General features: G+C 61.9%; 45 protein-coding genes, 1 other RNA gene and 1 pseudogene (1 of these 47 running past the window's edge). 20 read left to right on the forward strand and 27 right to left on the reverse strand.

Translation table 11 applies throughout. The features are described from left to right. Nucleotides 1-284: 284 nt before the first annotated feature. Nucleotides 285-1,472, forward strand: a pseudogene (locus tag DFR34_RS17895) (FIST signal transduction protein); the annotation flags it as partial. Nucleotides 1,473-1,490: 18 nt separating this feature from the next. Next, nucleotides 1,491-2,300 (forward strand): methyl-accepting chemotaxis protein, encoded by an 810-nt coding sequence (locus DFR34_RS17900; protein WP_373277975.1) that lies wholly within the window; start codon nt 1,491-1,493, stop codon nt 2,298-2,300. A gap of 127 nt (nt 2,301-2,427) precedes the next feature. Here the strand turns inward: DFR34_RS17900 and DFR34_RS12785 are convergent, their stop codons facing one another. Continuing rightward, the gene (locus DFR34_RS12785; protein WP_110391551.1) at nt 2,428-3,399 is read right to left on the reverse strand and encodes a DUF4424 family protein; all 972 of its coding nucleotides are present in this window, start codon (nt 3,397-3,399) and stop codon (nt 2,428-2,430) included. A 482-nt stretch (nt 3,400-3,881) separates the two neighbouring features. On the opposite strand from DFR34_RS12785, the gene DFR34_RS12790 reads away from it, so the two are divergent. Next, nucleotides 3,882-7,517, forward strand: coding sequence for an FG-GAP-like repeat-containing protein (locus DFR34_RS12790; protein WP_110391552.1), 3,636 nt, complete (start codon nt 3,882-3,884; stop codon nt 7,515-7,517). 114 nt (nt 7,518-7,631) lie between these two features. Here DFR34_RS12790 and DFR34_RS12795 read toward each other — a convergent pair whose 3' ends face one another. The 5 genes from DFR34_RS12795 to DFR34_RS12815 form a co-directional block, all read right to left on the reverse strand. Then, nucleotides 7,632-8,444 (reverse strand): crotonase/enoyl-CoA hydratase family protein, encoded by an 813-nt coding sequence (locus DFR34_RS12795; protein WP_110391553.1) that lies wholly within the window; start codon nt 8,442-8,444, stop codon nt 7,632-7,634. A gap of 28 nt (nt 8,445-8,472) precedes the next feature. Beyond that, nucleotides 8,473-9,072, reverse strand: coding sequence for a TetR/AcrR family transcriptional regulator (locus tag DFR34_RS12800; protein ID WP_110391554.1), 600 nt, complete (start codon nt 9,070-9,072; stop codon nt 8,473-8,475). A gap of 133 nt (nt 9,073-9,205) precedes the next feature. Beyond that, complete coding sequence (locus DFR34_RS12805) at nt 9,206-9,589, reverse strand: DUF1987 domain-containing protein (protein WP_110391555.1); 384 nt, start codon at nt 9,587-9,589, stop codon at nt 9,206-9,208. Nucleotides 9,590-9,612: 23 nt separating this feature from the next. After that, the gene (locus tag DFR34_RS12810; RefSeq protein ID WP_245906890.1) at nt 9,613-10,197 is read right to left on the reverse strand and encodes a SiaB family protein kinase; all 585 of its coding nucleotides are present in this window, start codon (nt 10,195-10,197) and stop codon (nt 9,613-9,615) included. Nucleotides 10,198-10,246: 49 nt separating this feature from the next. After that, nucleotides 10,247-11,530 carry a SpoIIE family protein phosphatase gene (locus DFR34_RS12815; protein ID WP_110391556.1) on the reverse strand — a complete coding sequence of 428 codons (1,284 nt, stop codon included), beginning with the start codon at nt 11,528-11,530 and terminating at the stop codon, nt 10,247-10,249. Between the two features lie 391 nt (nt 11,531-11,921). On the opposite strand from DFR34_RS12815, the gene DFR34_RS12820 reads away from it, so the two are divergent. Next, a complete protein-coding gene (locus tag DFR34_RS12820; protein ID WP_146215143.1) occupies nt 11,922-12,293 on the forward strand; it encodes a hypothetical protein in 372 nt (123 codons plus the stop codon). Nucleotides 12,294-12,405: 112 nt separating this feature from the next. Here the strand turns inward: DFR34_RS12820 and DFR34_RS12825 are convergent, their stop codons facing one another. Next, nucleotides 12,406-13,395, reverse strand: a complete 990-nt coding sequence (locus tag DFR34_RS12825; protein WP_211309406.1) for a hypothetical protein — start codon at nt 13,393-13,395, stop codon at nt 12,406-12,408. 297 nt (nt 13,396-13,692) lie between these two features. On the opposite strand from DFR34_RS12825, the gene DFR34_RS12830 reads away from it, so the two are divergent. Beyond that, entirely contained in the window at nt 13,693-15,000 is a 1,308-nt protein-coding gene (locus DFR34_RS12830) for an NYN domain-containing protein (RefSeq protein ID WP_158281823.1), read from the forward strand. Nucleotides 15,001-15,129: 129 nt separating this feature from the next. Here the strand turns inward: DFR34_RS12830 and purF are convergent, their stop codons facing one another. The 6 genes from purF to DFR34_RS12860 form a co-directional block, all read right to left on the reverse strand. Further along, nucleotides 15,130-16,659: an amidophosphoribosyltransferase gene (gene purF, locus DFR34_RS12835; RefSeq protein ID WP_110391559.1), complete on the reverse strand. Its 1,530-nt coding sequence runs from the start codon at nt 16,657-16,659 to the stop codon at nt 15,130-15,132. Between the two features lie 262 nt (nt 16,660-16,921). Next, nucleotides 16,922-17,524 carry a CvpA family protein gene (locus DFR34_RS12840; RefSeq protein ID WP_110391560.1) on the reverse strand — a complete coding sequence of 201 codons (603 nt, stop codon included), beginning with the start codon at nt 17,522-17,524 and terminating at the stop codon, nt 16,922-16,924. Then, on the reverse strand, nt 17,524-18,561 hold the full coding sequence (locus tag DFR34_RS12845) for an SPOR domain-containing protein (RefSeq protein ID WP_110391561.1): 1,038 nt from the start codon (nt 18,559-18,561) through the stop codon (nt 17,524-17,526). The genes DFR34_RS12840 and DFR34_RS12845 overlap by 1 nt, the downstream gene beginning before the upstream one ends. A gap of 174 nt (nt 18,562-18,735) precedes the next feature. Beyond that, a complete protein-coding gene (gene folC, locus DFR34_RS12850; RefSeq protein ID WP_110391562.1) occupies nt 18,736-20,013 on the reverse strand; it encodes a bifunctional tetrahydrofolate synthase/dihydrofolate synthase in 1,278 nt (425 codons plus the stop codon). A 19-nt stretch (nt 20,014-20,032) separates the two neighbouring features. Next, nucleotides 20,033-20,449: a protein YgfX gene (locus DFR34_RS12855; RefSeq protein ID WP_146215144.1), complete on the reverse strand. Its 417-nt coding sequence runs from the start codon at nt 20,447-20,449 to the stop codon at nt 20,033-20,035. An 8-nt stretch (nt 20,450-20,457) separates the two neighbouring features. After that, entirely contained in the window at nt 20,458-20,805 is a 348-nt protein-coding gene (locus tag DFR34_RS12860) for a hypothetical protein (RefSeq protein WP_110391564.1), read from the reverse strand. Between the two features lie 723 nt (nt 20,806-21,528). On the opposite strand from DFR34_RS12860, the gene putA reads away from it, so the two are divergent. The 6 genes from putA (at nt 21,529) to DFR34_RS12895 (ending at nt 31,272) form a co-directional block, all read left to right on the forward strand. Then, nucleotides 21,529-25,161 carry a trifunctional transcriptional regulator/proline dehydrogenase/L-glutamate gamma-semialdehyde dehydrogenase gene (gene putA / locus DFR34_RS12865; RefSeq protein ID WP_211309407.1) on the forward strand — a complete coding sequence of 1,211 codons (3,633 nt, stop codon included), beginning with the start codon at nt 21,529-21,531 and terminating at the stop codon, nt 25,159-25,161. Nucleotides 25,162-25,512: 351 nt separating this feature from the next. Continuing rightward, the gene (locus DFR34_RS12875; protein ID WP_110391567.1) at nt 25,513-26,706 is read left to right on the forward strand and encodes a branched-chain amino acid ABC transporter substrate-binding protein; all 1,194 of its coding nucleotides are present in this window, start codon (nt 25,513-25,515) and stop codon (nt 26,704-26,706) included. A gap of 344 nt (nt 26,707-27,050) precedes the next feature. Further along, nucleotides 27,051-27,326 (forward strand): hypothetical protein, encoded by a 276-nt coding sequence (locus DFR34_RS12880; protein ID WP_110391568.1) that lies wholly within the window; start codon nt 27,051-27,053, stop codon nt 27,324-27,326. A 69-nt stretch (nt 27,327-27,395) separates the two neighbouring features. Then, the gene (locus DFR34_RS12885) at nt 27,396-28,844 is read left to right on the forward strand and encodes a sigma-54-dependent transcriptional regulator (RefSeq protein ID WP_110391569.1); all 1,449 of its coding nucleotides are present in this window, start codon (nt 27,396-27,398) and stop codon (nt 28,842-28,844) included. After that, nucleotides 28,844-30,628 (forward strand): sensor histidine kinase, encoded by a 1,785-nt coding sequence (locus DFR34_RS12890; RefSeq protein WP_110391570.1) that lies wholly within the window; start codon nt 28,844-28,846, stop codon nt 30,626-30,628. The genes DFR34_RS12885 and DFR34_RS12890 overlap by 1 nt, the downstream gene beginning before the upstream one ends. Then, nucleotides 30,625-31,272 carry a response regulator transcription factor gene (locus DFR34_RS12895; RefSeq protein ID WP_110391571.1) on the forward strand — a complete coding sequence of 216 codons (648 nt, stop codon included), beginning with the start codon at nt 30,625-30,627 and terminating at the stop codon, nt 31,270-31,272. The genes DFR34_RS12890 and DFR34_RS12895 overlap by 4 nt, the downstream gene beginning before the upstream one ends. Nucleotides 31,273-31,494: 222 nt before the next feature. Here the strand turns inward: DFR34_RS12895 and DFR34_RS12900 are convergent, their stop codons facing one another. From DFR34_RS12900 to DFR34_RS12935, 8 genes are all read right to left on the reverse strand, one after another. Next, on the reverse strand, nt 31,495-33,543 hold the full coding sequence (locus DFR34_RS12900) for a c-type cytochrome (protein WP_110391572.1): 2,049 nt from the start codon (nt 33,541-33,543) through the stop codon (nt 31,495-31,497). 220 nt (nt 33,544-33,763) lie between these two features. After that, complete coding sequence (locus DFR34_RS12905) at nt 33,764-34,645, reverse strand: prephenate dehydrogenase (protein WP_110391573.1); 882 nt, start codon at nt 34,643-34,645, stop codon at nt 33,764-33,766. 239 nt (nt 34,646-34,884) lie between these two features. Further along, a complete protein-coding gene (locus DFR34_RS12910; RefSeq protein WP_110391574.1) occupies nt 34,885-35,328 on the reverse strand; it encodes a hypothetical protein in 444 nt (147 codons plus the stop codon). Continuing rightward, nucleotides 35,325-36,272 (reverse strand): Nudix family hydrolase, encoded by a 948-nt coding sequence (locus DFR34_RS12915; protein ID WP_110391575.1) that lies wholly within the window; start codon nt 36,270-36,272, stop codon nt 35,325-35,327. The genes DFR34_RS12910 and DFR34_RS12915 overlap by 4 nt, the downstream gene beginning before the upstream one ends. Before the next feature lie 14 nt (nt 36,273-36,286). Then, nucleotides 36,287-37,168, reverse strand: coding sequence for an ATP-binding protein (locus DFR34_RS12920; RefSeq protein WP_110391576.1), 882 nt, complete (start codon nt 37,166-37,168; stop codon nt 36,287-36,289). Between the two features lie 197 nt (nt 37,169-37,365). Then, the gene (locus tag DFR34_RS12925) at nt 37,366-38,040 is read right to left on the reverse strand and encodes a histidinol-phosphatase (RefSeq protein WP_110391577.1); all 675 of its coding nucleotides are present in this window, start codon (nt 38,038-38,040) and stop codon (nt 37,366-37,368) included. A 236-nt stretch (nt 38,041-38,276) separates the two neighbouring features. Further along, complete coding sequence (gene hda, locus DFR34_RS12930) at nt 38,277-38,954, reverse strand: DnaA regulatory inactivator Hda (protein ID WP_110391578.1); 678 nt, start codon at nt 38,952-38,954, stop codon at nt 38,277-38,279. Between the two features lie 411 nt (nt 38,955-39,365). After that, nucleotides 39,366-41,135: a DUF262 domain-containing protein gene (locus DFR34_RS12935; RefSeq protein WP_110391579.1), complete on the reverse strand. Its 1,770-nt coding sequence runs from the start codon at nt 41,133-41,135 to the stop codon at nt 39,366-39,368. Nucleotides 41,136-41,620: 485 nt separating this feature from the next. Between DFR34_RS12935 and DFR34_RS12940 the strand changes: the two genes are divergently transcribed. The 3 genes from DFR34_RS12940 to DFR34_RS12950 all read left to right on the forward strand — a co-directional run bounded on the left by DFR34_RS12940 (nt 41,621) and on the right by DFR34_RS12950 (nt 45,494). Beyond that, nucleotides 41,621-43,678: a ferritin-like domain-containing protein gene (locus DFR34_RS12940; RefSeq protein ID WP_110391580.1), complete on the forward strand. Its 2,058-nt coding sequence runs from the start codon at nt 41,621-41,623 to the stop codon at nt 43,676-43,678. A gap of 90 nt (nt 43,679-43,768) precedes the next feature. Further along, on the forward strand, nt 43,769-44,707 hold the full coding sequence (gene bufB, locus DFR34_RS12945) for an MNIO family bufferin maturase (RefSeq protein WP_110391581.1): 939 nt from the start codon (nt 43,769-43,771) through the stop codon (nt 44,705-44,707). Continuing rightward, the gene (locus DFR34_RS12950) at nt 44,682-45,494 is read left to right on the forward strand and encodes an HvfC/BufC N-terminal domain-containing protein (protein ID WP_110391582.1); all 813 of its coding nucleotides are present in this window, start codon (nt 44,682-44,684) and stop codon (nt 45,492-45,494) included. Before bufB ends, DFR34_RS12950 begins: the two co-directional genes overlap by 26 nt. A gap of 250 nt (nt 45,495-45,744) precedes the next feature. On the opposite strand, the gene ssrA is transcribed toward DFR34_RS12950, so the two are convergent. The 4 genes from ssrA to DFR34_RS12970 all read right to left on the reverse strand — a co-directional run bounded on the left by ssrA (nt 45,745) and on the right by DFR34_RS12970 (nt 49,354). Further along, nucleotides 45,745-46,107, reverse strand: a transfer-messenger RNA (tmRNA) gene (ssrA, locus tag DFR34_RS12955). Between the two features lie 33 nt (nt 46,108-46,140). After that, nucleotides 46,141-46,803 (reverse strand): HAD family hydrolase, encoded by a 663-nt coding sequence (locus tag DFR34_RS12960; protein WP_110391583.1) that lies wholly within the window; start codon nt 46,801-46,803, stop codon nt 46,141-46,143. Beyond that, nucleotides 46,800-48,329, reverse strand: coding sequence for a threonine ammonia-lyase, biosynthetic (ilvA, locus tag DFR34_RS12965; protein ID WP_245906891.1), 1,530 nt, complete (start codon nt 48,327-48,329; stop codon nt 46,800-46,802). The genes DFR34_RS12960 and ilvA overlap by 4 nt, the downstream gene beginning before the upstream one ends. 197 nt (nt 48,330-48,526) lie before the next feature. Beyond that, a complete protein-coding gene (locus DFR34_RS12970; protein WP_110391585.1) occupies nt 48,527-49,354 on the reverse strand; it encodes an SDR family NAD(P)-dependent oxidoreductase in 828 nt (275 codons plus the stop codon). Between the two features lie 244 nt (nt 49,355-49,598). Here DFR34_RS12970 and DFR34_RS12975 point away from each other — a divergent pair, with 244 nt between their 5' ends. Continuing rightward, nucleotides 49,599-50,549, forward strand: coding sequence for a TerC family protein (locus DFR34_RS12975; RefSeq protein WP_110391586.1), 951 nt, complete (start codon nt 49,599-49,601; stop codon nt 50,547-50,549). 211 nt (nt 50,550-50,760) lie between these two features. Here DFR34_RS12975 and DFR34_RS12980 read toward each other — a convergent pair whose 3' ends face one another. Continuing rightward, a complete protein-coding gene (locus DFR34_RS12980) occupies nt 50,761-51,516 on the reverse strand; it encodes a competence/damage-inducible protein A (RefSeq protein WP_110391587.1) in 756 nt (251 codons plus the stop codon). Between the two features lie 138 nt (nt 51,517-51,654). Between DFR34_RS12980 and nrdR the strand changes: the two genes are divergently transcribed. Both nrdR and ribD read left to right on the forward strand, forming a co-directional pair. Beyond that, the gene (gene nrdR, locus DFR34_RS12985; protein ID WP_110391588.1) at nt 51,655-52,125 is read left to right on the forward strand and encodes a transcriptional regulator NrdR; all 471 of its coding nucleotides are present in this window, start codon (nt 51,655-51,657) and stop codon (nt 52,123-52,125) included. Further along, nucleotides 52,122-53,228, forward strand: coding sequence for a bifunctional diaminohydroxyphosphoribosylaminopyrimidine deaminase/5-amino-6-(5-phosphoribosylamino)uracil reductase RibD (ribD, locus tag DFR34_RS12990; RefSeq protein ID WP_110391589.1), 1,107 nt, complete (start codon nt 52,122-52,124; stop codon nt 53,226-53,228). The genes nrdR and ribD overlap by 4 nt, the downstream gene beginning before the upstream one ends. Nucleotides 53,229-53,398: 170 nt before the next feature. Here ribD and fabI read toward each other — a convergent pair whose 3' ends face one another. Then, on the reverse strand, nt 53,399-54,190 hold the full coding sequence (gene fabI, locus DFR34_RS12995) for an enoyl-ACP reductase FabI (RefSeq protein ID WP_110391590.1): 792 nt from the start codon (nt 54,188-54,190) through the stop codon (nt 53,399-53,401). Nucleotides 54,191-54,262: 72 nt separating this feature from the next. On the opposite strand from fabI, the gene DFR34_RS13000 reads away from it, so the two are divergent. The 3 genes in view from DFR34_RS13000 to DFR34_RS13010 are tightly spaced (at most 21 nt apart) and all read left to right on the forward strand, a layout consistent with a single transcriptional unit that may run on beyond the window. Next, nucleotides 54,263-56,068 carry an extracellular solute-binding protein gene (locus tag DFR34_RS13000; protein ID WP_110391591.1) on the forward strand — a complete coding sequence of 602 codons (1,806 nt, stop codon included), beginning with the start codon at nt 54,263-54,265 and terminating at the stop codon, nt 56,066-56,068. A 2-nt stretch (nt 56,069-56,070) separates the two neighbouring features. Continuing rightward, nucleotides 56,071-57,123 (forward strand): microcin C ABC transporter permease YejB, encoded by a 1,053-nt coding sequence (locus DFR34_RS13005; RefSeq protein ID WP_211309409.1) that lies wholly within the window; start codon nt 56,071-56,073, stop codon nt 57,121-57,123. 21 nt (nt 57,124-57,144) lie between these two features. Further along, on the forward strand, nt 57,145-57,671 hold the 5' end (the start) of the coding sequence (locus DFR34_RS13010; protein WP_146215146.1) for a GGDEF domain-containing protein. 562 nt of this gene lie beyond the right edge of the window; 527 of the gene's 1,089 nt are visible here — the first part of the coding sequence; its start codon is at nt 57,145-57,147; its stop codon lies off the right edge, out of view.

Genomic DNA, 57,671 nt, shown 5'->3' on the forward strand with positions numbered 1-57,671 from the left:
CGCTTCCGGCGTTTGGCCAGAGCTTACGAGAAGCTGCCGCAGACGCTGGCTGGATTACATTACGTGGCGTTTGCCATGTTGATGCTGCCGCACCTTCCTGATGTTGTTGGGATGGTTCAGAACATGCTCTAGCGTCAATATGTATGCCATCTGCTTCTGCTGGCATGCTGCGTATGCTTTCCGGCCCGGCGGCCCTCTTGTCCGGGCCAGGCCGGCCCGTCCGGCCAATGCACGGCGCCACCATGAAGCGCCGGCATACACACCACCCACCAAGTGAGGCCGAGATGTTGTTCTTCCGCAAAAAAGCCGTTGACGACGGTGCGCCCGCGTCTGGCGCGCGCGCCGACGCCCTTCCCCCCGTGCAAGTGATCCGTGCCCAGGCCGGGCAATTGGCACAGGCGCTGCCTGCCCAGCCCGAGCCGCGCGTGCGGCTGGCATTGGGCTATGTCAGCCCCAACGCCAATATGGACGCCGTGGCGCGCAGCGTGCGCGAGCGCTTTCCGCGCGCGGCCGTGGTGCTGACCAGCACGGCGGGCGAGCTGTGCGCCACGCGGGCGGGCGATGCGCTGTACCAGGACACCCCGCAAGGCTGGCAGGGCGTGGTGTTGCAGCTGTTCAGCGAGGCCATCATCGAGCAGGCGCATGTGGCCAATGTGCCGCTGGGCTGTGAGGACATCCGCCAGGGCGCGCCCAAGCTGCGCCACGATGCGCGGGTGGCGCAGCTGGCGCGCACGCTGGGCCAATTGTCGGTGCCGTTCTCGATGCGCGCGGAAGAAGGCTTTGTGCTGACCCTGGTGGATGGGCTGTCCAATAGCGAGAGTTTTTTGATGGAAGCGGTGTACGAATCCAACCGCTTTCCGTATCTGTTTGTTGGCGGCTCGGCCGGCGGCTTGCTGGATTTCAGCCACACCCGGCTGAATGACGGCCAGCAAACCCGCGAAAACCACGCGCTGCTGTGCTTTATCAAGCTCACCCCGGCGTATCGTTATGGGGTGTTCAAAACCCAGAACTTTGAAGAAACCGGTAAATCTTTCCTGATTGCCGGCGCCAATACCGAGCTGCGCACGGTGGATTCAGTGCTGGAGCAAAAAACCGGCGAAGTGCGCGACATGATCGGCGAGCTGTGCCAGCATTTTCATTGCCGCGAGGACGAGCTGGACGGCAAGCTGCAAAACCATACTTTCGGCATCAAGATCAATGGCGAAATCTTTGTGCGCTCGGTGCTGCAAATCAACCGGCAAACGCGCAAGCTGCACTTTGCCTGTGACATCGCCTTTGGTGAAACCCTGCACCTGCTCAAGGCGGTGGATTTTGTCAGCAAGACCGCCAATGACTACCGTACCTTCAGCCAGAACAAACCGGCGCCAGTGGGCGGGATTTTGTCCGACTGCATTTTGCGCCGGCTGAACAACGCTGCCCAGCTCGCTCGCGCCCAGGTGTATGGCGATGTGCCGGTGGCTGGGTTTTCCACTTTTGGCGAGCTCTTGGGGGTGAATATCAACCAGACCCTGACGGCGGTGTTTTTCTACCCGGCCAGCCAGGGTTTCCGCGATGAGTTTGTCGATCAGTTCACCCTGCATTACGCCAATTACAAAAATTACTTTTTCCGCCGCGAGCTGTCGCGCAGCACGGTGATCAGCGGCATGAAAAGCCAGATCATCCAGGATTTGCAGGGCTACAAAACCCTGGCCACCGAGCTGGGCGAAACCCTGCCGGCCTTCCGTGGCAATGCGCAGACGCAGATTGAGCAACTGGAAAGCATCGAAACCCGGCTGCGTGATTTCAGCACCCATGTCAGCGACGGCGCCCGCTCGACCGAATCGGTGCGTCAGCAAATTGGCGAGCTGGCCGAGCACGCCGGGCAAATTGGCAATGTGCTGGGTATGATCAAGAAAATCGCCGAACAGACCAATCTGCTGGCCTTGAACGCCGCCATTGAGGCCGCGCGCGCCGGCGAAGCCGGCCGAGGTTTTGCCGTGGTGGCCGATGAAGTGCGCAAGCTGGCCAACAACACCCAGTCCAATCTGGAAACCACCGGCGGCTCGATCGACAATGTGTTGCGCTCAATCGAGCAGGTCAGCAGCCAGATTCACCAGGTGGGCGAGCTGGTGGGTGGCTTTGCCGAGCGCATGGGCGACACGCTGGATACTCTGCAACAGCTGGCCGCCGCCGCACGGCAAGGCAAGGGCGACGTCGAGGCGATGCTCGCGCATACCGAATCGCTGTATCAGCATATGCAGAAAGTCGATCAAGAAATGGCGGGCATTCTGCTGCTGGAACGCAGTGACATGGCGCATTAAGCGCCGCTCACCCCTCCCGCGCTGGCCTTGCCCGGCGCTTTTTTATGCAGGTTTCTCTGGCGGTTTGACACGCAAAAATCTTTTTGACATATTCGCAGCCGGCTGGGGTATCCGTGCCAATAAGCGGTTAACGGGATTTCATATATCTGTCCCGCCGCACAAACAGCACATCCAGATTGGCTTTGGGCACAAAGTTCTGCTCGTGCAGGGTCAGCGTCAGTGGATCAGTCGCCGTGAATTTTCCGTCCAGGCACAGGCTGATCAGATCGGACGGCAGCTCCTTTTTCAGGATCAAGGTAAAGTCTTTGATCGGCCCACGCCAGTGATTGCCGGTGGTCAGGATATAGCTGAGTCCTGACCACAAGATCGTTGGCGTGTGATCAGGGTCTGCCCGCCGATCAATATGCCGTTCCAGGCGGTGAATGGCCGTGCGCGCCTCGGCATCCAGGCAGGCTAGCTTTTGCCATGTCTCGATGGTACTTCTGGCAGTGTACGGAACGCTGGTGTAGAGACTGGGCTTGTAAGCATGGCTGATGGCAACAGACTGCCCCGCCGGAAAAGTTTGCTGCCAGGTGAAATATTCATGAATGGTTAACTTTGGGTCATACGGCGGCTCGCCGCGCCAGGCCAGTGGCAGCGGTTTGCCACGTTTGGGCCGCCAGCCCAGAACCGGCTCATCCTGCCCCAGATAATATCTCAGGTCATCCAGCGTCCAGCCCAGGTCATAGATTTGTTGGGTGACATCTGTCTTTCCGTTGAGCAATACCACCATGCGTTGTGTGGTGGATTGGCGCTGGCCATTCACCCAGAGTCGAAACTGGGTGATCCGATCATAAAACATATCACCAAAACGCTCTTGTGGCATCGGGAAGGCCACGGGCAGGGTGAGTGTCTGCGCGCTGTGGTTAGTGAACACATAATCGACCTTCACCTGTTTCTCGCTAATCAGCAGCACTTCTTTGTCCATGCTGATGTCGGCTTGCTGTTTGAAGACGATGGTGCCGTTGTCCTCGCCAAAGGTGGAGTCATTGGCGAAAGATGCACTGCAAAGGCATAGCGTGGCGAGCACAGCCATGCCAGAAAGAATATGGCGGATCATGATAAAAGCCAGCTCAAGGGTGGTAGCGAAGTTGGACGCCAGCTTAGCGTATTTTTATATGGCACGCATCAATCAGCACGTATAAAAACCCCGTCACCCCTACACGGACGCCCACCCATAAAATAGCCTCAACCAATAAACGATAGATGTCATCGCATATTGAGCCGCAAAAAACCTTGCGATACAATCAAGGACAAAAGTCTTTTTGTCTGACGTGAAAAGTATTTTTTACATGTAAATCATGCTGTTACATAAAAATCATTTTTGGTTTTAATATGAAAAACCCATAACACCTTGATTGAATTGTGACTCACCTGAAACATTTTATCTCATCCGACATGCAACTCAACACGCGGACTGACGTCAATTTCAATTCATTACAAAAGCCACGCCCAAGGCACTAGCTTGGCATCGCACCGAAACATTCTCTTGCTTATCACACAAACCCCACTTCAACACATTGTCACACAAGGATATTTTTCATGCCCCTGACCCAGCAAAACATATTGATTGCCGACGGCACCCTGACCGACCTGAACGTGCTGCTGGCGGATCTGCCCACCCGGATGCAGGTTGTCCGTGTCACCAGCGCGGTACAGGCATTGACGGCATTCTGGCAGGCCCTGGCCACGCCTGGCTTGCGCCAGTTGCATGTGCTGGCACACGGTGAACCGGGTGCAGTGGCATTTGCTGGCCAGCGACTCACCGCAGCTGATTTTGTCCGCCGTTTTGATGGCGCCGCCCAGCGCGATCTGGATCTGGCGTTCTGGTCTTGCCGTACGGGTGAAGGCGAGGCAGGCAAGGCGTTTGTGCATGCATTGGCCCAGGCAACCGGGGCACGAGTAGCGGCCAGCGAGCGCCTGATTGGCAATGGCTATTGGGCACTGACCCCGGCCATTGTGCCGCCGTTTGCCATTAAGGCGCGCGAAGCGTATGAACACACACTGCCGACCCAGCCGTCCTTTATCTCGCCAGCGTTCTACCAAGACGCCGAGCGTGGTGAGGCAGCACAATCCGTGAACCTGGGCGATTTGAACGAAGATGGCTTGGTAGATATTCAAGCGGCCAGCCGGGATATGTATGGCGCGGAAAATCTGACAAGCACCCTGCTGAACGATGGTGGTGGCACCGGCACCTTCACCGCAGTATTTAATCTGCCTGGCGCAGCCAATGGGGTTTCTCAACACACCCGGCTGGCGGATATGAACAGCGATGGACATCTGGACTTTGTGGCCATGACAACCATGCCATCTAAAGACTTGGTGATTTCCTGGGGAGCTGGCACGGGTCAATACACGGCTTATGCCAAACCGTTGAATGGTGTAGCCAATTTACTGGCCTGGGATGATTTTACCGTGGCCGACGTCAATGGCGATGGCAAAATGGATCTGGTGCTGGCAGGCGAGTCCAACGGTCAGACCACAATCAGTGTGCTGACCGGCACCGGCAATGGCGCCTTTGCCAGCACACCCACCTCGCTGGCCATCGAAACCGCCGGCGTGAATGTGGTCCAACACATCGAGGCCGCCGATCTGAATCAGGATGGCTACGCAGATCTGGTGACAACGCGGAGTGACGGCCGGACTTCCGTGTCGTTTGGCAGCGCCAACGGGCTGACGCTGAGCCAGATTTATCCCTCATCCTCGTTCAACAATACCGATGGCGATGCATTGGCCCTGGCGGATGTCAATCATGACGGCAAGCTGGACATGATCAGCGCCATCGACAGCATCCAGACCGTGACAGTGCGCCTGAATCAAGGCAATGGGACGTTTGGCGCCGCGACATTCAACGCCCTGAACGGCCTGGGGATGGTCACCAGTTTGGCCGTGGGCGATGTGAACCAGGATGGGAACCAAGACATTGTTGTTGCCACGGATATGGGCAGCCCACAGGTGTTGCTCAATACCGGCACCGGCACGTTTTCCACTCCAGTCAACCTGCCCGGCGCCGTGACGGGGTCGGTGGATGTCGCACTGGGTGACGTCAATCAGGATGGCAAACTGGACGTGGTGACCGCCTTGATGTCAGGTGAGGTCGGCGTGTGGCTGAACAGCACTACTGCCTCGGACACCACGGCACCCACCTTTGCCAGCGCCAGCGTCAATGGCGCCACCGTGGTGCTGACACTGAACGACGCCAATGCGCTGGATGCCAGTGCCACCGCACCATTAAGCGCTTACTCGGTGAAGGTCAACGGCGTGGCCGCTGCACTGACCGGTAGCCCGGTAGTCAATGCCAGCGCCAAAACCATTACCCTGACCCTGGCCACCGCCGTCCTGCCGGCACAAACCGTCAGCGTCAGCTACACCGACCCCAGCAGCAGCAATGATGTCAACGCGGTACAAGATATCACAGGCAATGATGCCTCCAGCATCAGCAACTTTGCCGTCAGCAATCAGACAACCAGCGGCGTTTATACGCTGGGTGTTACGCAGGCTAACTACACTGCTAGCGGCAGCTACAATCTGGACATCATTGGCAATGCCCTGAATAACAGCATTGCCGGTAATAGTGGCGCCAACTTGATCGACGGTGGCAATGGCAATGATGTGCTGAACGGGGGTAATGGTAATGACACCCTGCTGGGCGGGGCAGGCAAAGACACCTTGACCGGAGGCTTGGGGGTGGACTCGCTGGCTGGTGGTGCCGACAACGATATTTACTATGTGGACAACAGCGACGATGTAATCAGTGAAGATGTCACTGGCGGGGTGGATATTGTGTATGCCTCAGCATCCTATGTATTGTCTGCCAATGTAGAAGGCTTGAACCTGCAAGGTAGCGCCAACCTCTCCGGCACCGGCAATGCCCTGGCCAATACCATGAATGGCAACACGGGTGACAATATGCTGACCGGGCTGGACGGTAACGATGTACTGGATGGCAAACAGGGGGCGGATACCTTGGTTGGCGGCCAGGGCAGCGATACCTACTATCTCGACAACGCGGGGGATCAAATCATTGAGCTGGCCGGCGAAGGCGTGGATGTAGTATTTACCTCAGTCAGTTACACCATGGCCGACAATGTGGAAAACATGCGTGCCACGGCCATTGGGCTGACCCTGGTCGGCAATGCGCTAAACAATCTGATCTATGGCTCGACCGGACAAGATGCGCTGATTGACGGCGGTGCCGGCAATGATATCATTTACTCTCAGGGCAATGATATGGGGGCGACGGAGATCGTCCACGGCGGCGCAGGCAATGACACGATTTATGTTAATGGCTTCACGGCATCCGGCAATTATGGCTCCTATGTGTATGGCGATGACGGCAATGACACGCTGGATGCCTCGGTGGGCGATGTGCAGTCGGGGCTGTATGGCGGTACTGGCAACGACACCTACATCATCAACAATCTGAACAACGCCGTCATCGAAGACAGCAACGCCGGCATCGATACGGTCAAATCCAGCGTCACCTTCTCTTTGCAATACGGTGAATTTCTGGTGCCTAACTATGGCTCACTGTCCACCGTCAGTGATGATGTCGAAAACCTGACACTGACCGGAACCGGCAATATCAACGGTCTGGGCAACGCATTGGCCAACTATATCCTGGGCAATACCGGCAGCAATCTGTTGCAGGGGCGCGATGGAAACGACCAACTGATTGGGCAAGGCGGGGATGACACACTGGAAGGTGGAGCCGGCAATGATGTTCTGGCCCCGGTGACGCATACCAGCAGCACAGGCGCACCACGCGTGCTGACCGGCCAGATCACCCTGACCGGTGGCGCGGGATCGGATGTGTTCTGGATGACCCAGGGCTATGTGGGCGACCACAGCAGCGGGGCCAATACCCTGAACATCACCGACTTTGTGCACGGGGCGGACAAAATCAAGCTCACCCTGGGCGCCAGCGTCACCTTGCCCACCAGCGTCACCACCCTGACGCCGGGCACCGGGGCCACGCTGAGCAGCCTGCTCAACCAGGCCAGCAGCAGCGCCACTGCTGCAACCACACCCAAGGTGACGGTGTTTAGTTTCTCTGGCGACACCTATCTGGTGCTGGATCAGAGCAATGCCACCACGTTTGCCAGCGGTGATTTGGCCATCAAGCTGACCGGGGTGCAGACAGTCAGCTTCAGCGATCTGGCCTTTGTGAAGATGTAAGCCGCACGGGGTAGCCGCTGCCCATGCAAAAACCCCCGTCAGGCATCTGCCTGGCGGGGGTTTTTTGTGAAGATGAGTTGGTCGCCGCCGGGGCGCCCTGACCTTGATGGTTGATCAGTCGGCAAACTGCGCGGTGCGCTTGCTCATGCTGGCCATCACCGCCTGCTGAATATCGTTGGATAACAGCATGGCGGCGTTCCAGTTGGCCACGTACTCCAGGCTGTCGGCCACGCTGTGGTCGCGGCTGTAGTTCAGCACCTGTTTTGTCCCGCGCACCGCCAGCGGCGATTTGCCGGCGATGCTGGCCGCCACCTGGCGGGCGTGGGCCAGCAGCGCGTCCTGGCTGTCGAACACCTGATTGACCAATTTGAGCTGCGCGGCTTCGGCGGCGTCGATGCGTCGGCCGGTCAGGCACAGCTCGCGCGCCACGCCTTCGCCGACAATGCGCGGCAGCCGTTGCAGCGTGCCCACGTCGGCAGTCATGCCCATGTCGATTTCGCGCACGGCAAAGTAAGCGTCGGTGCTGGCAAAGCGGATGTCGGCGGCGGTGACCAGATCAATGCCGCCGCCGATGCAGGCGCCGTGGATGGCGGCGATCACCGGCTTGCGGCAGCGCTCCAGGCTGGAGATATCGTCTTGCAGTTGCAGGATCAGCCGGCGCAGCGCCTCGCGCTTGCGGCCCTCGCATTCTTGGTGGATGGCTTGCTGGATGTTCAGCAGCATGGCCAGATCAATGCCGGCGCAAAAGTTTTTGCCCGCGCCGGTCAGCACCACCACGCGCACCTCGGGGGTGTCGTCGGCCCATTGCAGCGCCTCGCGCAGCGCGCGCCACATGTCCTGGTCAAAGGCGTTGGATTTGTCCGGGCGGTTCAGCGTCAGGGTGGCGATGCCGTCGGCAAGGTGGCGGCTCAGGCAGGCGTCGGTCATGGGTGGGCGTTCCTGTGGTCAAGGTGAATCAGCAAGGCGGCAGACCCAGCAGCGCACACAGCTGGCGCTTCAGGTCGTCCAGGATGGCGGCATCCAGCCGGGCCAGTTGCAGGCCGCCTTGCAGGGCGGCAAACATCACCGCCGCCATGGCGCGGGCGTCGCCGGCAAAGTGAAACTCCCCGCTGGCCAGGCCGTGTTGCAGAATGCGAGTGGCCCAATCGCGCATTTCGGCGACAAAGGCCAGGGCTTCGGCTTGCATGTCTGACGGCAGCACATGAAACTCGGCGCTGAGCACGCCGCTGGGGCAGATTTGCTGGTTGTGCTGGTAGTAACGGGTGGACAGCTGAAAATACGCTTCCAGCTGGGCGCGGGCCGATTGGCCGGCCTGGCCATCGACAAAGCGCTGAAAACGCCGGCGATAGCGCTGGATCACCGCCACGCCCAGGTCGTTTTTTTTCGGGTAATGGTAGTGAATGGCGGCGTTCTTCATGCCCAGCTCGCTGGAAATATGCTGGTAGCTGAAGGCGTTGAAGCCACGGGTGAGCAGCAGATCCTCGGCCATGTCGAGAATGCGCTTTTTAGTGTCTTGCCGGTCGTCGTCCGGCGGCGGCAGTGCAGAAGCAGTCATGCCGCGAATTTACTTATTGATAGGTAAGTTGTCAAATTCCATGCCGGGGCGGTGCGGGTGCAGCCACAACTCGCCTGCGCCCCTGCACACCACACAGCCTGGTTTCCCCGGCGTAGCCAGGGGGGGGCGCTGTTTACACCAGCGCTTGCGGACGAAACTCCAGGGCGGCAAAGTCGTCGGCGATTTCCTGACCAAACTCCAGAATGGTGTCGTCGTCTTCGTCGTAAAACCAGTTGAGCACCACAATATTGCCCGACAGCACGGCGTTATTGAGGATTTCAAACAGCGAAAACAGCATCTTGGTGCTGGAGCTATTGAAGTAAGCCAGGGTGACATTCACCTGAATGGTGGTGTCGCTGCGGCCGGCCAGATAGCTTTCCACGGCGGCAATCACCGGCACATAAAAAGCGGCGGCATTTTCCGGAAAGGATTCACCCTTCAGCGTCAGGGAGTGGGTGTCAAAGCGAAAGTCCACTTCCGGCTCGCTGGCGGTGGCGGGGATATACAGGTTTTCCATGATTGGGCTCTTGGAGGCGTGAATCAGAATTTGGCTTTCAGGTAGAACATCGCCGTCTTGCCGTCGGGCTGTTCGTCAAAATGGAACTCAATCGGCTCGGAGGCATCGCGGGCCACGGTCAGAAAGCCCAGGCCAGCGCCCTTGCTGCCGGCTTCGTTCTCGCTGCGCAGCTGGGTTTTGTAGGCCGCCTTGATTTCTTCCTGCGACATGCTTTGCAGGGCATTCAGCCGGTCGCGCATGCGCGGGGCCCGGCTGGCCGCCACCGGATTGCCGCAGACGATGAAGAACTTGCCTTCACTCTCGCCAATCCACACCGCGCCATGGCGCAGCTCGTCGTCCTGCTGGTCAACATCACTGAAGGTGTCGGCAGAATAATGAATCACGTTCTGCGCCATCTCGATAAAGGTGGAAAACACCTTGCGCTGGGTGGCAGCCTTGTTGCCGGAGTGCGCCAGCCGTTGTTTCAGCGCTTCGGCCATGGCAGCGACGATGTTCTGGGAAAACAGGCCAGAGTAATAAAAGATCACATTGCACTTTCGCTCCAGTTCGCGAAAGCTGTTGATCTCACTTTGCAACATGTCATTGACTCGCAGGGTATGCTCGGTCATCTCAGTGTGCCTTTGTGATATTACGATTCAGTGAACCCGGTATCCGGGTTTAATCCAGACGGAAACCAAAAATACTGACGTCATCACGGCGCAGATGCTCGCCCTGGTATTTGTAAAAGGTGTCCATGATGTGGGCTTTTTGCTGCTCCATCGATTTGCTGGCGCATTCCATGATGGCTTTTTTCAGCCGCTTCTTGCCAAAGGCAATCTGCTTGGGGCCGCCAATCTGATCGATGATGCCATCGGTAGTGATGTACACCCGGCTACCAGGCTTCAGGCTGAGGGTCTGGTTTTCCCAGGCGTAATCCATGGGGGTGTCAATATAGCCCACGCCTTTTTTATCACCCTTGATCACCTCCAGGTCTTCCGCCCCCGGCGGCAGGATGAACAGCGGCGTTTTGGCGCCCGCAAAGGTCAGCGTGCGGCTACGGTGATCCACCCAGCAGAATGCCGTATCCATGCCGTCGTCCGAGTGCATTTCGCCGCCGTCGTCCATGCCCTGGCGGCCACCATCAAACTGCCCCAGCGACTGCTTGACCGTGCGGTTGACCTCGGCCAGTGCGGCAGCCGGGTTGTGCAGGTCGGTTTCTTTCAGCACCTGATTCAGCGCCGAGGCGATGATCAGCGTCATGAAGGCGCCGGGCACGCCGTGGCCGGTGCAGTCGATCACCGCGCAGAAAAACCCGTCGTCGTGTTTGACAAAATAGTAGTAATCGCCGCCCACCACATCGCGTGGCTCCCAGTGCATGAAATAGTCATTCAGCGCGGCGGCCATGTCCTCGCGGCTGCTGCGCAAAAACGATTTCTGGATCACGCTGGCGTAGTTGATGGATTCCATCACCAGGCGGTTTTTTTCTGCTTGCAGATCGGCTATCGCTTTGACCAGATCCACCCCGGCGCCAATCCCGATGTATTGCTGGTCACGGGTGATGATAAAACCATCAGCCAGGGCTTTTTCGCCGTTGGCCACCGCCATGAAACTCAGATCCTGCAAGCTGACATCATGCTCGACCACCAGCGGTGAGTGGTTCATGAAGGCGATGCAGCTCTTGCGAGCGTACAGCTCGCGGTGAAACGGCTTGGCCAGTTGGCTCATGAACTGGTTGCGGTTGATGATGCCCATCGGCCGGCCGTTTTCCACCACCGGCAGCGCACCAACGTGCTGATGTTCGGAGAACAAGTGCAGCACCTGTTCATTGGTGTCCTCAGGCGAGGCCACTGGGCAGTTTTGCGCCAGATGGCCAGCCAGCGAACGACCGTTGATGCCAGGACGAACCTGGCTGGCAGAGCGGCGGGTGGCGGTAAGACGGGAAGGAACAGCGGTATTCGGCATGGCGGCAGCTCCATATCAAGCCGCGCGTCGAGGGCGCCTGGTGGGCGCCGGCCGGCGGCGCGGATACGGGATAAGGTGGGGAAGACACGGCCATGCTACGAACTGGATGTGACGAAAATATGTTGCAGGTGCAAAAAATCCGCCTGGGCGCCATCGTGCCAGACATGCCAGGCAAGAAAAATATGCGAAAAGCGACAACAATGTGTTAAAAGAATGGCAGGGACTGTTATTTTATTACGTAAAACTACGTAGTTATCTACACTGTCAAATAGTCAACGTTGCTCACAAAACTCAGCGCAGCAATCCTGGCCGGGCGTACAGCCGGCAGGCCGTGCAACAACAGCAGGCGGGTTTTGTCAGCGGTTCCAACACGTGCCGAGCCCTGTCTGTCATGATTCCCACTCCTTGCTGGACCCTCCGCCTTACCGCCTTGTGCTGCCTGATCATCCTGAGCGGCTGCCGCCCCGAAAACCTGCATCTGGCTGGAGACTGGCAGTGTGGTGATTTCAGCCTGGCCCTGGCGCGCGATGGCAGCTATCTGTTGCGCCCGCAGCAGGCTGGCGAGCCGGATGAGGTACGCGGCGTATATCGGGTAGATCAGGAACAAGGCACCTTGCGCATCCGCTACGACAGCCAGCACAGCAGTCAGCAACGCTACGTCTATGTGGCCAGTCAGTACCCGACAGAAGGGTTTTATCTGAACACCCGTCCCGACCTGCACGGCGAACCCAAATTGTGCCTGCGCCGGGGCGGCTGGGCATAAAGCCCAGCGCCCGCTGTTGACGGCCATGCAGGAATGCGACATTTCTGTCGCCATCCGACCGCTCGTGCCGGAACTTTATTGCCTTTGCCTATGTCCATCACCGACAATCACGTCAGCGCACCATCACTGGCGTGAGGGTGAACACTTCTGGCTGGCGTGTGTCCACCGTCACCCGTACCCAGTGATTGACCGGGCTGCCAAACGTTTCCAGCCGGGTCAGATTGGGCAGCACCCGGGTCGGGCTGTACAGCGGCTTGTCCACCTTGAAGAAATGGGTGTCACCGTGCACTAGCAATACCTGGCCAGCGTACTGCTCGGTCAGCCCGGTCAGTGCCTGCATCAGGGCACGATAGCCCTTGTACTGCGGCAGGGTGCTTTCATCCACGTCTTCGGTTTCTGGCAGGTCAAAACCGGGGTCGGCCTGAAAAAACACCACCACACCGGCCGCATGCTGCTGGCCGGCCTGGGCAAAGCCGCTGCGCAGCCAATCGATATTGGCAGCGTCCCGCTCGGCATACTCGGCATTGCCCGCCTGGCACTGCGCCAGGGTGCGTGCGCTCTTGTGCGTGCACTCTTTGTCGCTCAGCACCAGATTATTGTTGCTGCCCGGCACGTTCAGGCCGATGAACACCACGCCGCCGTAACTGAAGCGGACGTTCTCGGCAAATTTGCCGCCCAATGGCCCCTGACGGATGAGTGCCAGCCGGGTTTGGCCAAAACTGTCCGGCTGGTTGGCCAGCACCTGACGCAGCCGCGCCAGGCGCTCCAGTGGGTCATAACCGCCGTTGTTCAGGCGATGGCAATCGGTCCATTCGTTGTCGCCCACCGCGTAGATCAATGGTTTTTTCAGGCGGTTGAACATGGCTGCGGCGCGGGTAAAGGTGGCATCATCACATGACGAACTGCCATCCTTGATGTCGCCGTCGTACAAAGAGAACCGGATATCCGACTGATTGAGGCTACGAATCACCGCTTCAGTCTGCGTGGCATCCTGATTCTTGGCGTAAGGCATGTCACCCCAGGCGCCAAAACTGAATACTGGTGGCGCCGCCTGAGCCAGTGTGGCCGTCAACAAGCTGGCCAGCAAAAGGGAAATGCGCATGAGAGTCTCCTGTGCGTGCAAGAAAGTGTCCACCATCATACGGCAGGCCAGCGACACGCCGATGACAAACTGCCTGCCGTTGCCCTGTTCATCCTGAGAGAATGCTTTTTGCATTTTTAGGTTTGTCGAGAGATTGGCAAATCATGAGCAAACCAATAGGTATATTTACGGTAGCTCACACATTCAACCGCTTACGGCATCCGTGCCACTTAATCCAATTGATTAAATTGGATTGCCATTCCCCCGGCTTGTTGCTACCATCCCCAGCTTGCCGGACTTTTTTGCAAGGATCATCGTGTGCCTAAAAAAACTGCGCTATTTGTCGATTTTGACAATGTATTTTTATGTCTGAAAGCCATCGACCCGAGTTTGGCGGATTGTTTTGCCAAACGGCCAGCCGAGTGGCTGAAACAGTTGGAAAGCACCGACCGCCGTTTTCTGATTCGTCGCTGTTACATGAATCCGTCGTCGTTCGAGGAATATCGCTCTTATTTTATTTATTCTGCGTTCGATGTCATCGACTGCCCACCCATCACCAAACAGGGCAAGACACTGGCCGACATGCACATGACCATCGACATTGTCGATCGCTTGATGCATCCAACCCATTTCGAAGAATTCATGCTGTTTTCAGCCGACTCGGACTTCACACCGGTGCTGCAGAAACTGCGGGAATACGACCGTCAGACCTGCGTGGTGCTGGCCGGCATGACGTCGGGCGCCTATCGGGCATCAGCAGATGAAATCCTGCAGCTGACCGAGCTGCTGGACAAAATGCAAGGCTATGCCGGAAATCAGGCATATATGCAAAACGAGCATTCGCAATATTATGCTCCGACGCCACGCGCCGAATATCCCGCCCGGCCGGTGCGCCAGGCAGTGGTGCCAGCGCCAGCGGCCCCGGAATGGTTAAGTGAAGAAAAAAACCAGGCCGTGATCCAGGTATTGATTGAGGCGCTGCAAAATGCCTCACATGCCATTCCTTCCGCCAAGGTGATTGAAATCCTGCGTGAAAATTTTGGCAGTGAGGCCAATAACTGGTTTGGGTTTGGTCGCCCGGCCAGTTTCTTTACTGCGGTGAATATTTATGAACACGGAGTGATTTTCTCGCAGGCGGCCCCTGGGTATCTTTACCTAGCCGACAAGCACACGCCCCCGCGTGAGCTGGCCACCCTGGGCGAGTGGTTGCGCGACCCGGGCAGCGACCCGGTGCTGATCCAATTGGCCAACCGGATTTGCGCACTGACCGAAACGCCGCCGTTAAGTCCGCAGGAATACCGTGTCTGCTTCCAGCACATTGCCGAGCTCTTGCAGCACCAAGGCAGTGGCCTGAACGAGATGTCCAAAAATCTGCGCGACCATGCCAAGGATCAGGGTATTGCCCTGTCACGCCAGGACGCGACCGGCATGCTGTTCCTGCTGGAGCGCAACGGAGTGAACCTGCAATATGCCGGCAAGCAGGGCGACGAACTGGCAGCCATCTATGCCGATGCCGTGGCACGCCGTTGTGCCACCAGCCAATGGCAGCTCAGCCAGGATGAATTGCTGCTTCTGCGCGACTGGCTGGGTGCGCCTGCCGAATCAGGCCAACCCTTGCCGGCATGAAAAACGCCACGCCATGCCTTACGAGGCATGGCGTGGCGTGGGTGCCACAGCACTTTCATCCAATCGCGCCACCAACACCACTCAGGCAGAGCCGTGATGATGGCGAGCGGAGGGTTTGGTGAGCGGCGCTTACTGCACCAGGTTCTGTTCCGCCACGTTCAAGTTCAAATCCACCATGCCTTGCGATTCTTCGCGGCTGGCCATCGATTCCTTGCGGCGCGCTTCGATATTGGCCAAAAACGCTTCGTCGATGTCGCCAGTGATGTAATGGCCGTCAAAGCACGAGGTTTCGAATACGTTCAATGCCAGCGCGTCGGGGTGGCTGGCCTCGCGGACGGCTTGCTTGAGCGCTTCCAGGTCTTGATAAATCACCGCATCCGCGCCGATTTCAGCGGCAATCTGCACGTCGTCGCGGTTGGTGGCCAGCAGCTCGGCGCGGGTCGGCATATCGATGCCGTACACATTGGGGAAGCGCACCGCCGGCGCGGCCGAGGCAAAGTACACTTTCTTGGCGCCGGCGTCGCGCGCCATCTGCACGATTTCGTGGCTGGTGGTGCCGCGCACGATGGAATCGTCCACCAGCAGCACATTCTTGCCGGCAAATTCGCTGGCGATCGGATTGAGCTTTTGGCGCACCGACTTTTTGCGCACCGCCTGGCCCGGCATGATGAAGGTGCGGCCAACATAGCGGTTTTTGATGAAGCCCATGCGGAACGGCAGGTTCAGGCACTTGGCCAGCTCCAGCGCCGACGGCAGGCTGGTGTCGGGGATGGGGATCACCACGTCCAGTTCAATGCCCTGCGCGCGGATTTTCTCGGCCAGCTTCTCGCCCATATTCAGTCGGGCGGCGTGCACCGAGGCGCCGTCGATGATCGAATCCGGGCGGGCAAAATACACATATTCAAACAAGCACGGCGCCAGCTTGCTCTGTTCGGCGCATTGGCGGCTGTGCAACTCGCCGGCGAAGGTGATGTACACCGCTTCGCCCGGCGCCACATCGCGCACCAGGGTAAAGCCGGAACAGTCCAGCGCCACCGATTCCGAGGCCAGCATATATTCGCCAGCGTCGTTGCGGCCCAGCACCAGCGGGCGGATGCCGCACGGATCACGGAAGGCCACCAGGCCATGGCCGGCAATCAGTGCCACCACGGCGTAAGCGCCCTTGGCGCGGCGATGCACGCCGGCCACGCCCTTGAAAATCGCCTCGACCGACAGCTGGGTGCCTTCGATATAGTGTTCCAGCTCGTGGGCAAACACATTCAGCAGCACTTCCGAATCGGACTGGGTGTTGATGTGGCGCAGGTCTTTTTCGAACACCGAGCGCTTGAGCGCCTCGGTGTTGGTCAGATTGCCGTTGTGCGCCAGCACGATGCCAAACGGCGAATTGACATAAAACGGCTGCGCCTCGGCCAGGCTGGAGGCCGAACCGGCCGTCGGGTAGCGCACATGGCCAATGCCGGCCTTGCCCAGCAGCGAGCGCATGTTGCGGGTGCGGAACACGTCGCGCACCATGCCGCTGCCCTTGTGCATGTGAAAGCTGTTGCCGTTGGCAGTGACAATGCCGGCGGCGTCCTGGCCGCGATGCTGCAACACTTGCAGGCCATCGTACAGCAGCTGATTGACCGGCGTTTGTCCCACTACCCCAATAATTCCGCACATAACAGAGAATTCCCAACATGCTGGCGGACGCTGTCCGCCGGATGAGACGGCCGCGTGGCCGCCACGAAAAAACCCAGCAAAAGATCACACCGGCCAAGACCGGCGCCATATCGCGGGCCACGCCCGCGACGAAAAATTTAGAGCCGCTCACAAAACTCAGCGAAGCACCCCTGGCTAGGCGTGTGACCGCAGACAGTACAACAAGTACGGCAAGGTCACACAACAACGCCAGGGGGTTTTGTGAGTGGCTCTTACCCCGCCATCAGCGACGCCCTGGATTGGCCATGGTGGGCGGGCTGGCCGGCATGGCCGGCTGCACCATATCGCTGACCTGGGGTGACACCCAGCCACTCAGCGGCGCCGCATCGTCAGCCTGGGCGAAATGCACGCGGGCGGCGATGTCTGCCGGCAGCCAGGCGCGCGCGGTCAGCGCCAAGCGCTCCAGCGGCCGCGCCACCGCCGAGTGTTGCCACAGCGTGTGTTGAGGCAGATCGGTCAAGCCCACCAGCAGGGTGAGCACTGTCAGCAGCAGCGCCCCGCGCACCAGGCCAAAACCCATGCCCAGCACCCGATCCACCCCGGACAACCCGGCCACGCTCAGCATGCCGCCAATCACCTGGCGCAACAGAAAAAACCCCAGCCAGCCGGCCAGCATGGTCAGCACAAACCCGGCCAGCCAGCGCGGGCCTTCGGCAGACTCTCCCAGCGGCAACAACTGGCCTACCGTGCCGGCCGCCATCCGCGCCAGCAAAAAACTGCCCAGCCAACCGGCCAGAATCAACACCTCGGCCACCAGCCCGCGCCGCAAGCCATACAGCGCCGACAGCAGCAAAATGGCCAGCAGCACCCAATCGAGCGTATTCATTATTGCGGCACCATGATGCCGGACACCCCAGCCGCGTTCAGCTTGTTCATCACCGCCTTGGCGTCATCCTGCGAGGCAAACGGCCCCACCCGCACACGGTGGATTTCGCCCTTGCTGGTTTCCGCGCGGCTGACCGAGGCGGAAACACCCAAGCCTGAGAGCTTTTGCTTGAGCGCATCGGCTTTGGCCGGGTCAGACAGCGCGGCCAGTTGGATCACATAGCGTTGCTTGCCCCCGCTGTCCTTGGGCTTGTCCTCGGTTTTTTTCTCGGCGGGTTTGTCTGCCGATTTCTCGGTTTTTGGCTCGGGCTTGCTGGCTTCCTTGTCTTTTTTCGACTCGGGTTTGCTTTCCTTGCCGCTGAGAATGGCCGCCGGGTCGGCATGCTTTTTCTCTTTTTCTTCGGTTTTTTTGTCTTCCGGTTTTTTCTCGGCAGGCTTGTCTTGTGGTTTTTCCGGTTTAACCTCTGCCCGTGGCTCTACTTTGGGCTCATGACGTGGCTCGGGCTTGGTTTCCGGCTTGGGCTCAACTCGGGGTTCGACCTTGGCTTCAGGTTTCGGTTCGGCCTTGGCCGCTGCGACCGGCGGTTTAACCGTAGCCACACTGGGCTCCACCACGGGCGCCGGCATGGCGGCGGCCAGCTTGGGCACCGGCGCGGGAGCCGGCGGCGCAACCGCAGCCGGGGTGGTTTCTGCCGACGGCGTTGCCGGTGCCGGGGCAGACGTCTGGGCGGCGCCAACCGGGGCGGTGGCCTTGGCGTCTGCTGGCGGCGTGCTGGCCGCGGGCGTCGATGTGCTGCCGCCCTCGGCCGGAGCCGCGGTGGCCGCAGCCTCGCCGGCAGGCTTGGCGGGCTGCTGGCCCGGCAGATTGCTGACAATGTCCACGGTTTCCGGGCGCATTTCGTGTTGCGGTTTGCTGTCCAGCACGCGCAGCATCACGCCGCCGGCAATCAGACTCATGACGATGGCGCCAACCAGACGCCGCCGCGCGCGTTTGCGCAGCTGATCCAGTTCGTCCTGCTGGCTGCTCATTGCTGACATCGATCATCCTGTGCGAGAAAACGGCGCGCCGGGCTAGGCTGCGCCGCAAAAGTCCATCATTCAGCGCCGCCCACCAAACCCTCCAGGCGTTGTTGCCACCTGTCCTGCCTGCGGCCGCGCGCCTGGCGCAGGCACGCTACGCTGAGTTTGGTGAGTGGTTCTATATGCCGTGGCTCACTGACGGGCGGCAAGACGGGCCTGCATCACCCCGGCCACGGTGTAAAACGAGCCAAAGACTGTAATTCTATCATTTTCGCCGGCCAGCGACGTGGCCAGGCGCCAGGCTTGATCAAGGCTGTCGCACTGACGCACATCGCGCGCGCCGTGCGCGGCCAGTTTTTCCGCCAGCGCCGCCGGGCTGAGCGCGCGCGGGCTGTCCAGCGGCGGCAGCAGCCAGGTATCGATATGCTCGCGCATCACCTCGATCACGCTGTCGGCGTCTTTGTCGCCCAGCATGCCAAACACCGCGTAGCGTTGTTCGGCAAAGCCCAGGCTCAGGGTGTTGGCGGCCAGCGCGCGCGCTGCCTGCGGGTTGTGCGCCACGTCCAGCACCGTCACCGGCCGGCCGGGCAGCACCTGAAAACGCCCTGGCCATTCTACTTCCAGCAGGCCGCGCCGGATGTCGCCCATACCCACCGGCAGCACCTCGCGCAGCGTTTCCAGCGCCGCCAGCGCCGCGCTGGCATTGGCCAGCTGATAGCCGCCGCGCAAGGCCGGAATCGGCAAGGCGCTGCGTCGCGTTTCGCCCAGCCAGAAATTCCACTGCGGGCTGTCTTCTTGTTTGGCAAAGCCAAAATCTTGGCCCAGACACAGCAAGCGCGCGCCAATCTGCTCGGCGTGTTCGATCACCGAGCGCGGCGGGCGCGGGTCGGCGCAGATAGCCGGCGTCGCCGCCCGAAAAATCCCGGCTTTTTCGCGGCCAATCGCCTCGCGCGTGCCGCCCAGCCAATCCTGGTGGTCCAGGTCCACGCTGGTCAGCACCGCGCAGCTGGGGTCAAAGGCGTTGGTGGCGTCCAGCCGGCCGCCCAGGCCGACTTCCAGCACAATCACGTCCACCTGGGCCGAAATAAACGTATGCATCGCCGCCAGGGTGGAAAACTCAAAATAAGTCAGCCGGGTGTCGCCGCGCCCGGCCTCAACAGCGGCAAAGCCGGCGGCCAGTTGGGCGTCGCTGGCGGGCTTGAGGTCAATCGCCACCCGTTCGTTGTAGGCCAGCAAATGCGGCGAGGTAAACGTCCCCACCCGATAACCCGCGGTGTGCAGGATGGTGGACAGCATGGCGCACACCGAGCCCTTGCCATTGGTGCCGGCCACGGTGATCACCGGGCAGGGCGGAATCAGCCCCATGGCGTCGCGCACGGCGCCTACGCGGTCCAGCCCCAGGTCGATGCTGTTGATGTTGAGGGCTTCCAGCCGGGTCAGCCAATCGGCCAGCGTCAAGTCTTGACTCATGATGTCAGGCAGTGTCCTGTCAGGCGACGGTCGTCGGCTGCGCCCAGCGCAGATACACCCGCAGCCGACGCAAGGCGTCGGCGGGAGCGCTGTCCACGGTGAGCAGCAAGGCCAGGCGGCCGCGCTGGGTGTTCAGTTTCAGCACAATCAGCCAGGGCAGCGCCAGGCTGTCGGCGCGCACGCCCACCTGCTCGGCGTGGCTGGGCCAATGGGCAATCAGCTCGCCGCGCGCGCCCACTTCCAGCTGCGGCAGCGGCGCGCCCAGCCAGCCTTGCTGACGCAGGCCGCGCCACAAGGCCAGCCCACTCAGCGCCACCGCCAGCAAGGCTGGCGCCAGCGGCAACTGGCTGATGGCCAGCCAGGCGGCGGCGTAGGCGGCCAATAAGGCGGCAAGCAAACGCGGCGAGCGGCGCAGCGGCGCCACAAATGGCCTCATGCCAGCGTTCATTCCAGCGGGGCGTTGTTCAGGTCGGCGTCCACCGAGTCAATCAGGGTGGAGTGGATTTCCACGTCGAACCATTCCCAGAAGGTTTTCAGCGAACGGTCCTGCGGCCACAGGCTGGGGTCGTCGTACCAGCTGGACAGCTCCATGGCGAACAGCTGCTCGAAAATCTCATCAATATAGGCCACGCCTTCTTCCGGCTCGTTGAATTCCGGAATCAAAATCACCGTGCTATCGGCGCGCAAGCTGTCCAGCGACAGCTCCATATCGTTGTCCGGCACAGCGTTGAGCCAGTCGGCAAAGGCTTGTTTGGGTTTGATCACCGCGACGGCGCGATCGACAAAATACATGGCAGACGCTCCACAAAGTTTAAGTTCAGGAGGCGCTTCTCGCGCGCGAAAGCGGCGTATTGTAGCAGGGCCGGCGCATGACGAGTGACCGAGCAAGGGCATGCGCAGCTACGCGATGGCCGATTGTCGATCAGAGGCAGCCCGCAAAGCTCTCCTGGCTTTGGCGCCCGGCCCGGCGCACACCCAAAAATTTTGTCTATAACTGTCCGCTGCGTGCCCTGGACGCCGGCAAGCTCCACCCTGACCCTGGCGGCGGTTTCTGCCGTGACATCACCGCCCCAATCATCCTGGCTTGACAAAACGCCCTCGGGCTTGCTTCGCGCGCGACGCCGCCAAGCAAGCGTTTGCCTGGCTCGCTAGCAAAAACAACACTTTGTTTTATATTGAAATTCTGCCAGCGCACTGCGCCATCCGCACCCATCCCCCCCTGTTTTTTGTGGTTTTTCTGCCCTTGAGGCCGTCAGCGGCGGGGTTTTTCGCGGTTTTGTACGGAATTGCGACATGGGCAACCATGGCTGTGTCATCCGGGGGGAAAGTGGATTTTCCGGGCGCAACTTTCACGACACAATGCGCCGGTCACTGTCTGGGCGACCCCGCCCGCACTGTGGCGAGCCCAGCCAGAAGCGGGCCTTTGCCGCCGCGCCGGAACAGCCATCCTGGCCGGCCCGGCAGGCAGGCGATGCTGCTGGCCGCTCGCGCCGATCACCTACGGAGTTCATCACCATGCCGTCGTTTACCGAACTGTCCCGCGCGCAATCGCCGCTGCGTGACGCCATCACTTCCGCTTACCGCCGCGACGAACGCGAATGCGTTCACACGCTGATTCCGCAAGCCTCGCTCTCGCCCGCCCAGGTGCTGGACGTCAAGGGCCTGGCGCGCCGGCTGGTGACCGAAGTGCGCGCCAAGCGGACGCGGGCCAGCGGGGTGGATGCGCTGATGCATGAATTTTCGCTGTCCAGCCAGGAAGGCGTGGCGCTGATGTGCCTGGCCGAAGCCCTGCTGCGCATCCCCGACAAGCACACCGCCGACCGCCTGATTCGCGACAAGATCAGCAAGGGCGACTGGAAAGCCCACCTGGGGCAAAGCCAGTCGCTGTTTGTCAACGCCGCCACCTGGGGCCTGGTGGTCACCGGCAAGCTGGTGTCCACCCACAGCGAAACCAGCCTGTCCTCGGCGCTCACCCGCCTGATCGCCAAGCAAGGCGAGCCGGTGATCCGCAAGGGCGTGGACCTGGCCATGCGCATGCTGGGCAAGCAGTTTGTCACCGGCGAAACCATCGACGAAGCGCTGGCCAACGGCCGCGAGCGCGAGGCGCGCGGCTATCGCTTCAGCTACGACATGCTGGGCGAAGCCGCCATGACCGAAGCCGACGCCCAGCGCTATCTGGCCGACTACGAAATGGCCATCCACGCCATCGGCAAGGCCTCGGCCGGCCGTGGCGTGTACGAAGGGCCGGGGATTTCGGTCAAGCTGTCGGCCATCCACCCGCGCTACAGCCGCGCCCAGCGCGACCGGGTGATGAACGAGCTGCTGCCGCGCCTGAAAAAACTGCTGGTGCTGGCCAAGCAATACAATATCGGCCTGAACATCGACGCCGAAGAAGCCGACCGCATGGAGTTGTCGCTGGACCTGCTGGAAGCGCTGGCGTTTGACCCCGAGCTGGCCGGCTGGAACGGCATTGGCCTGGTGGTGCAGGCTTACCAAAAGCGCTGCCCCTACATCATCGACCACCTGATTGACCTGGCCCGCCGCAGCCACCATCGCTTTATGGTGCGCCTGGTGAAGGGCGCCTACTGGGATGCCGAAATCAAGCGCGCCCAGGTGGACGGCCTGCCGGGCTACCCGGTGTACACCCGCAAGGTGTATACCGATGTGTCTTACCTGGCCTGCGCCAAAAAACTGCTGGCCGCGCAAGACGCCATCTATCCGCAGTTCGCCACCCACAACGCCTATTCGCTGGCGGCGGTGTACGAGCTGGGCGAAGGCAAGGATTATGAATTCCAGTGCCTGCACGGCATGGGCGAAACCCTGTACGACCAAGTGGTGGGCGACGACAAACTGGGTCGCGCCTGCCGCATTTATGCGCCGGTCGGCTCGCACGAAACCCTGCTGGCCTACCTGGTTCGCCGCCTGCTGGAAAACGGCGCCAACACCTCGTTTGTGAACCGCATTGTTGACGAAACCGTCAGCATCGATGACCTGATTGCCGACCCGGTGGAAGAATCCATCCGCCTGGATGGCCAGCCGCACGACAAGATTCCGCTGCCGCTGGCGCTGTATGGCGCGGCGCGCGCCAACTCGCGCGGCATTGACCTCTCCAGCGAACACGCGCTGGGCGTGTTGTCGCAAGGCCTGCTGGACAGCGACCGCCCGGACTGGCAAGCGCTGCCGCTGCTGGCTGCCGGCGACATCGCCAGCGCCGAGCCGCAAGTGGCGCTCAACCCGGCCAACCACAGCGACAAAGTGGGCGTGGTCTACGAAGCCAGCCTGGCCGATGTGCAATCCGCGCTGCAAGCCGCCGAAGCCGCCGCGCCGCGCTGGGCCGCCACCCCGGTGGCCGAACGCGCCGCCTGCTTGCAGCGCGTGGCCGACGCCATGGAAGACAATCTGGCCACGCTGATGGGCCTGGCGATTCGTGAAGCGGGCAAATCCATCCCCAACGCCATCGCCGAAGTGCGCGAGGCGATTGACTTCTGCCGCTACTACGCCGAACGCATCAGCCTGGAATTCAACAACGACAGCCATCAGGCGCTGGGCCCGGTGGTGTGCATCAGCCCGTGGAACTTCCCGCTGGCCATCTTTACCGGCGAAGTGGCCGCCGCGCTGGCCGCCGGCAACCCGGTGCTGGCCAAACCGGCCGAGCAAACCGCGCTGATCGCCACCCTGGCTGTGCGCCTGTTCCACGCCGCTGGCGTGCCGCGCGACGTGCTGCAACTGTTGCCGGGCCGTGGCGAAGTGGTGGGCGCGGCGCTGACCGGCGACCCGCGCGTGAAGGGGGTGATTTTCACCGGCTCGACCGAAGTGGCCAAGCTGATTCACCGCACCCTGGCCGCCCGCAGCGAAGAAGTGCCGCTGATTGCCGAAACCGGCGGCCAGAACGCCATGATCGTCGATAGCTCGGCGCTGCCGGAACAAGTGGTCGCCGATGTGATCAACTCGGCCTTCGACAGCGCCGGCCAGCGCTGCTCGGCGTTGCGCATTCTGTGCCTGCAAGAAGACATCGCCGACAAAGTGGTGACCATGCTCAAGGGCGCCATGGACCAACTGACCGTGGGCAACCCGGCCCAGCTGGCCACCGATATTGGCCCAGTGATCGACGCCGAAGCTCGCGCTGGCCTGCTAGCGCATATCGAGCGCATGAAGGGCGAGGCCAAGGGCTGCTATCAAGTGCGCCTGGGCGAGGCCTGCGCCAATGGCACGTTTGTGCCGCCGACGCTGTTTGAAATCCGCAGCATTGACCAGCTCAAGCGCGAAGTGTTTGGCCCGGTGCTGCATGTCATCCGCTTTGCCGCCCCCGAGCTGCCGCAGCTGATCCGCGACATCAACGCCACCGGCTACGGCCTGACCCTGGGCGTGCACAGCCGCATCGACGACACCATTGATCTGGTGTGCGACACCGCGCATGTGGGCAATATCTACGTCAACCGCAATATCGTTGGCGCCGTGGTCGGCGTGCAGCCGTTTGGCGGCGAAGGTTTGTCCGGCACCGGCCCGAAAGCCGGCGGCCCGCTGTATCTGCACCGCCTGGCCCGCGCCAGCGTCGCCCCGCAGCTGACTGCCGACGCCCAGACCCCGGCGCTGGAGCGCCTGGCCCAACTGCGCGATGCACTGCCCAAGCTGAACTGCCTGAATCGTCACGAATGCGAGCAACTGATGCACTGGGCCGAGCAAGCCGCCAAGCTCAGCCCGCTGGCGCGCGCCGTCACCCTGCCAGGCCCGACCGGCGAAACCAACACCTTGCGCTTTGCCCCGCGCGGCACCGTGGCCTGCGTGGCCGACCATGCGCCGTCGCTGGTGGCCCAGCTGATTGCCGCACTGGCCACCGACAACCGCGTGCTGCTGGGCGGCGCAGCTGCCGATGTGGTGATGCACGCCTTGCCGCAAACCCTGGCCATCGCCTGGCTGGCGTCGCCGGTGACGCAGCCGACGCTGAACGCCGTGCTGTTTGAAGGCGCCGCCGACAGCGAAGCCGCGCTGCGCGCCGCGCTGGCCGAGCGCGATGGCCCGCTGGTGGCGCTGCATGTCTGCGTGCAGCCGACCGAAGCCGACCTGTATCGGCTGGTGGCCGAACGCACGGTCAGCGTCAACACCACGGCGGCCGGCGGCAACGCCAGCCTGATGACCATCGGTGATTGAGCCACTGGGCGCCGGCCGCCGCCACGCGGCCGGCGCCGATGATTTTATGCCCCCTCCTGGTGCATCTGCATCTGGAGGGGGTGGCGCATCAAGACATATATAAGGCTATGCGCCAAAATGGGGCGATGCAGATGATTGGTCTGCCCGCCCGCTTCAGGGAGAACCCCGCTTGCCCTCAGTCTGCGCAGCCAAACAGGCAGACGCTGCGGTAAACGGGGAGATATTGCGCGTGAAACCCGATTCGGCCGGTTTCACGTACAATCCGGGGCGCGCGCCACAAGCGCGCCCAGTTACAGGTGTTGCCGGCCCCGCCGGCGGCCGGTTTCATTCCACAATCAGAGGAAGAAGACTATGTCTCACAAACTTTTGACCATCTCGTGCGCAGTTGCCGCCGCCCTGTCCATCGCCGCTTGCGGCAAAAAGGAAGAAGCCAAGCCGGCTGATGCCGCCGCTCCGGCTGCGGCCCCGGCTGCTGCCGGCGAAGTGGTGGTCAAGCTGGGCTTTGCCGCCCCGCTGACCGGCCCGCAAGCGCACTATGGCGAAGAGTACAAAAACGGCGTGACCCTGGCCATCGAAGACGCCAACGCCGAAAAGCCGACCATCGACGGCAAGCCGGTGAAGTTCGAGCTGATGGCCGAAGACGATCTGGCCGACCCGAAAACCGCCACCCAGATCGCACAAAAGTTTGTGGACGCCAAGGTGAACGGCATCATCGGTCACTTCAACTCCGGCTGCGCCATCCCGGCCTCCAAGATCTACTCTGACGCCGGCATCCCGCAAGTGGCCATGGCCACCGCCCCGGCCTACACCCAGCAAGGCTTCAAGACCACCTTCCGTTCGATGACCTCCGACACCCAACAGGGCACCGTGATGGGCAAGTTCGTGGTGGAAACTCTGAAGGCCAAGAAAATCGCCATCATCGACGACCGCACCGCCTACGGCCAAGGCCTGGCGGATGAATTCGAAAAGGCCGTCAAGGCCAATGGCGGCGAAGTGGTCAAGCGTGAATTCACCACCGACAAGGCCACCGACTTTGCTGCCATCCTGACCGCCCTGAAGGCCAGCAGCCCGGATGTGGTGTTCTACGGCGGCGCCGACGCCCAGTCCGCCCCGATGGCCAAGCAGATGAAGCGCCTGGGCCTGAAGGCCCCGCTGGTGTCGGGCGAAATGACCAAGACCCCGACCTTCCTGAAGCTGGCCGGCAAAGAAGCCGAAGGCAGCATCGCCTCTCTGGCTGGCCTGCCGCTGGACCAGATGCCCAAGGGCAAGGACTACGAAACCCGCTACAAGGCCCGCTTCAATGCTGACGTAGCCACCTACTCGCCGTACGGCTACGACGCCACCCGCGCCGTGATCGAAGCCATGAAGAAGGCCAACTCGGTCGAGCCGAGCAAGTACCTGCCGACCCTGGCCAAGAACGAATACGCTGGCGTGACCTCGTCCAGCTGGGCCTACGACGACAAGGGTGACCTGAAAGACGGCGGCATCACCGTCTACAAGGTGGAAAACGGCGAATGGAAGGTGATGCAGACCATCGGCAAGTAATCGCCATGGGCTGATGGCCTGTTGCTGCACCCGACACCCCGCTGCGCCATGCGTGAGCGGGGTGCTTTTTTAAGCCGCCCACAAAACGCCGTGCAGCACGCCGTGGGCAAAATGATAGCCAGGTCGGGCAACACCACCTGCCGGGTTTGGCAAGCAGCTTTGTTGATGCATCCCGCCAGGCCCACCGAAGTGCGGCCGTCATCTGGGGCGATATATTCAATCAGGATGGGTTATGGTAGTTTTACGGCGCCTGGCATGAATCGGGCATCAGTGCAGCCTTGATAAAATTCATCCTGGAAAATCCCCCCATGTCTTCGTGCTGCATGCGGCTTGCTTTATATGAAATGTCACAATCCGTCCTGGACACCATGGCCGATGCCACCATGGCCGTGCTGGCCTGGCTGGGCCTGAACACCGAATACTGGCCGCCCGTCTTGGGTGTGGCGCTGTTTGTGTGGGTGCTGTCGGCGCTCTGGTCGCTGTACAGAAATCTGGGTGGCGTTGATGCCTCTGGCACAAGCAGCGATTGGGACATGAGCGACACCTCGGACAGCGCGAGCAGCAGCGACTGCGGCGATAGTGGCGGCGGAGGGTGTGATTGCGGTGGGGGCGACGACTGAAACAGCCACCCCGGCCGAAGGCCGCGCCGATATAATAGCCGCCTTGTTGTTGCATCCCCCGGAGACGCCATGTCCACCACCCTGCCCGTTGTCTTGATCGTGGACGATGAAATCCGCTCGCTGGAAACCCTGCGGCGCACGCTGGAAGAAGCCTTCGAGGTGTTCACCGCCGCCAGCACCGACGAAGCGCTGGCCATTCTGCAAAACGAATTCATCCATGTGGTGATCAGCGACCAGCGCATGCCGGACATGACCGGCGTGGCGTTTCTCAAGCTGGTGCGCGAGCGCTGGCCCGAGGTGGCGCGCATTATTTTGTCTGGCTACGCCGACAACGCCGACATCATTGCCGCCATCAACGAGGCCGGCATCTATCAATACCTGCTGAAGCCCTGGCGGCCGGATGCGCTGTTGCTCACCGTGCAGGGCGCGGCGCGGCTGGCCACCCTGCAACGCGAAAACGAGCTGCTCAATGTCGAGCTGAAAGCCGGCGAGCCGTGGATGCGCAGCCGGGTGGCGGCCAAGCGCCAGCAGGCGTCGGACGCCTTTGCCATGCACAGCATCGTGCGCGCCGCCAACAGCCCGCTGAACCGCATCTGCGCCTTGCTGACCAAGGTGGCGGTGCACGACATCGCCGTGCTGATCGAGGGCGAATCCGGCGTGGGCAAAGAGCTGCTGGCGCGCGCGCTGCACTACGCCAGCCACCGCGCCCAGCGCCCGTTTGTGGGCGAAAATTGCGCGGCGCTGCCCGAACAACTGCTGGAAAGCGTGCTGTTTGGCCATAAGCGCGGCGCATTTACCGGCGCCTATCAGGATCATGTCGGGCTGTTTCAGCAGGCTGACGGCGGCACGATTTTTCTGGATGAAATCGGCGAAACCTCGCCGGCTTTTCAGGCCAAGCTGCTGCGCGTGCTGCAAGAAGGCGAAATCCGCCCGGTGGGCAGTTCGCGCTCGCTGCGGGTGGATGTGCGCGTGGTGTCGGCCACCAACCGCACCCTGGCGGATTTGGTGCAGCAGGGGCGTTTTCGGGAAGATTTATACTATCGGCTGTCGCCGTTTGCCGTGCTTACCCCGCCGCTGCGCGAGCGGCCAGAAGATATCCCGCTGATTGCGCTGGACTTGCTGGAGCGCATGCGCGACAGCTTTGGCCTGCCCGACGCGCTGTTCAGCCCGGCCACCCTGGTGTGCCTGCAAAACTACCGCTGGCCCGGCAATGTGCGCCAGCTGAAAAACGAAATCCAGCGCATGCTGGCGCTGGCCGACGCACCGGTGCTGGGCCCGGAGCTGTTGTCGCCGCAGGTGCTGCACGCTGGCGACGAATCGCAGCAACAAGAATTGGCTTTTCTGGGCAGTGTGCGCGGCGACCTGAAAGAACGGCTGGACCAACTGGAAAGCCAGATCATCCGCGAAACCCTCACCCGCCACCGCTGGAACAAAACCCGCGCCGCCAGCGAACTGGGCCTGTCGCGGGTGGGCCTGCGCAACAAGCTGGTGCGTTACGGACTGGAGCCCAAGGCCTGATGGCATGGTGGTGGGTGCGCATGCTGCTGGCCCTGTGCCTGGCCAGCTGGCTCCTGCCCGCAGGGGCGCAGCCGGTGCGGCTGGGGGTGCTGGCCTGGCTGGGCGAGGACCGCGCCGCCGCGCAATGGGCGCCGCTGCTGGATGCGCTGGCCAGCCGGTTGCCGGCACATTCCCTGCACGCACGCTATCTGGATCTGGATGCCATGGACACCGCCGTGGCGCGCGGCGAGCTGGATTTTGTCATCACCAACCCGGGGCATTACGTGGCGCTGGAAGCACGCCATGGCGTCAGCCGCATTGCCACCCAGCAAATTGCCGCCGGCCACGACTCGGCACACGCGGTGGCCGCCACCGTGATTGTGCCGGCCACGGACAGCACACGACGCCGGCTGGCCGATTTGCGCGATGCCCGGCTGGCCATGGTCACCCCGCAAGCATTTGGTGGCTATCAAGTGATCTGGGGCGAGCTCAAGCGCGCCGGGGTAGACCCGGAAACCGGCGCGCTGACCTTGCGCCCCACCGGCTATCCGATGACCCGAGTGGTGGATGCCCTGCGCGCCGGCCAGGCCGACGCTGGCGTGCTGCGCGCCTGTCTGCTGGAAGCGCTGCAGCGCGCAGGCCAGGTGCGTCCGGGCGAGTTTCGGGTGCTATCGCCACAACACAATGCCGGAGAACCCTGCCAGCGCTCGTCGCCCATCTATCCCGGCTGGGCATTCGCCGCCGCGCATGACACACCGCCGGCCTTGTCCCGTGCCGTGCTGCTGGCGCTGCTGGCCTTGCCGGACACCGATGATGTCACCCGCTGGGGCGTGCCTGCCGATTACCATCCAGTGCACGACATGCTGCGCGAACTACAGATTCCGCCTTATGACTTCCTGCGTCAGCACCGGCTGGAAAACCAGGTGCGCCGCTACTGGCCATGGGCTGCCGGTGTACTGGCGCTGCTACTGGCCTGGCTGGCCTATACCGTGCGGGTGGAAGCGCTGGTCCAGCGACGCACCCGTGAGCTGTCGGCCGCGCTGACCGCACGCGATCAGCTGGCCGAACGGGTACATGCCCACCAACGAGAAATGGACCATCTGTCGCGGCTGTCGGTGCTGGGTGAATTATCTGGCTCACTGGCGCATGAGCTGAACCAGCCACTGGCCACCATCGGCAATTACGCGCGCAGCCTGAAGCGCCGCCAGGCCAAAGGCCAGCTGGACGCTGCCGCACTGATCCGCGCCGCCGACGAAATCGCCAGCGAATCCGAACGCGCCGCTGGCGTGCTGGCCGGCATCCGCGAATTTGCCCGCAAGCGCGCACGGGTGCGCGAGCCCCATGCGCTGGCCACACTGACCGAGCAGTCACTCAGCCTGTTTCGCGGCATGCTGGCGCACGCGCCGGCCATCACCTGGCAGTGCAGCGCCGAGGCGGCCGAGGCACAGGTATTGGCCGACCCCTTGCAGATTCAGCAAGTGCTGCTCAACCTGCTGAAAAACGCCTGCGACGCCCAGCAGGCGGCGGGCCGTGAGCAGATGCCGATTGTTGTCAGCCTGCAGCGTGATGGCGCCCGACTGGCGCTGGCGGTGCGTGACCATGGCAATGGCCTGGACCTCGAAGCGCAGGGGCGGTTGTTCGAACCGTTTTTCACCACCAAGCCCGATGGCCTTGGCCTGGGTTTGTCGATTTGCAAAACCATTGCCGAAGCGCACGGCGGCGAGCTCAGCGCCGACACCCCGGCCGACGGCCCCGGTCTGTGCCTGTGGCTGCGCCTGCCTTGCCTGGAGAATCCCCCTGCATGAACACAGCCCCCCATGTGCATGTGATTGACGATGAAGCGCCATTTTTGCGCTCGGTGCTGTTTCTGCTGGAATCCGCTGGCTGGCCGGCCAGCGGCCATGACAGCGCCGAGGCGTTTCTGGCCGCCGACCCACCTTTTCCACCTGGCGGCGGTTGTCTGGTGGCCGATATCCGCATGCCGCGTGTCAGCGGCCTGGAGCTGCAACGCCGTTTGCAAGCCGCAGGATCGCCGTTTCCGCTGATTTTTGTCACCGGCCACGGCGATGTCGAGCTGGCCGTCGAGGCCATGAAGGCCGGGGCGGTGGATTTTCTGCAAAAGCCCTTTCGCGACCAGCCCTTTCTGGACGCCATCGAACGCGCGGTGGAACTCAGCCGCGCCCACCACGCCGCCAGCCAGCGCAGCCAGGAAGCCCGCGCCATCCTCACCCGCTTGTCACCACGGGAAACCGAGGTGGCGCGCTGGCTGGCGCTGGGCTGGGCCAACAAGGCCATTGCCCGGCAACTGGCCATCAGCGAGCACACCGTACATGTGCACCGCCAGCACATCATGGATAAAACCGACGCCGGCAGCCCGGCCGATCTGGCCCGGCTGATCCTGCGCGCCGACCCGGCCGGGCTGGATGAAGCGGGCGTGGCGGCGGACTGAGAACCGCTAACAAGACCCTCCTGACGTTGTTGTGTGCCTTTGTCGTACATTTGTACTGTCTACGGCCACACACCTGGTCAGGATCGCTTCGCTGAGTTTTGTTAGCGACCTAGGCGCTGCCGAATTGGCCTGCATCGCAGAGATCTTCCCAGCAGACGCCACACCGCCACGCCCCGCATAGACGGGGCGTGGCGGCATCACCTCAAGGGTTCGATCAGCAACTCAATAACGCGCGTCGTCCGGCTTTTTGTCCTTCGGCCAGTCCTTGACCTTGTCCGGGAAGTCCGGGCGTGGCTGGTGGCTGAAATATTCGGCCACATCCAGCGCTTCCTGATCGCTCAAGCCGCCCTGACCCAGCGGAAACTTGCCATGAAAGCCGATCGGCATATTGCGTTTGACAAAGGCGGCAGCGGTGTAGGTGCGCGCCATGCCGGCGCCGATATTGAACGATTGCTCGCCCCACAGCGGCGGGTAGACCATGCGGCCATCGGCACGCTTGAGCCCTTCGCCATTGTCGCCATGGCACACCGCACATTGCTGGGCGTAAATCTGCTTGCCGTTCACCGGGTCGGCCTTGAGCTTACGGTCGATCTTGCCCACCCCGCGCCCGGGCACCTTGTCTTCCGGTTTGGTCGCACCCTTCATCCAGTCAAAGTAGGCAACCATGGCTTTCATGTCGGCAGAATCCACCGGCAGCGGCTTGCCATTCATTGAGCGCCTGAAGCAGCCATTGATGCGATCTTCCAGGCTGATGATCCGGCCGGCGCGTGGCGCATAGCTGGGGAAGAACGCCGATACACCAACAAACGGCGAGCCATCGGCCACGGTGCCGGCATTCAGGTGACAGCTGGCGCAGTTGAGCTGGTTGCCAACATGGCGTGGCAGCAGGTCGCGGGTTTCCATGTGCAGGCGCATGCCGCGCACCAGCTGGCTGGCATTGGGCTGCTTGAGCATGTCGGCCACGCGCGGGGTGTCAAAGCGCGAATTGTCAGTGGTTTTCGGGTCCAGCGTGGCGCGCATGCGCTGCACATCGCCGGAGCTGACTGCCGGTGCACCATGACCCCAGCTGGTGCGGACAAAACTCAGGATTTCCGCCAGCTCCTGATCACTGAGCCGGGCAAAACCGGGCATGGCAAACACCCGTGGATGCGCAGCCGTGGCGGCAGTCTGCCCGCCGGTCAGGATGATGTGCAGCAGGGTGGCCGGGTCTTTGGCGCTGACTGTCGGGTTGCCGGCCAGCGGCGGGAAGATCCGGTTGACGCCGCCACCGTCCGCCCGGTGGCAATCCCCGCAGAACTGGGCGTAGGCCAGGCCGCCACGGCTGGTATACAGCGTATCGGGTGTGTGCGGCGTCAGGGCAGCGCGTGGCTTGCTTGGCGCAGGCAATTCGTTTTCGCCGGGCGGCAGCGCCTTCAGATAGGTGGCGATGGCGCGCAGATCATCGTCGCGCACATGCTGGGTGCTGTGGTGAATCACCTCGGCCATTGAACCCGAGGCCGTGGCAAAGCGGTTTTGCCCGGTTTTCAGAAACAGGGCGGTATCGTCTACCGTCCACAGCCCGCGCAAGCTGAGTGCCCGCCAGGATTCCACCGTCTCGCCAGCCAGAAAATACTTGCCCTTGCCGCCCAGCTCGGTCATGACTTTTTCCTGAAAGCCAATGCCACGCGGGGTATGACAGGCACCGCAATGGCCCAGCCCCTGCACCAGATACGCGCCCCGGTTCCACACGGGATCCTGTTTTGGGTCAGGGGTGAACGGCGTGTCATCCAGAAAAGCCCAGTTCCACAGCGACAGCCCCCAGCGCAGGCTGAAGGGCCAGCGCATGTCAGTGGGTTTATTCACCTGACTGACAGGCTTGAGGCCCTGCATCAGATAGGTGTACAGCGCCTGCATATCGTCAGCAGTCATCTTGGCGTAAGACGGATAAGGCATGGCCGGATACAGATTGTGACCATCGGCCGCCACCCCCTGACGCATGGCACGATCGAACTGGGCAAAGCTGTACTGGCCAATGCCGGTGGCGCGGTCCGGGGTAATATTGGTGGAATACAGCGTGCCGAACGGTGTTTGCAGGGCGCGGCCGCCAGCCATCGGCTGGCCGCGCTCGGCAGTGTGACAGGCGACGCAATCGCCCAGCCGGGCCAGGTATTCGCCGCGCTGGATATCAGCACTGGCGGGCGCGGCCAGCGCGGCGGCGCCAGCTCCCAGCCAGAGCAATGCGCCCACTAGCAGCGGACGCACATGATGGCGGACAAGAGAAACAGGTTTCATCAGACAACTCCCGATACAGACTGCATGAGAGAGCAGTCTAGGGAGCAGCGCCGACAACGCCTATTCAATGCTTGGATTAAACCACTTACCTAAAGGGGTTATTGCCAATAGCACAGCGATGTGCATGTGGCTCAGCGTCGCTCACAAAACCCCGCGAAGTGTTCCTGCCAGACGTGCGGCGCAGACAACGGCAAGGCCGTGCAACGCCAGGAAGGCGCGCTCAGACGCCCTGGGCAAAGCGCTGGGCCCACTGCACCCGCGCCTCACGGGCATGCTGAAACATCTGCTCCAGCGCCGCGCCGTCGCCGGCCTCCACCCATTGCGTCAGCTGCGCCAGCCCGGCCTGATAGGCGCGCAAATCGGCCAATAGCGCGTCGCGGTTGGCCAGGCTGATGTCGCGCCACATTTCCGGGTGGCTGCCGGCAATGCGGGTGAAGTCTTTGAAGCCGGTGGCGGCAAAGTCAAAACAGCGCGCGGCGTCGGTTTTATTGGCCACCATCTCGACATAGGCAAACGCCAGCAAATGCGGCAAATGGCTGACGCTGGCGAACACCGCATCGTGCTCGTCGGCGCGCATGCTGAACACCCGCGCGCCGCTGGCCTGCCACCACTGGCCCACCGCCTCGGCCGCCTCGGGCAAGGTGGCCTCCAGCGGGGTGAGCACCACCCGGCGCTGCTCGAACAGCCCATACTGCGCCGCCGCCGCGCCCGAGCGGTCCGAACCGGCAATCGGGTGCGCCGGCACGCAATAGGCCAGATGCTCGGGCAGGTGCGCGCGCATCAACTGCGCCACATCGCCCTTGGTGCTGCCGGCGTCGGTGACAATCGCTGCTGCCGGCAACACAGGGGCAATGGCGTCAAACACCCGCCCCATCTGCCCCACCGGCGTGGCCACCATCACCAAATCCGCGCCAGCCACCGCCTGGGCCGGATCCTGGCTGGCGGCGTCGATCACCCCCAGCTCGATGGCGCGGTTGAGGTTGTCCAGCGAACGCCCCACCCCCACCACCTGCCCAACCAAGCCCGCACGCTTCATCGCCAACGCAAAAGAGCCGCCGATCAAGCCGACGCCGATGATCACCAGTTTACCGATGCTGCGCACCGCGCTTCTCCTTCAAAAACACTATTTGTTTACCGATGCCGACGCCTGCGGCGCCTGATCTTGCCGTGCGCAGCGCTTACGGCGCCCCACCCCGTCATTCCCGCGCAGGCGGGAATCCAGAAACGCACCACGGGATGGCGAACGGTGAGCGCTCAGCAAACCGCTGCGCGAGCAATTTCACCATGACGTGGCTTGCCCCATCGCACAGCAAGGCCGTCAGCGTGAGCCCCTGCCAAGCCTCAACCCGGCCCGGCGGTGAACCCTACTTGCAGGTGTTCGCCGCCGATGGTCAGCAGCATCAGCCAGTCCTGGCGGCCGGTGACGCACACCGGCAGCATGATGTCGGCTTGCCAGCGGCCGTCGCCCACCTGACGCAGCGGAAAACGCGCGCTGCCCATGTCCATGCCAGCCATGGTGAATTCCGCCACCGGCGGCGCCTTGCCGGCGGGCGTCTGGCTCAGTTCCAGGCCAAAGCGCTGGCCGTGGCGGGCGGGCTGCAAAAAGCGCACGCGCGCGCCGCCGGGCAGGGTGCAGCCGGCTTGCAGGTCGGGGCAGCTGATGGCTTGCGGGGCGGCGTGCTGGCGGGTGAGGTAGGTGTTGATCAGCCAGAATTTCACCCCGGCAAAAATCAGCAGCGCCACGGCAATCAGCACCCATTTGCGTTGGCTGGGATTCAGCGTCATGCCCACGCCCCCCGCATCAGCGCCACGCCGTGCGCGCCGGCTTCACAGGCGGCGGGCAGGTCGGCGTCACCTAGGCCGCCCAGCGCGTACACCGGCAGACGCGGGCCGGCGCTGGCCAGCTGGCAGGCCAGGCCTTGCCAGCCCAGCGGCGGCGCGTCCGGGTGGCTGGCGGTGGGCAGCACATGGCCCAGCAGGGCGTAATCCAGCCCCAGCTCGGCGGCGTGTTGCAATTCTTCGGGGCGATGCGCTGAAGCGCCCACCCAGGCAAAGTCCGGGCGCTGGCGGCAGGCGGCCAGCCGCGCGCTGTTCAGGTGCACGCCGTCCACCGGCCAGCCGGCCAGCCAATCCGGCTCGGCGTTGACCAGCAGCCGGCAGCCGGCCGGGCGGGTGAGCTCGGCCAGCCGCGCCACCCAGCTGGCCAGTTGGTCGCGGGCATAATCCGGCTCGCGCACAATCAGCAGCGACAGCCCGGCGGCCAGCCGCGCCGGCAGCGCCGCCAGCACGGCGTCTTCGCCCAGCTCGCCTGCGCAGGTCAGCGCGGTGATGGCCGGCAGCGACAAGGCGCGCAGGATGGGGGTGTTGGCCGGCAGCATCGGCGCCACGTCCAGCTGGCCGGGGGTTTGCCAGTTCAGCTGCTGGCCTTCTTGCGCCTGCGGCTCGCCCTGCCAGGCGCTGACCCGATAAAAGCGCAGCCGCACATGGGCGTGTGGGTAGACAAACTGCTGCACCAGCCAGGGCGTGGCGGCGGTGACGGTGATGGCCAGCTCTTCTTGCAGCTCACGCACCAGCGCGGCATACGGCGCTTCGCCGGGCTCGATCTTGCCGCCGGGGAATTCCCAATAGCCGGCGTACACCTTGCCCACCGGGCGCGAGGCCAGCAAAAACCGGCCGTCGGGGCGCACCAGCACCCCGGCGACCACTTCAACAAGTTGGGTGGAGGTCATGTTTTGTGTGTCGTTTAATCCGCCTTGCGCTCGGCCGGGGTGCGCCCGGCCCAGTCGCAGGCAAACTGCCAGGCCACCCGGCCGCTGCGCGCGCCACGGGTGAGCGCCCACAGGAGCGCGGCGCGTTCGGCGCGCGGGGTGAGTTTCAGCTGGTGATGCGCCAGCCACACCGCCACGGCGGCCAGATAGGTGTCCTGGTCAAATGGGTAGAACGACAGCCACAGGCCAAAGCGCTCGGACAACGAGACTTTTTCTTCCACGGCTTCGCCGGGGTGAATTTCGCCATTGACGTTGCGGCTGTCCAGATTGTCCTGCATGCGCTCGGGCATCAGGTGGCGGCGGTTGGAGGTGGCGTAGATCAGCACATTGTCGGCGCGGCGCGCCAGGCCGCCGTCCAGCGCGGTTTTCAGCGCCTTGTAGGCGTCGTCGCCTTCTTCAAACGACAAATCATCGCAATAGATGATAAAGCGCTCGGGCCGCTCGGCCAGCAGTTCGACAATATCGGCCAAATCGGCCAGATGGGTTTTGTCCACTTCGATCAGCCGCAAGCCGTCGGCGGCAAACGCCGGCAGCAGCGCCTTGACCAGCGAGGATTTGCCGGTGCCGCGCGCGCCGGTCAGCAGCACATTATTGGCCGGGCGGCCGGCGATGAACTGGCGGGTGTTGCGCACCAGCCGGGCTTTTTGCTCGTCCACCCCGGTCAGCGCGTCCAGCGCCAGGCCGTGCGGCTTGTGCACCGCTTCCAGCCCGCCGCGCCCGCCAGCGCCCACCCGCCAGCGCCAGGCGTGCGCGCTCCAGTCGGTGGCGGGCGGCGGCGGCGGCAGCCAGGCTTCCAGCCGGGCCAGCACCGATTCGGCGCGGGTGAGCAAGGCGGCAAGATCAGGGGACGAAGCCATCCGGGCTATCCTTTCATTTGGGCAGGGCGTTGGCTAAAGCCAAACCCCGCAAAATCAACACCCTGGATTCCCGCCAGCGCGGGAATGACGATTTTTTCAGCGTAGGCTGAGCAGCGCTTGGCGCGACTCACAACACCCAGCTCAGCGCGCCTGACTAGTCGCTAGTCACAACGCCAGGCGGGTTTTGTTAGCAGCTCTTAAAACGCCCCGCGCAGCGACACCACCGGCCAACCCTTATCCTGCGCATGGGCGCGCAGCGCGTCGTCCGGGTCCACCGCCACCGGGTGATTCACCTGCTCCAGCAGCGGAATATCATTGCGCGAATCACTGTAAAACCAGCTGTCGGCAAAGCTGGCCATGCTCTGGCCGCGCTCGGCCAGCCAGGCGTTCAGCCGGGTGATCTTGCCCGCCTGAAAACACGGCGTGCCGGTGGGTTTGCCGGTGTAACGGCCATCGGCGCCGATTTCGGCTTCGGTGGCGATCAGGTGCTCCACACCCAGCTCGGCGGCAATCGGGCCGGTGATAAAGCGGTTGGTGGCGGTGATGATCACCACCAGGTCGCCATTGGCCTGATGCTGCTGAATCAGCTCGCGCCCGCGCGCGGTGATGATCGGGCGGATGTGGCGCGCCAGGTATTCCTCATGCCAGGCGTCCAGCTCGGCGCGGTCGCGCCCGGCCAGCGGGGCCAGCTGAAAATCCAGAAACGCCTGAATATCCAGCGTGCCGGCCTTGTAGTCAGCGTAAAAGCGGTCGTTTTCGCGGTTGTAGTAGTCGGCGTCCAGCACCCCCTTGCCAATCAGGTAACGCGGCCATTCCACGTCGGAATCGCCAGCCAGCAGGGTGTTGTCGAGGTCAAACAGGGCAATATTCATCGGGCTTCACAACAGAAGAAAAGTAAAGACGGCAGGCCTTAAGAGCCGCTAACAAAACCCGCCTGGCGTTGTTGTGTGACCTTGCCGTACTACCTGTACTGTCTACGGTCACACGCCTAGCCAGGCGCGCTTCGCTGGGTTTTGTTAGCGACTCTAAGAGCGGCTCACAAAACCTGCCTGGCGTTGCTTGCGCTGTCTGCTGCCAAGCGCGCTGCGCTGGGTTTGCTGAGCAGCGCTTAGTCTTGCAGCAGCCGCGATTGCAGCACATTTTTCACCAGCGGCACCGTCACCGGCCGTTGCAGCGCCAGCGAATAGCGGTCCAGGGTGTCGAGCATGGCGGTGAGGCTGGAAAGATCGCGCCGCCAGTGGGTCAGCAAATAGCGAAACACCTCATCCGGCACATTCAGCTGGCGCGCCTTGGCGTGGCGGCGCAGCGCGGCCAGTTTGTCACTGTCCGACAAGGGCTTGACCTCCAGCACCAAGCCAGACGCCAGCCGGGTGGCCAAGTCCGGGCGCAAGGCCAGCTGCGCCGGCGGCAAGCGCCCGGCGGTCAGCAGCCGTCCGCCGGATTCTTTAAAGGCGTTGAACACCGAAAACAGGGTGATCTGGTCGTCCGGGTCGAGGTCATCGACGTGATCCACCGCCACCGCGCTGGCCTCACGGACAAAATCCGGCAGCCGTTCGCTGCGCGCATCCAGATAAATCGCCGCCCGCCCCAGCGCGTGGGCGTGCTCCACCCAGGCGTTAAGCAGGTGCGATTTGCCGCTGCCGCCTTCGCCCCACAGGTGCACAAAGCGTTCGGCAGGCGGCGCGGCGGCGGTCAGCGCGGCGATGACTTCCCGGTTGCGCTCGGCAATAAAGGTGTCAAAGGCCGGTGCGGGCGGCGGGCTGAGGTCGAGGGTCAGTTGGTTCAACGTGATGCGCCGGCGCGGCCGGCCCGAATGCAGTCGAAAAGCAGATTTTACCGCATTTGCGTGAAAAGCTCGTGGGCTTGTGGGGGGCGGCTGACAAGTCGCCAGGCCCCCACCTGTTTGCTGCCCTGGTGGCCTTGGGCGAGTGGAGGAATGTCGTGCACCAACTTGGACTGTCAAGTGTGAGCTCCGCCTCGGCATCATAGGCGCTGACGGCCATGCTCAACCGCATTCCAGAGCCATTGCTACGCCAAGCCCAAGGTAGGAAGATGAGGCAGCATGAAAGATCTAACAGCGTAACAGGCGTTCGGGCGTGCTTTGCTACGTGTCAAGTCCCGGCAGAAATCAAAACGCCAACGGCTTGTTCCAGGATACGGCACGTAGCATTGATCTGGAGGCAGCCTTGTTTGCATTCTAATTTTTTAGCCCGTATGATTTCGCCCTAAAATATCTTTTTGCTGAGGCTTCTAACTCATCTGAATAAGCGTTTAGAGACTGCAAGTCTTTTTGCTTTAGCGATTCATCCATGGCTTTTCGAATGGCGGCTTCTGATAAATATTCTCTCTTTGTTCTAGATTTTGATTTGGGAGAGGGAGCGTAGTTACTTGCGCGCTCATATAAATCCGCCAACTTTTCCTTTCGCTCCCGTTCTTCTGTAATGCCTTTAATAGCAGGTAGGTTGGCATAATCCTCTTCTTTAAAGATACGAACATAGTTGTAAGAGGTCAAAAACTTAAATCGCTCTTCATTGTTTTTATTTTTTGCCTCATAGGCATAAACAAGGGATTCAGGCACCCTATCATAGGCAATACGTTTTCTATCAATCCCAGAAGAAATGAAGTCTTTCAAATATTCAATAGTAGAGCTTGTGGCTCTACCTTGGGTGTAAATATCTCTTGCCGTGCGATCATGTAAAGATGTCTTATAGTTTGTTCTTCTGGCTGATGCCCCGTATACCCAAAAAGCAGCATCTCTGGCTGTTTCAAAGACTTCCAGCAGCTCTTGAGAGGTTTGCATGCGAAGCATACAGGCAAGTAACAGCGGCCTAAAAATTTCTGCATATGTTAGCTTGAGCTCAATCAATGGCAAAACATAATCTCCATCAGAATAAAGCGGGCAAGCAAAGTTAATATGAGCCTTTGCAATATCACTAAGTTTTGTAACAAAGTCCTGGACGACACAAAGCATTTTCTGCGGGTCAGCAGATTCACCTTCCTCATCCAGCTTTTTAGATAGATATTGAAAAGACTCGTTTTGTGTAATTCCTTCCTTGTAAATCAAAGTAATGGCATCTACTAAAATTTCATTTTCTACATTTGTATCGTATATGTTGCGATCTGCTAGCATTTTAAAAATACTACTCCAGGCCTTATTTACAGAATCTAAGACACTGTTTTTATCAGGGCCGTCTTTTACGAGAGAAAGCCTGTAGATCAGATTGTTTTTTACTTTATCGAGATTTGTCAGCGGGGTCCCTCGATTGTTTTGGCATTCAAATATAATGTTAGCCTGCTCCGCCGATTCCAGATCCTGAAACCAAAACTTCACTCTGGTTGTTAACTTAATAAAAAAATCTTCTGCTACATCCGCGCTTGAAAAGTTTTCGTAGAAAAAATCAAATGCTTTATTCATTAGCAGAATAGATTTTCTTGTCCCAGACAAGCTTTTGCTTCTATTTTTTGACGCTGAATTGGTTAAACCAATTAGGCTCCCAAAATCTTTTCGGCAAAAGATGATGGGGTTAACCTTCAAAACCTGGAGCACATCTCCTTCTGTCCGAATTTTTGTATGCAACGCCTTGTCAATTTTTGCAATTATTGATACATATTTTTGGTTTTGGTTGGCCAATAGCCTAGATTTAATTGCTGCTAGACATATCAACATAGTCGTCAACCGTTGCTGGCCATCTATCAGTTCATATAAGTTCAATGCCGTACCATCATCTTCGATGAATTCGACGAACTCTAATTTATTGCTATAGGCAGGAAACTCTGCTCGCTCCTTCAAAGGAAGCTCTTTTTTATATCTTGATGTTAAAATCGACCCCATTAAATGCTGCTGATCTTTAATTTGCGAGACATCTTTAAAAAACATTTCCCACTGAGGCTTTTCCCAAGAGTATTCTCTCTGATAGTCGGGGATAATAAAAATTTTTCCTTCGACAACCTTAAAAAAATCTAGCACGTGTTTCTCCTAAGCAGCTGATAGACTGATCTGTAGTTACAAAAATAAACGTCTTATCTAGTTGTGTTTTTACATTGCAAATTTATTTAAAAAGGCATTTTACGTTCTTGTCAGCACCTTAATATTATTTAAACTATCCGCCTCAAAAAAACTTTCTAACTTCTTTACGCCCCACCACTCCAAATACACCAGGGTGTGTCCATGTAACCGGATTTCTCTAGCCTAGTGGTCAGTGTTGCACTTGGTTTTTGATAGAGAGCCGGATTCTCTTCTACTGCAGGCACCACCCCATCATGCCATACACCCATCAAACATGGTATCCGATTATACACCACCCACCAACCCCACCGTCACCCTTCCGCCGCCCCCCACCAGTGTAAGCCCATGTAATTCTCCCATCACGCCTTCGGGCTCTAGAGTGCGCTCACGATGCGTCCGCACGGTGTGCGGGCGTGGTGTGTCACCCTGCCCCTGCTGGAGCCCTTATGGAAATCATCGAAACCGCTGTTGAGCTGGACTTGACCCTTGCTCCGCCGCCGCCCCTCACCGGGCGCGATCCGGCTTTGTTCGCCACCGACCAGGCCGCCGCCGCCGCCATTGTTCAGGCGGCGGTCAGCGTGGAGCTGTTCACCATTCCGCTGTACATGAGCACCATGTATTCGATTCAGGGCACGCACCAGATCAACAGCCAGGGCATCCAGTATTACCAGGGCCGCCAGTGGCCGGGCGCGGCGCCCAGCGCCAAGCCGGAGACGGCGTCGGAAAAAGCCTTCAATCTGATGTTCAGCGTGTTCATTCAAGAAATGCTGCACTTGCAGATGGCCAGTAATATCGCCACCGCGCTGGGGGTGCAGCCGGACTTCACCACCTCGGCGCTGATGAACGCCGATCGGGGCTGGACCTGTTATGGCCCGGACAAATCGGTGATTCCGCATATTGTCGACCTCAAGGACACCACTCGCTATCAGCACACCCGGGTGAATCTGGAGGCGTTGAACGACAACCAGATTGATCTCATGTGCGCCATCGAGCAGCCAGAAAAACAGGCGCGCGATGAACTGGGCACGGGCAAGTATTTCCCGCAGGCGCCGTTCGCCAACTGGCAGGCCGGCGATGCGCTGCCGATGTTTGGCACCATTGGCCATATGTATGAATGCTTGGCGCGCTATCTGACGCTGGAGTATCAGGATGGGCAAACGCTGTGGGCCAAGATGCGCGCCGCGCAGCAGGCCAGCGGCCAGGCGCCTGTGCAGCGCGATTTGTTCAACGCCACCGGCAAGGGTCATCCGCAAAAAGAATACCCGCACTGTCCCACCCTGCTGAGCGAGGCGGCGCTGGCCGACGCCGAGCTGGGGCTGGACACTGCGCTGGACATCATGGTGGCGATCACCGACCAGGGCGAAGGCCACGACATCAGCCAGCGGCTGCACGCCTACCGCCGCCATTTGCGCGCACGCGCGCTCAAAAACGTGGCCAAGCCCTACCGCGAAGACCGCGCGGCGCTGGAAGCGGATTACCCGTCTTACGATGGCGCAGGTCAGCCAGCGCCGTCGGCCGACGCCGAGGCGCGCGCCACGTACGCCCCGGAAAGCCATTACGAGCGCTTTGAATCGCTGCGTCCTCAGCTCAAGGACATCCTCACCTGGGCGCAATGGCACGAGCAGAACCATGTCTGGACGCAAGCGCTGCTGACCAACGCCGACTACAACCCGGCCACGGCGCCCAGCAATATCCCCAGCCCGGAAGATGTCGCCGGCGCGCTGAATCGCCTGAAAGAGGGAGACAAAACCGTGTTCTCCAAGGTGGCGGTGGGCGCCATCGCCGGGGTGACCACGGTGCTGAACAACTACTGGAGCAAACCGCAAGTCAGCTTCCCGTATCCGTCGATGTCCGGCTCGGGCGACCGCATGGCGCTGTGCTGGGCGGTATTTGGCCAGGCGCCGGATTTGTCACAGGGCATTGGCCAGCCGGACAAAAACACCTTGTATCACGCCTGCCAGGGGCTGGATCTGAGCCACCCCGACCCCACCCAGCAGTGCGCCGCCATCGAGATTTACCATACCTGTCGCGGCTCCAACGGCTGCCACGCCCAGGGCGGCTGCGGTTTTGTGCAGGACGCCGACAAGGGCGGCGGCTCGTGCTCGGCGCTGCGCGCCAGCTCGCCGCGCCAAGACAGCCAGCCCAATGGTTGCAGCAGCAATGGCTGCGGCGCGCCCACTCCGCCGACGGAACAGGTGTATTACAGCGCGCCCAGCGACAATAAGTGCGGCGGCTTTGGCGGCTGCGCGGTGCCGATTTCGGCTTCGCAGTTGTTCCCGGACAAGGGCAGCGATTTGCAAATGAAGGTGTTTGATTTTGTCGCCAATCCGGAGGGCGGCTACACCAGCCAGCCATTGGCCGAGCCGCTGCCCTTCGCCTTTGGTGAAGCGGTGTACGACAAAGCCTGGGAAGCCTACAGCCGCGTGCTGGCCGCCCGCCAGCAAACGCCGGGCGAAAAACCCAAGCCGACCGATTTGCGTCTGGCTTTGCCGCCGTCCACCTAAGCGCCGTTCGCCCAACCCGCCTGGCGGGTTGGGCTGAATGTTGTGAGCGGTCGGTGTTCCGCCGGCCGCGCCAGCCTATAAGGAAACACCATGCCCCATCCCCGGCTGGGCCTGCCCGATCTGGGCTTTGGCGTAGGCCTGCGCAATGTCCATCTGGCTGACATCCTGGCCCACGGCCCCAGGGTGGATTGGTTCGAGATCATCAGCGAGAACTACATCGACCACCACGGCTACAGCCACGACGCGCTGTTGCGCCTGCGCGAGCACACGCCGATTGTCATGCACGGCGTGTCGCTGTCCATCGGCAGCAGCGACCCGCTGAACATGGCCTACCTGCACAAGCTGCGCGCGCTGGCCGACGAAGTGCGCCCGGCGTGGGTTTCCGACCATTTGTGCTGGACCGGCGCACTGACGGTGAATTCGCATGATTTACTGCCCTTGCCGCTAAACCCCGCCACATTTGCCCATGTGCGCCAGCGGGTGCTGGCGGTGCAGGATTTTTTGGGGCGGCCGCTGGTGCTGGAAAACCCCAGCAGCTATGTGCAGTTTCGTCATTCCACCCTGCCGGAATGGGCGTTTCTGGCCCAACTGGTGGAGGAAACCGGCTGCGCGCTCTTGCTGGACGTGAATAATGTTTACGTGTCGGCGTTCAATCATGGTTTTGACGCCGAGCACTATATCCGCCAACTGCCGCACGACCATATCGCCCAGATTCATCTGGCCGGCCCCACCGACTGCGGCGACTATTTGCTGGACACCCACGACCAGCCGGTGCACCGCCCGGCCTGGGCGCTGTACGCGCTGGCGCAACAGCTGTGCGGCGGCGCGGTGTCCACCCTGCTGGAGTGGGACGCCAATCTCCCCGACTACCCGGTGCTGTTGGCCGAGCTGGACAAGGCGCGCCAGGTGTTGCGCGGCCAGATGCCGGATTGCCCGGCGCCGGTGCGCCTGCCCGCCGGCGCCGCTGCGTTGTCCACCCCGCTTGACCATCAGATGAGCCGCCATGAACCCCTCGCCGACCCTGCTTGACAGCCAGCGCTGGCTGCTCACCGTGATGACCGCCAGCCAGGGCGCCGAGGCCGGGCTGGCGCTGGCCGCGCAGGCGCAGGGCCTGACGCTGGAAGACATGATCATGCCGCCGCCGCGCGGCGACGCGCGCGCGCGGGTGGCGGTGTACGCCGGGGGTTATCTGGCCCGGCTGCTGGCCTGCCTGCGGGCGGATTTTCCGCTGCTGGCGCGGGTGATGGGGGACGAGGTATTTGATTTTTTTGCCCGTCGTTATTTGCATCACTGCCCGTCGCGCTCGACCACGCTTTACGATCTGGGCGCGCGGTTTGCCGATTTTTTGGCCGCCAGCCAGCCGCCCAGCGCCGAACCTCACGCCGAGCTGGCCTTGCCGGTGGCGCTGGCCCGGCTGGAGCGCGCCTATGTGGAGTGCCTGCGCGCGCCGGGGCTGGAGCATGCCGCCTTGGACATGGCCGATTGGTGGCGCGGGCTGGATGCGCGCGCCTGGCGGCTGGCGCCGTGCGTGCGGCTATTGGCCTTGCCGCTGCCGCTGGCGCCCTATTGGCAGACGCTGCAACAGCAGCCCAACGCGCCGCCGCCGCCCGCGCCAGCGCTGGCCCCATGCTGGCTGGCGCTCACCCGCCAGCACTGGCGGGTGCAGGTGCTGGCGCTGCAAGACTGGCAATACCAGTTTTTGTGCACCTGTCAGCCAGATCACACAGCGCCGGCGGCCGCCTTGAGCGGCGAGCAGGCGCTGTGGCCGCATCAGGCGGCGGATGTGGGCTTGTTGACGCCAGCGCAAATGGGCTAGCAAGATCGCGGTGGAACACGTGCCGGCCGTTACCTGCTTTGGCAAAAGCCACGACCCAGCCATCGGCTGCAAGGTGGATCTCAGCCCGCTGGGCATGACGAAATTCCTCGCCAACACTGCCATAAAATCATGCAAGAGTGGGGGGCAGCAATGTGATCTGGAGTTTCGGCGTTTAGATAAAATTTATGCCCAAAACCCGCCAGTGCAGAAAGCAAAAAAGCCCGGAGGGTATCCAGGCTTTTTTAGCGATTGGTGGAGGCGGCGGGGATCGAACCCGCGTCCGGAAATCCTCTACGGTGAGTTCTACATACTTAGTCTGGCCAATTGGATTTAACCGTTGCGCCGCCGACCGACAGGCTGCGCATTGGCGAGTCACCTAAATTTTAGCTCCGACCCAAGTAACCCGAATCGGCACGATCCCATCTAAATGACTCTGCTGCCGGTTTGACCCGACCTACCCAATGGGCGAGATAGTGCAGAGTCTGGCGCAATTAAGCGGCCAGAGCGTAAGATTCGTCGTTTGCGAATATATAAATTCAGTGTTTTACGGGGGTCTGAGATCCCGGTATGCCCTCATCCGCTTTGCAACCCCCGTCGAAGCCATGTCGCCCCCGATGATGGTCTGAAAACGAATTCAGATACTCCACTATAGCGCAAGCGTGGGCAGGTAGTCCAGTAATTGTCGCGGATGGGCAATGCGCAAATCCGCCCCCCAGCTGTCTGGCGTGTCGCTGTCGGCAATATAGCCATAGTCGGCCAGCACGGTGCGCATGCCGGTGACGCGGCCGGCCTCGATGTCGCGCTCGGCGTCGCCGACGTACATGCAGTGCTCGGGCGGCAGTTTCAGACCGGCGGCGGCGTGCAGCATGGGTTTGGGGTCGGGCTTGGGCACGCCCACCGTGTCGCCGCTGACCACCACTGCCGGCGGGCAGGGAAAGCCCAGCCGGGGCACCAGCTTGTCGGTAAAGCGCATCGGCTTGTTGGTGACAATGCCCCAGCCGTAGCCGGCTCGCGCCAGGCCGTCGATCAGCTCGGGCACGCCGTCAAACAGCACGGTGTCGTCGGCGTAATGGGTGTCGTACAGGTCCAGAAAGCGCTGGCGCAGGCCCTCAAAGCGGCTGTCGTCGCGGTCCAGGCCAAAGCCCAGGCGAATCAGCCCGCGCGCGCCGTGCGAGGCGATCGGGCGCATGGCCTCATACGGCTGCGGCGGCAGGCCGTGTTCGGCCAGCAGCGCGTTCAGCGCCCAGCCCAGGTCGCGGGCGGTGTCGGCCAGCGTGCCGTCCAGATCGAACAACACCGCGCGGATCATGCCGCCTCCGGCGCGTTGCCCAAAAACAGCTGGTAGGCCGGGTTGTCGGTTTCGTCAACCCACGGGTAGCCCAGCTCGTCCAGGAAAGCGGCAAAGGCGTCGCGGTCGCCGTCCGGCACTTGCACACCCACCAGCACGCGGCCGTAGTCGGCGCCGTGGTTGCGGTAGTGGAACAGGCTGATGTTCCAGTCGGTGTGCATGGCGGTCAAAAAGCGCATCAGCGCGCCGGGGCGCTCGGGGAATTCAAAACGAATCGCCCGTTCGTTGCGCAACTGCGGCGCATGGCCGCCGACCAGATGGCGGATATGCAGCTTGGCCAGCTCGTTGTCGGTGAGGTCCAGCGCCTGCAAGCCGCTGTCGGCCAGGTCCTTGAGCATGCCGGTCACGTCCTGGCGGCGCTGGATTTGCACGCCGACAAACACATGGGCGGTGCGCGCGTCGGCGTAACGGTAGTTGAATTCGGTGATGTTGCGGCTGCCCACCAGCGAACAGAATTTTTTAAAGCTGCCCGGTTGCTCGGGCAGGGTGACCGCCAGAATCGCCTCGCGCTGCTCGCCCAGCTCGGCGCGCTCGGCGACGTGGCGCAGGCGGTCAAAATTCATATTGGCGCCACAGGCCACGGCGATCAGCGTCTGGCCGCTGAGCTGCTCGCGCTGGGCGTACAGCTTAAGGCCCGCCACGGCGGCGGCGCCGGCCGGCTCCAGCACGGCGCGGGTGTCTTCAAACACGTCTTTCAGCGCGGCGCAGATCTGGTCGGTGTCCACCAGGATCACTTCGTCCAGCAGCTCGCGGCACAGGCGGAAGGTTTCTTCGCCCACCAGCTTCACCGCGATGCCGTCGGCAAACAGGCCCACGTCTTTCAGCTCCACCCGATGGCCGGCGGCAATCGAGCGGTGCATGGCGTCAGAATCCACCGTCTGCACGCCAATGACTTTGATTTCCGGCTTCAGGCGCTTGATGTACGCGGCCACGCCGGCAGCCAGGCCGCCGCCGCCGATGGCGACAAACACGGCGTGGATCGGATCGGGGTGCTGGCGCAGGATTTCCATGCCGATGGTGCCCTGGCCGGCGATCACGTCCGGGTCGTCATACGGATGGATAAAGGTCATGCCGTTTTCGGCTTCCAGCTTTTTGGCGTGCAGGTAGGCGTCGCTGTACGAATCGCCATGCAGCACCACCTTGCCGCCGCGCCGCGACACGCCGTCGATTTTCACCTGCGGGGTGGTCACCGGCATGACGATGGTGGCTTCGCAGCCCAGCCGTTGCGCCGACAGCGCCACGCCCTGGGCGTGGTTGCCGGCCGAGGCGGCAATCACCCCGCGCTGGCGTTGCTCGGGGGTGAGCTTGGCCATTTTGTTGTAGGCGCCGCGCAGCTTGAACGAGAACACCGGCTGCAAGTCTTCGCGCTTGAGCAAAATGGTGTTGTTCAAGCGGCGCGACAGGCCGGGGGCCGGGTCCAGCGGGGTTTCGATGGCCACGTCGTAGACGCGGGAGGTGAGGATGCGTTCGAGGTAGTCGTGTTGCATGTCGGCAGTCAGGGCAGGCGTCGCATCAAAGCGGCAAAGTCAGCAATGACGTCAAGATTAGCAGGAAAGTGCAACGACGGGCAGTGCCGCAGTGCAACAAAATGTCGCACTGCCGATGGCGTGTGGTGCAGTGGGGGCGGCTGACTTGCTCAGGTCAGGACATGGCTGCCGAACGATGGACAGCGAGCCGGCAAGGGTTACGCCGCCCGCGTCAGCACCGCATCCAGCCAGCGGGTGGGCAGCAAGCGTTTGAGCCACCAGAACAGATGGGTTGGAAAAGTCACCCGATAACGGGCGGCTGGGCGGCGGGCGTTGAGCGCGCGGCGCACGGCGTCCAGCACCGCTTCGGCCGGCAGGGTGAACGGTGCGGCCGGGCCGGGTTTTTCCATGCGTTCGATCTGCGCGCGGTACACCTCGGTGTGCACGCTGAGCGTCCAGTCCACATGGGCGCGGAATTTGGCCAGGGCGTTGGGCCGAAAGCGGCTGGTGATCGGGCCGGGCTCAATCAGGCTGACATGGACATTGCTGCCGGCCAGCTCCAGCCGCAGGGTGTCGGCCAGGCCTTCCATGGCGTATTTGCTGGCGTTGTAGGCACCGCGCCAGCGCATGGCGGCAAACCCCAGCACGGAAGAATTAAACAGCACGCGGCCGTGGCCTTGCGCGCGCATCACCGGCAGCACGCGGGCGGTGAGCTCCCAGGCGCCAAACAGATTGGTTTCAAACTGGGCGCGCAGCGCCGCGCGCGAGATGTCTTCGGCGGCGCCGGGCTGGCCAAAGCCGGCGTTGTTGAACAGCGCATCCAGCGTACCGCCAGTGGCGGCCAGCACCTGGGCCAGCGCGCGCTCGATCGAGACCGAGTCATCCACATCCAGTTGCAGCGCGTCGCTGAGGCCCTCGGCGCGCAACCGCGCCACATCGGCCTCGGCGCGGGCGCTGGCGAACACCCGCCAGCCTTCACGCGCCAGGCCGTGGGCGACGGTATGGCCAATGCCGGAAGAACAACCGGTGATCAAGATGCTGTGCATGAGTGCTATACCTTGTGGTGATGCCAGGCTGCCGCATGGCGGTGAGCACGCATGCGCCAGCCCTGAATTTTTTCGGGAACCTCTGCCAGTTGCGGCCGGTCATGCATGCCGTGATGTCAAACGCGGCGGGCAGAATGTAGGGCAAAGCCAGCGATTGTGCCGGTTTTCCCCGCAGTTTTGCCGGTTTTTACCATACAGGAGATCACATTTGGAAACTGGACTGAGTTCCGTAGGCAGCCCACTGATGTACGCTGGCTTTTTTGCCGCCGTGCTGGTGATGGTGTTGATTGACATGTTTGCGCTCAACCGCGCCGGCAATCACAAGGTCAGCGTGCGTGAGGCGCTGGGCTGGTCGGCGGTGTGGTTTGCCATTGCCATGCTGTTCAACGCCTGGCTGTGGTGGCACATTCGCGGCGACGTCGGCTCCGGCCTGGACGAGGCCGCCCGCCAGGCGCTGGCCAATCAGAAAGCGCTGGAATTCATGACCGGCTATCTGATTGAAAAATCGCTGGCGGTGGACAATATTTTTGTGTTCCTGCTGCTGTTCGGGTTTTTCAAGGTGCCGGATATTTATCAGCGCCGGGTGCTGGTGTATGGCGTGGTCGGCGCCATCATCATGCGGGCGGTGATGATTTTCATCGGCGCGGCATTGGTGGCCAAGTTCTCTTGGGTGCTGTATCTGTTTGGCGCCTTCCTGGTGTTCACCGGCCTGAAAATGATGTTGCCGGAAAAAGAAGAACAACAGGATCTGACCAATAACCCGGTGCTGAAATGGCTGCGTCGCCACCTGCGGGTGACGGATGAATTCCACGAAGAAAAATTCTTTGTTCGTCGCAATGGCATCTTGTGGGCCACGCCGCTGTTTTTGGTGTTGGTGATGATTGAGCTGACCGACCTGGTGTTTGCCGTGGACAGCATCCCGGCCATCTTCTCGGTGACTCAGGATCCGTTCATCGTCATGACCTCGAACATCTTCGCCATTCTGGGTCTGCGCGCCTTGTACTTCCTGCTGGCTGATGTGGCGGACCGCTTCCACCTGCTGAAATACGGCCTGGCCGCCGTGCTGACCTTCATCGGCATGAAGATGCTGCTGCTGGACGTGTTCCACATGCCGGTGGCGGTGTCGCTGGGCGTGGTGTTTGGCCTGCTGACCGCGTCGATTGTCGCTTCGCTGCTGGTGACGCGTAAAAGCTGAGCGGTTTGCCCGCTGAGCAGTGCGCCAGCATCGCGCCGCCCCATCTCCGGGCGGCGCGATGCATTTGTGTCTCAGGGCTGAGCGGTGTCTGGCTGCGCGTAGAGCCGTTCACAAAACCCAGCGAAGCAGCTCTGGCCAGGCGTGCAGCCGCAGACAGTACATAAAACGGCAAGGCCGCGTAACGATGCCAGAAGCGTTTTGTGAGCAACGCTTAACGCTGGCGCACCTCGCGCAGTACATAACCTTTGGCCTGCAAACCGGCGGTCAGCGCCGCCATGGCAGCGCGCGCGGCGTCGGGCTGGCCGGTGAAGCCAAACTCGATATGCGGCGGCAGAGTGTCGGTGCCAAAGCTGGGCAGGCTGGAAAGCCGGGCGGCCGGGTGTTCGGCCACCAGCTGCTGCATCAGGTCGATCAAATCACCTTCGCGGGCGTGTTCGGCCATCACCGTCAGCTCGATATCGGCGCCAGGGGCGAACAAATGGCGGTATTGCGTGTCCAGCACCCATTCGACCATCGGCCAGGCCATGCTGGGAAAGCCAGGCACAAAGTGGTGATCGTGCACGCTAAAGCCCGGCATCTGGTTCACCGGGTTGGGAATCAGCCGGCTGCCCTCCGGGATGTTCACCATATTGATGCGGTGCGGGTAGGCTTCCTCGCCAAAGCGGCCTTCCACCAGCAGCCGGCCTTCCGGGTGGATGGCCAATGGCACGTCCAGCGCGGCGGCGGCGCAGGCGCGGGTGTGGTCGTCCGGCGTGGCGCCAATGCCGCCAAAGCTGAACACCAGATCGCCACTGGCCAGGCTGTGGCGCAGCGCCGCCAGCAAGCGCGCCGGGTTGTCGCCCAGATACTGTGCCCAGGCCAGTTTGAGCCCACGCGCGGCCAGCAGTTCGATGAGTTTGGGCAGGTGTTTGTCCTGACGTTTGCCCGAAAGCAGTTCGTCACCAATGATGAAAGCGCCAATGTCCATGAGGAGTTCGATCGTGAGTGAGTCAAAAAAACCGGATGGCAAAAGGATAATCCGCCGGGCGTCCGGGTGCAAAAGCGCATGGCGGCGCAGGCCCGGTTTCGATAAGATACGCGCCATCCGTTTTGGGGAATCCGTTTCATGAAATGCCCGTTTTGCGGCCATGCCGATACGCAGGTGATTGATTCGCGGGTAAGCGAAGACGGCGCCAGCATCCGCCGCCGCCGCCGCTGCCTGCACTGCGAAAAGCGCTTCACCACGTTTGAAACCGCTGAAGTGCGCATGCCGCAAGTGGTCAAGCAGAACGGCCACCGTGCCGAATACGACGCCGGCAAGGTGTACACCAGCTTTATGCGCGCGCTGCACAAGCGCCCGGTGTCCACCACCCTGGTGGACGCCGCCATCGAGCGCATCGGCCATAAGCTGCTGGCGCTGGGCGAGCGGGAAATCAGCTCGCGCGAAATCGGCGAAATGGTGATGAACGAACTGGCCAAGCTGGACAAAGTGGCCTATGTGCGTTTTGCCTCGGTATACCGCAGCTTTCAGGACGTCTCGGAATTCTCTGACGCCATTCGCGAAATCTCCCACCAACACAGCCCGCCACAATCATGACCGCCACCTTCCGCCCCGAAGACCACGCCTGGATGGCGCAGGCCCTGCGCCTGGCCGCCCAGGGCCTCTTCACCACCACGCCCAATCCGCGCGTGGGCTGCGTGCTGGTGCGCGATGGCCAATTGGTGGGCAGCGGCTGGCACCGCCGCGCCGGTGAGCCGCACGCCGAAGTGCATGCGCTGGCCGAAGCCGGCGCCCAGGCCGCCGGCGCCACCGCCTATGTGACGCTGGAGCCATGCAGCCACCACGGCCGCACCCCGCCGTGCGCCGACGCGCTGATTGCCGCTGGCGTCAGCCGCGTGGTGGCGGCAATGACCGACCCCAATCCGCTGGTGGCTGGGCGCGGCCTGGCGCGGCTGGCGGCGGCGGGCGTGAGCGCCGAGCATGGCCTGCTGGCCGCCGAGGCCGCCGAGCTGAACAAGGGTTTCATCCAGCGCATGACGCAACAACGGCCGTGGGTAACGGTCAAGCTGGGGGCCAGCCTGGACGGCAAAAGCGCGCTCAGCGACGGCCGCAGCCAGTGGATCACCGGCCCGGCAGCGCGCGCCGATGTGCAGCGCCTGCGCGCGCGCAGCTGCGCGGTGTTGACTGGCGCCGGCACGGTGATGGCCGACAACCCGCGGCTGACGGTGCGCGATTTTGCCGTAGAACGCCAGCCGTTGCGCGTGGTGGCCGAAGGGGTGATGTGCGCTGGCGCGCTGGAGCGCGCGGTGTATCAGGATGGCGGGCGCACCGTGGTGGCCTGCGCCTTGGCTCACCCCGGCCAGCGCGCCAAGCTGCAAGCCCAGGGCGTGACGGTGTGGGAGCTGCCGCTGGCCAATAACCCCGGCAAGGTGGATTTGCCGATGCTGCTGGCCCAGTTGGCGCAAGAATACGGCGTGAATGAATTGCTGGTGGAAGCCGGCATGGGCGTGTGCGGCGCCTTGTTGCAGGCGGATTTGGTGGACGAGTTGGTGATTTATCAAGCGCCGGTCACCCTGGGCCACGACGCGCGCGGCTTGTTCGACATTCCGCCGCTGCCCAATCTGGACGTCGCCCGCCGCTGGCAGTGGCATGATGTGGCCAAGGTGGGCAATGATTTGCGGCTGACCTTGCGCCGCTGACCCCCCGCCTGGCCAGGGCCGCTGCGCTGGCGGTTGTGAGCAGCGCTAAAAACAAGATGGGCCGTCGCGAAAACTTTCCGCGACGGCCCATCTTTTCATCCACACCCAAACCGGCAGCGGCCACCGCACAGCGTACGGCAGCACACCCCACCGGCAGGGGCAGCCGGTTTTTACGCTTCTTCCGGCACGTTCAGCGCATTGATGCTGTAACCGGCGTCCACATAGGTGATTTCGCCCGTGATGCCCGAAGACAGATCAGACAGCAAGAAGGCGGCGGTGTTGCCGACTTCTTCAATGGTCACATTGCGCTTGAGCGGCGAATTGTCCGAGGCCATTTTCAGCAGCTTGCCAAACCCGGAAATGCCCGAGGCAGCCAGGGTTTTGATCGGGCCGGCGGAAATACCGTTGGCGCGGATATTGTCGCGGCCCAGGCTGGCGGCGGTGAAGCGCACGCTGGCTTCCAGGCTGGCCTTGGCCAGGCCCATCACATTGTAATGCGGGATGGCGCGCACCGCGCCCAGGTAGGACAGCGTCAGGCAGGCGCCGTTGCGGCCGCGCATCATCGGGCGGGCGGCGCGGGCCAGGGCCGGGAAGCTGTAAGCGCTGATGTCGTGCGCCACCTGGAAAGCCTCACGCGAGAGCGAATCCAGAAAATCCCCTTCCAGCGATTCTCGCGGGGCAAAGGCAATGGCGTGCACAAAGCCATCCAGGCCGTCCCAGCGCTGGGCCAGATCGACAAACAGCTGATTGATGTCCTCATCGTTGGCCACGTCGCAACGCAAGACGATGTCGCTGCCGAATTCGGCCGCCATGTCCACCACGCGATCCTTGAGCTTGTCGTTCACATAGGTGAAGGCCAACTGGGCGCCTTCACGGTGACAGGCTTTGGCGATGCCATAGGCAATCGAGCGGTTGGAAAGCAGGCCGGTAATCAGGATCTTTTTGTCTTGCAGAAAACCCATCGTCAGTCCTTGGTAAGTCGGGAAACCGAGCGATTATAGCCTAAGCCGGGGCGGCGCATTTACAATGCCTGCATGTGGCGACAACTTCTTGCTTCTTTTTTGTGGTGCTTTTGTCTGCTGGCGGCCTGGCCCGCCCAGGCGGCGCCGGCCATGGCGCTGGGCGAAACCCCGCGCTATGCGCCAGGCTTTAGCCATTTTGACTACGTCAACCCCAACGCGCCCAAGGGCGGGCGGCTGCTGCTGCCGGCCATGGGCAGCTTTGATTCGCTCAATCCCTTCACCCTGAAGGGCGACAAAGAATCCGGCCTGGGGCTCTTGGTGGACACGCTGATGGAAAAAAGCCTGGACGAGCCCTTTGCCATGTATGGCCTGCTGGCCGACGACATGGCCCTGGCCGACGACGGCCTGTCGGTGCGCTTTCACCTCAACCCGGCCGCGCGCTTTAGCGATGGCTCGCCGGTGCTGGCCGAAGACGTCAAGGCCAGCTTTGACACCCTCACCCGCGACAAAACCGCCCACCCGCGCTACCGCATGTATTTTGCCGACGTGAAACAAGTCACCGTGCTGGACACGCACACGGTGCGCTTTGACTTTCGCCGCCGCAATGCCGAGCTGCACATGATTCTGGGCGAGCTGCCGGTGTTTGCCCGCCACTGGCTGCAAGGCCAGCCGCTGGCCAGCCGCACTTTGCAGCCACCGCTGGCCAGCGGGCCATATCTCTTGGCGCGCTACGCGCTGGGCAAATACAGCGTGTATCAGCGCCGCCCGGATTATTGGGCGCGCGAGCTGCCCAGCCGGCGCGGCCAGTATAATTTTGACCGCATTGAATTTCGCTACATGCTGGACGACACCGTGCGGCTGGAGGCGTTCAAGGCTGGTGAATTTGACGTCTCGGTGGAAAACGTCGCCAAGCAATGGGCGCGCGGCTACAGCGGCCGCGCCTTTGCCAGCGGCGCCCTGAAAAAACTGGAAGTCCCGCACGGCAACGGCGCCGGCATGCAGGGCTTTGCCATGAATCTGCGCCGCCCGCTGTTCACCGACCGCCGCGTGCGTCAGGCACTGGTGCTGGCCTTTGACTTTGACTGGGCCAACCGCCAGCTGTTTTACCGCCAGTACACCCGCAGCGACAGTTATTTCAGCAATAGCGAGCTGGCCGCGCGCGGCCTGCCCGGCGCCGACGAGCTGGCCTTGCTCAACCCGCTGAAAGACAAGCTCGACCCCGCCGTATTCGGCCCGGCCATCGACGCGCCAAAGAGCCCGGACGCGCTCAGCCTGCGCGCCAATCTGCGCCAGGCGCAAAAACTGCTGGCCGAGGCCGGCTGGCGCATGGGCGACGACGGTTGGCTGGTCAACGCCGCCGGCCAGCGGCTGGAATTCGAATTTCTCACCTATACCCGCACCTTTGAGCGGGTGGCGGCGCCGTATCAGCGCAATCTGGAGAAACTCGGCGTCAAGCTGAATGTGCGCATGGTGGACCCGGCGCTGTTCCAGAAACGGCTGGAGCAGTTTGATTTCGACATGACGGTGGCGGGGTTTCCGCAATCGGCCAGCCCCGGCAATGAACAGCTGGATTATTTTGGCTCGGCCGCCGCCAGGCAGCCCGGCTCGAATAATCTGCTTGGCCTGCAAGACCCGGCGGTGGACGCGCTGTTGCAGCACTTTGTCACCTTTCGCCACCGCGCCGAGCTGGTGGCCGCCAGCCGCGCGCTGGACCGCGTGCTGCGCGCCGGCTATTACCTGATGCCCAATTGGCACCTGGCCTACCACCGCATTGCCTACCGTGACATCTTTGGCCGCCCCGAGCGCCTGCCGCGCTATTTTCAGGCGCAGGACTGGGTAGAGCGCACCTGGTGGGCCAAACCGGGAGCCCGACCATGAATCTGTGGCGCTATCTGGCCAAACGGCTGTTGCTGATGATCCCCACCCTGCTGGGCGTGCTGCTGCTGACCTTTGCCGTCATCCAGTTTGTGCCCGGCGGCCCGGTGGAGCAGCTCACCCAGCAACTGCGCCACAGCGCCGAGGGCGGCGAAGCGGCCAGCACCGCCAGCAGCGGGCTATACCGCAGCCAGGGGCTGGACCAGGAACAACTGGCCGAACTCAAAACCCTGTACGGCTTTGACAAACCGGCCAGCCAGCGCTTTATCGACATGCTCTGGCGCTACGCCCGTTTTGATCTGGGCGAGAGTTTTTATCATCACCAATCCGTCGGCAGCCTGATTCTGTCCAAACTGCCGGTGTCGATGAGCCTGGGGCTTTCCAGCTTTTTGCTGACCTATCTGTGCTGCATTCCGCTGGGCATCGCCAAGGCGGTGCGCCATGGCTCCACCTTTGATCTGCTGAGCAGCACGGTGATTCTGGTGGGCTACGCCATCCCCGGCTTTGTGCTGGGCGTGGCGCTGCTGGTGCTGTTTGGCGGCGGCAGCTTTTTGCAGTGGTTTCCGCTGCGTGGGCTGACCAGCGACGACTGGGCCACGCTGTCGCCGCTGGGCAAGGCGCTGGATTATCTGTGGCATCTGGTGCTGCCGGTCACCGCCTCGGTGGTGGGCAGCCTGGCGGTGATGACGCTGCTGACCAAAAACACCTTTTTGGAGCAAATCCGCTGCCAATATGTGCTGACCGCCCGCGCCAAGGGTTTGTCCGAGCGCAAGATTTTGTACAAGCATGTGTTTCGCAACGCCATGATCCCGCTGGTCACCGGCTTTCCGGCGGCGTTTATCGGCGCATTTTTTGCCGGCAGCCTGCTGATCGAAACCCTGTTCTCGCTGGATGGCCTGGGCCTGTTGTCGTATGAATCGGTGGTCAAGCGCGATTACCCGGTGGTGATGGGCAGCCTGTATGTGTTTACCCTGGTGGGGCTGTTTACCCGCCTGTTGTCTGATTTGTGTTATGTCTGGGTTGATCCGCGCGTGCAATTTGACGCCGCGCGCGGCTGACCCGGCAAGAAAGCGTGAGCCGTGTCTTCCACTCCGTTTGAACAATTGCTGGAAAACGCCCGCCACAACGAGCAGGTGATGTCCAAACTGCAAGCGCTGGAAATGGCGCTGATCAGCGCGGGGGATTTCCCCCAACTGCTGGGCTTGCTGCTGGACGACATCCAGAGTGAATTTGCCCTGGACAGCGTGCATCTGCACTGGGTAGACCCGCAAGGTGAGGTACAAGCCCTGCTGCACGGCGGCGGGCTGGATCTGGACGACTACCCGCGCCTGCACTTTATTCACAGCCCGTTTCCGCTCACCCATCTGCTCAACCCCGGCCTGCGCACCCGGCTTAGCCCATTTACCCCAGGGCTGCACCGCGACTGGCTGCCTGACGATGGCATGGGCAGCCTGGCCTTGCTGCCGCTGGTGCGCCAGGGCCATCTGCTGGGCTGTCTGGTGCTGGGCAGCCGCGACCCTCAGCGCTTTGACCCGGATTTATCCACCGATTTTCTGGACCGGCTGGCCGCCATTGCCGGTGTCTGCCTGGAAAACGTCTATCACCA

It is taken from the genome of Rivihabitans pingtungensis (assembly GCF_003201855.1).
GTDB classification, from domain to species: Bacteria; Pseudomonadota; Gammaproteobacteria; order Burkholderiales; family Aquaspirillaceae; genus Rivihabitans; species Rivihabitans pingtungensis.

Bases quoted from the DNA above. Each gene is read 5' to 3' on its own strand.
- putA (WP_211309407.1), top strand. From the start codon at position 21,529: ATGCCGTCGTTTACCGAACTGTCCCGCGCGCAATCGCCGCTGCGTGAC.
- DFR34_RS12795 (WP_110391553.1), bottom strand. From the start codon at position 8,444: ATGACCGACGCCTGCCTGAGCCGCCACCTTGCCGACGGCATCGCCACC.
- DFR34_RS12815 (WP_110391556.1), bottom strand. From the start codon at position 11,530: ATGCCGAATACCGCTGTTCCTTCCCGTCTTACCGCCACCCGCCGCTCT.
- DFR34_RS12940 (WP_110391580.1), top strand. From the start codon at position 41,621: ATGGAAATCATCGAAACCGCTGTTGAGCTGGACTTGACCCTTGCTCCG.
- DFR34_RS12900 (WP_110391572.1), bottom strand. From the start codon at position 33,543: ATGAAACCTGTTTCTCTTGTCCGCCATCATGTGCGTCCGCTGCTAGTG.
- DFR34_RS12800 (WP_110391554.1), bottom strand. From the start codon at position 9,072: ATGACTGCTTCTGCACTGCCGCCGCCGGACGACGACCGGCAAGACACT.
- DFR34_RS12785 (WP_110391551.1), bottom strand. From the start codon at position 3,399: ATGATCCGCCATATTCTTTCTGGCATGGCTGTGCTCGCCACGCTATGC.
- DFR34_RS12895 (WP_110391571.1), top strand. From the start codon at position 30,625: ATGAACACAGCCCCCCATGTGCATGTGATTGACGATGAAGCGCCATTT.
- DFR34_RS12790 (WP_110391552.1), top strand. From the start codon at position 3,882: ATGCCCCTGACCCAGCAAAACATATTGATTGCCGACGGCACCCTGACC.
- DFR34_RS12880 (WP_110391568.1), top strand. From the start codon at position 27,051: ATGTCACAATCCGTCCTGGACACCATGGCCGATGCCACCATGGCCGTG.
- DFR34_RS12805 (WP_110391555.1), bottom strand. From the start codon at position 9,589: ATGGAAAACCTGTATATCCCCGCCACCGCCAGCGAGCCGGAAGTGGAC.
- DFR34_RS12915 (WP_110391575.1), bottom strand. From the start codon at position 36,272: ATGACCTCCACCCAACTTGTTGAAGTGGTCGCCGGGGTGCTGGTGCGC.
- DFR34_RS12825 (WP_211309406.1), bottom strand. From the start codon at position 13,395: ATGCGCATTTCCCTTTTGCTGGCCAGCTTGTTGACGGCCACACTGGCT.
- folC (WP_110391562.1), bottom strand. From the start codon at position 20,013: ATGAGTCAAGACTTGACGCTGGCCGATTGGCTGACCCGGCTGGAAGCC.
- DFR34_RS12840 (WP_110391560.1), bottom strand. From the start codon at position 17,524: ATGAATACGCTCGATTGGGTGCTGCTGGCCATTTTGCTGCTGTCGGCG.
- DFR34_RS12855 (WP_146215144.1), bottom strand. From the start codon at position 20,449: ATGAGGCCATTTGTGGCGCCGCTGCGCCGCTCGCCGCGTTTGCTTGCC.
- ribD (WP_110391589.1), top strand. From the start codon at position 52,122: ATGACCGCCACCTTCCGCCCCGAAGACCACGCCTGGATGGCGCAGGCC.
- DFR34_RS13000 (WP_110391591.1), top strand. From the start codon at position 54,263: ATGTGGCGACAACTTCTTGCTTCTTTTTTGTGGTGCTTTTGTCTGCTG.
- DFR34_RS12860 (WP_110391564.1), bottom strand. From the start codon at position 20,805: ATGTATTTTGTCGATCGCGCCGTCGCGGTGATCAAACCCAAACAAGCC.
- DFR34_RS12845 (WP_110391561.1), bottom strand. From the start codon at position 18,561: ATGTCAGCAATGAGCAGCCAGCAGGACGAACTGGATCAGCTGCGCAAA.
- fabI (WP_110391590.1), bottom strand. From the start codon at position 54,190: ATGGGTTTTCTGCAAGACAAAAAGATCCTGATTACCGGCCTGCTTTCC.
- DFR34_RS12980 (WP_110391587.1), bottom strand. From the start codon at position 51,516: ATGGACATTGGCGCTTTCATCATTGGTGACGAACTGCTTTCGGGCAAA.
- ilvA (WP_245906891.1), bottom strand. From the start codon at position 48,329: ATGCAACACGACTACCTCGAACGCATCCTCACCTCCCGCGTCTACGAC.
- DFR34_RS12910 (WP_110391574.1), bottom strand. From the start codon at position 35,328: ATGACGCTGAATCCCAGCCAACGCAAATGGGTGCTGATTGCCGTGGCG.
- DFR34_RS12960 (WP_110391583.1), bottom strand. From the start codon at position 46,803: ATGATCCGCGCGGTGTTGTTCGATCTGGACGGCACGCTGGCCGACACC.
- nrdR (WP_110391588.1), top strand. From the start codon at position 51,655: ATGAAATGCCCGTTTTGCGGCCATGCCGATACGCAGGTGATTGATTCG.
- DFR34_RS12890 (WP_110391570.1), top strand. From the start codon at position 28,844: ATGGCATGGTGGTGGGTGCGCATGCTGCTGGCCCTGTGCCTGGCCAGC.
- DFR34_RS12885 (WP_110391569.1), top strand. From the start codon at position 27,396: ATGTCCACCACCCTGCCCGTTGTCTTGATCGTGGACGATGAAATCCGC.
- DFR34_RS12820 (WP_146215143.1), top strand. From the start codon at position 11,922: ATGATTCCCACTCCTTGCTGGACCCTCCGCCTTACCGCCTTGTGCTGC.
- DFR34_RS12950 (WP_110391582.1), top strand. From the start codon at position 44,682: ATGAACCCCTCGCCGACCCTGCTTGACAGCCAGCGCTGGCTGCTCACC.
- DFR34_RS12920 (WP_110391576.1), bottom strand. From the start codon at position 37,168: ATGGCTTCGTCCCCTGATCTTGCCGCCTTGCTCACCCGCGCCGAATCG.
- purF (WP_110391559.1), bottom strand. From the start codon at position 16,659: ATGTGCGGAATTATTGGGGTAGTGGGACAAACGCCGGTCAATCAGCTG.
- DFR34_RS12925 (WP_110391577.1), bottom strand. From the start codon at position 38,040: ATGAATATTGCCCTGTTTGACCTCGACAACACCCTGCTGGCTGGCGAT.
- DFR34_RS12975 (WP_110391586.1), top strand. From the start codon at position 49,599: ATGTACGCTGGCTTTTTTGCCGCCGTGCTGGTGATGGTGTTGATTGAC.
- DFR34_RS12875 (WP_110391567.1), top strand. From the start codon at position 25,513: ATGTCTCACAAACTTTTGACCATCTCGTGCGCAGTTGCCGCCGCCCTG.
- DFR34_RS12810 (WP_245906890.1), bottom strand. From the start codon at position 10,197: ATGACCGAGCATACCCTGCGAGTCAATGACATGTTGCAAAGTGAGATC.
- bufB (WP_110391581.1), top strand. From the start codon at position 43,769: ATGCCCCATCCCCGGCTGGGCCTGCCCGATCTGGGCTTTGGCGTAGGC.
- DFR34_RS12970 (WP_110391585.1), bottom strand. From the start codon at position 49,354: ATGCACAGCATCTTGATCACCGGTTGTTCTTCCGGCATTGGCCATACC.